This is a genomic window from Brevibacterium sp. VCM10 (genome assembly GCF_000583215.1).
GTDB classification, from domain to species: domain Bacteria; phylum Actinomycetota; class Actinomycetes; order Actinomycetales; family Brevibacteriaceae; genus Brevibacterium; species Brevibacterium linens.
The window spans coordinates 57,672-111,690 of the sequence record NZ_JAJB01000027.1 but is presented as its reverse complement, the minus strand read 5'-3'; the positions used below and the strand labels follow the sequence as shown (position 1 = coordinate 111,690).

The window sequence follows — 54,019 nt, the reverse complement described above, 5'->3', positions numbered from 1 at the left end:
CTGGGCCGCCGTCAGGTAGCAATTGGAGGAGCGGATAGAGTTGGGGGAATGAAGAAGCGTGCTCTCCTCGCCGGTGCTCTTGCCGTTCCCGCGGCCGCCGGAATCTGGGGTGCGGTCATCGAACCGCACCTCTTCGCCGTCCGCCGCCACACGCTGCCGATCCTGCCTGCCGGAGCCGAATCCATCCGGGTCCTCCACGTCGCCGACCTGCACCTGGCGCCCTGGCAGAAGCACCGCGCCTCCTGGGTCAAAGCGCTCACCCGCCTCGAACCCGACCTCGTGGTCAATACCGGCGACAACCTCTCAGCCGACATCGTGCCGGCCGTCCTCGACGTCTTCTCCGGCCTGCTCGATGTCCCCGGTGTGTTCGTCCTCGGGTCGAATGACTTCTTCTCCCCGCAGGCGAAGAATCCCGCGAAGTATCTGCGCTCACCGTCCGAGGTCAAACACCGAGTGAACCCCGACCTCGACGTCAAAGCCCTCGTCCACGGGTTCGAAGAACCGACATCCGCGTCCGGTTCCACGTCCCGAGGGCAGGGATGGCATTTCCTCGACAACACCGAGGCGGCCCTGACGATCAAGGGCACCCGTATCCATTTCTCGGGCCTCGGCGACGCCCATATCGACCGCGACCGGATCCGTTGGAGTGAGGGAGAACCGGGAGAAGGCGTCCTCGACCATCCACGGTTCGACCCCGAGGCCGGGATCAAGGTCGGCGTGACACATGCCCCGTATTCGCGGACCTTGGAGGCGTTCGCCTCGGCAGGGGCGGATCTCATCATGGCCGGACACACGCACGGCGGACAGATCCGAGTGCCCTTCTGGGGTGCACCGGTGACGAACTGCGACCTCGATCGAACACGCGCACGCGGAGTTTTCCCATACCGGCAGAGTCTCGTCGCCATCTCCGCAGGTCTCGGCTTCTCACCGTACTCACCAGTGCGTTTCGCCTGCCGACCGGAGGTCAGCGTCCTGGAACTCGTCGCAAGGGCGTAGGCCGTTCAGCGATTTCTGAAGGTCTGCACAAGGCGAATTCGTTAAACTGACTACCATGGTGTCTCCTGAGTCAAACGCCCCACCCACAAAAATGGGCGCGTTCATGCAGTTCGTGGCCGTCAGTGCGGTGGCGGGAATCGTCGCTGCCGGTCTGGCCATTCCCGGCGTCGGCGTCGCAACAGCCAGCGCGAACAGTGCTGTCGAGATCTTCGACTCGCTTCCCGCCACCTTGGAGATCAAGGAGCTGGGCGAGAAGTCGACGATGCTCGCCTCCGACGGTTCTGAGCTCGCCGAATTCTACTGGCAGAACCGCCAGGAGGTGCCTCTCGACGAGATCTCGCAGGACATGCAGAACGCGACGATCGCGGTCGAGGACTACCGGTACTTCGAACACGGCGGCGTCGACATCGAGGGCATCGCCCGTGCAGCGGTGCACAATATGGTGTCGTCGACGACTCAGGGCGGATCGACGCTGACCCAGCAGTACGTGAAGAACGTTCTCGCAGAGAACGCGCACGCCGAGGACAACGCCGAAGGTGTGGCAGCGGCGAAGGAGTCCGAAGGCACCGCCGGCTATGCGCGTAAACTGCGCGAGGCCAAGCTCGCTGTCGCGGTTGAGAAGAAGTACGACAAGAAGGAAATCCTCAACCGCTACATGAACATCAACAACTATTCGGGTTCCCCGAACGTCTACGGCGTCGAAGCCGCCGCCTATCGGTATTGGGGCATCCACGCCAAGGATCTCAACATCCAGCAGTCGGCGATGCTCGCCGGAATCGTGCAGAACCCATCGGCTTTCAATCCGCAGCGGTTCCCCGACCAAGTCCTCAAGCGTCGCAACATCGTGCTGGGCCAGATGCTCAAGTACGACCACATCACGCAGAAGGAATACGACAAGGCGGTCAAGACCGACCTCGATCTCGATCTGCACGAGACTCCGAACGGCTGCTCTGCGGCCAAGAGCAAAGCCGAATTCTTCTGCAACTATGTGCAGAACGTCATCATGAATGATGAGACTTTCGGGGATACTGCCGACGAGAGACTTGCATTCCTCCAACGCGGGGGCCTGACGATCAAGACCAGCCTCAACCCCGATATTCAGAAGATCGCGGACAAAGAGGTCAAGAAGCGCGTCCCCGTCGGCGACCCCTCCGGCGCCGGACATGCCCTGGTGACGATTGAACCGGGAACCGGTGAAGTCATCGCAATGGCAGAGAACCGTGAGTACTCCGTGGGAGAAGTCAAGAAGAAGGACAAGAACAAGAAGACCTCGATCAACTACACCGTCGACAAGAAGCACAACGGCGGCGGCGGATTCCAGGTCGGTTCGACGTGGAAGCCCTTCGTGCTCACGGCCTGGCTGAAGGAAGGCAAGAGCCTCAATACGACGGTCAATGCGACGAAGCGCAACTTCCCGGCCAGCTCTTGGACGTACGACGGCTGCCCGAACATGTCCGGAGATTGGGACCCGAACAACGCCGGAGACGGTGAAGGCAGGGGTTCGATGACCGCGCTCGAGGCAACGAAGAAATCCGTCAACACGGGCTACGCGGCCATGGGCAACCAGATGAACATGTGCGACATCATGGACACCGCGATGGATCTGGGCATCCGCTACGGTAGCGGTGAGACGCTTGATCATGAGGACAAGTCGGGCTTCATTCAGGCCCTGTCTCCATCATCGATCCTCGGAACGACAGAGACCACACCCATCGCCATGGCCGCAGCGTTCGCCACCTTCGCGAACGAAGGTGAGTTCTGCGGTCCCAAACCGATCCTCGAGATAAAGGATCGCAAGGGCGAGAAACTCGACCTGCCGGGTGAAGGCTGCAAACGTGTCCTGTCCAAGGATGTGGCCAGGGGCGTCGCCTACGCGCTGACGCAGACGTTCAACGGCGGTACGACCAGCTCGCTGAAGATCGGAGTCCCGGCCGGTGCGAAGACCGGTACGACGAACTTCGAGGTCGGTCACACCTGGTTGCTCGGCTTCACGAAGACCCTGTCGACCGCGGTGTGGACGGGAGACCCGAGCGGTACGCATGACTGGCGTACGAATGGTGCCGGCGCAGTCCGCGGCCACATCTACGGTGCCACGATCTCAGGTAAGACCTGGCAGGCGTACATGAGCCAGGCGGTGAAGGAGACCAAGGGCAACACCGGCTTCCCGAAGCCCAGCAGCAAGTTCTTCCAGGGCGGCGGGACCGGTGGCGGAAGCTCCTCGTCCAGCACGAACCGCGGCGGAGGCGGCGGTGGCGGCACCGGTGGCGGAACCGGCGGCGGTGGCACCAGCGGCGGAAACGGCGGCGGTGGCAACTCCGGAAGCAACGGCGGCGGTGGCAACTCGGGCAACAACGGCGGCGGAAACTCCGGCAACAACGGCGGCGGAGACGGCGGCGACGGCGGTGAGGCTCCTGGCCTCGGCGGCAACTGACCCGCGGTGACCTCGTGACCGGCCGATAGACGCCATCGGACACTGTTCCAGTGAAGGCGGGGAGGACCTGGTCCTCCCCGCCTTCACTGTCCCGTCTGCATGTAGGCCGGCGCCGGCTCGAGCAGTCGAACACAGCCGTCTCGGAACGCAGGTGCCCGGCCTGTCCGGTCTGGGCTAGTGTGGGGAACGGACCAGCGTCGTCGACCACACCAGGAAAGCCTGGTCATCCCGGATCACCTCGGGACCGCCTCGGCGACGCATCAACAACTGAGGAGAATCATGACCAAGTGGGAATACGTCACCGTGCCGCTCATCGTCCATGCGACGAAGCAGATCCTCGACCAGTGGGGTGAGGACGGATACGAACTCGTGCAGGTCGTCCCGGGTCCGGACAACAACGGACTCGTGGCCTACCTCAAGCGCCCGAAGGAATGACCCGAATCCGGCGCTGAGGCGATTGCAGACCATCCCCGCACCGCCGTCGTCCTCCTGACCACCCCCACCGAAAGAAGAATCATGTCGAAGACCCTTGAGCGTCTGAGCGAACTCGGCCTCGAACTGCCCGAGATCGCCACCCCCGCCGGTGCCTACGTTCCCGCACTGCGCACCGGAAACTATGTCTTTACCTCCGGCCAGCTGCCCGTCGTCGACGGCAAACTGCCCGCCACCGGGCACCTGGGCACGGACGTCGACCTCGACACCGGATACCAGCTGGCACGCACCGCCGGGCTCAACGCCCTGGCCGCCATCGCCGGGGTCATCGGCGACCTCGATGAGATCGTGCGCGTCGTCAAGGTCACCGGCTTCGTCAACTCCGCCGATGACTTCACCCAGCAGCCGGCCGTCATCAACGGCGTGTCCGAACTCTACGGTGAGATCTTCGGAGACCGCGGCCAGCACGCGCGCAGCGCCGTCGGCGTCAACACGCTGCCACTGGGCACGCCCGTCGAGGTCGAAGTCATCGTCGAGGTCTCAGGCGATGCCGCTTAGCGGACGCACGCTTCCCGTCTCGTCGGAACTGCGGTGGCTGCTCGACCACTGGCAGTCCGACGGACGGTGGCCCGTCCCCGAAGCCCCGCGCCCCACCTCGGCGATCGTGCTGATCCGGGACTCCGCGGACGGGCTGGAACTCTTCATCACCCGGCAGCTCGACGCTCGCGGCGTCGAAGACCGCAACCGGTGGGCGTTTCCCACCAGCAGCCTGCGCCCGGGAGATGTGCGGAAGCTGCCTTTGGCCGGGTGGAATTCGGCCCGGTGCGCGCGTGCGCTGAGCATCGAGAACAAATCCCGCGCCCTTCACCACTTCTCTGCGGCCGCCCGCATCACCTTCGCCGCCACCGGAATCCTGCTCGCCGAGGATGTCGACCGGGAGATCGTGGCCTCACCGCAGACGGACTGGCACACCACCCGGTCGAGGCTGTTCTCGAACGAAGTGTCATGGTCGCAGGTCCTACGCGACCGTGACCTGCGGCTACGTCCCGATCTGTGCAAACCGTGGCTGCGCTGGATCAACACTCCCACCCAGCTGCACCGGTTCGACACCACATACTTCATCGCCACCGTGCCCTTCGGCCAGGAAGTCGACTTCCTGTCCCCGAACGAGACCTCCGCCGGCTGGAAACGCCCCGGACAGATCCTCGCCGAGGTGGGCGGAGACCCCAACCGCATCAGCGCGGCCGCCCGCATCATCGTCGAAAGCCTCACCGGGGTCCCGTCCGTGGGAGCGGCCATGGCACAGATCCGCAACGTCCACCCGCTGCGCCCGGAGATCATCGCCGACGACGGCGACTGGAAAGTCGTCATCCACACCGGCAAAGACCCTCACAGCAAAGGCAGCCTGCGCGACCGTGCGGTCGCCGTCGGCGAGACCGACACCGACCAGAACCCCGGCTTCCTGACCTTCAGCGGCGATGACGACGAAACGACAGACGAGGAGAGCGAGGACTCATGAGAATCCGTGCGAACAATCCCAGCCCGATGACCCTGACCGGAACGAACACCTACGTGCTCACCAGTCAGGACGACACCTCCGCGGTCGTCATCGATCCCGGACCGGAGATGGCCGACCACCGTGCGAATTTCCTCGCCGAGGTGGCCGACCGTGACCTGGCAGCGATCGTTCTCACCCACCAGCACGCCGACCATTCCGAGATGCTCGGAAGCATCGACCAGTGGGCCCCCGAGGTTCCCGTCTACGCTGTGCTCGAGCGTTTCGCCCGGCACACGGATCCCGTGGTCGACGGCGACGAGATCGCCTTCGGCAGCACCCCTGCCGATGTTCTGCGCGTCGTCGCCACCCCCGGCCACACGAGCGACAGCATCAGCCTCATCCACTCCGGAGCCCTCTACAGCGGTGATACGATCCTGGGGGAGGGGACGACGATCGTCACCCACCCGGAAGGCTCGCTGCGCGACTACCTGAACTCCCTCGACCGGTTGAGAGAACTGTTCGACGCCGGTGAGTTCGCGATCATCGAGCCGGCCCACGGCGAGCGCATCGACGCCCCCGCCGAGGTGATCGACTACTACCGCTCCCACCGACTCGAACGCATCGAGCAGGTCAACGCGGCACTCGAGCAGGGAGCGAGCACCGCCTCGGAGGTCTGTGACATCGTCTACCACGACGTCGATGACAGCGTGCGGCCGGCGGCCGAACAGATCGTCAAGGCCCAGCTGGCCTACCTCGACGCTTTGCCCGCAGCCGACGCCTGAGGCACGCCGCTGACGTCGCAGCTGCAAGCGCCTTGAGTGCCCTGCCGCGGTGCATGGCACGCGACGTCTTCGGTCTAACTGGATGACACACCACTCACGACTCAGGTTCTGATCCAGTCATCGAGTTTGAACTCGATGACTGGTCCAAAACGTGAGTACGAAGCTTCCCGGACCTGAGGCGACAGCCACTGCGACGGCGAGCGCCGGTCACGACGCACACTTGCCCGTGCCAGCACGAACGCCCCAGCCGAAGCGGCTGGGGCGTTCGTGCGATGTGGGGGTTAGGACGCCGCGAGGAGGATCAGCGGGCGCGGTTGCGCATCCTGTCCATGTCGAGGATGACGACGGAGCGGGCTTCGAGACGGATGAAGCCGCGGGCGGCGAAGTCAGCCAGCGCCTTGTTCACGGTCTCACGGGAGGCGCCGACGAGCTGAGCGAGCTCTTCCTGGGTGAGGTCGTGAGCGACGAGCACACCGTCGGGTGCCGGCTTCGAGAAGCGGGCTGCCAGGTCGAGCAGGGCCTTGGCGACACGGCCGGGCACGTCGGAGAAGACGAGGTCGCCGACGGTCTCGTTCGTGCGTCGCAGACGCTGGGCGAGAGCCTTGAGCAGGTTCATCGCGGCCTGCGGGCGCTCGTTGAGCCAGGTGGTGAGGTCCTCGTGCCTGAGGCTGAGCAGCTCCGACTGGGAGACCGCGGTGACAGAGGTCGAACGTGGGCCGGGATCGAAGAGGCTGAGCTCGCCGATGATCTCGCCCGGGCCGACCACGGACAGCAGGTTCTCACGGCCATCGGAGGACTCGCGGCCGATCTTGAGCTTGCCCGAGGAGACGATGTAGAGCTCGTCACCGGCATCGCCCTCATGGAAGAGCACGGTTCCCCGACGGAGACTCCGCGGGTTCATGAACTTCATCAATGCACTGGTGGCTTCATCGTCCAGACCTGCGAAGAGCGTCGCGCCCCGCACCACTTCAATATCCACTGGTTCCTCCTTGTCGTGATAATCACACATAAATCTACCTGGTCATCTGCATCGATACCAGCAAAGACGTGGGAGTGTGGCCCATCAGTCTGAAAACCTCTGCCGCATCGCCCGACACGACTCCCGACCACACCGTTTCCGCAGACGGTCGCGTCCCGGCGCGCGGATCCGGGCACACATGCCTGCGCCGAGGGTGTGACCGGCGTGACTGCGGAATGACGGGGCACGGATTAGGATGGTGAGTCGTGTTGACTGTGGCAGAGAAGAGCGCGCGGAAGTTCGCGAAGGAGACCCCGCTGGGGCGGACCCGCCGGGCCCGGAAGATCCATCGCATCCTCGCCGAGGTGTATCCGAACGCGAAATGCGAGCTCGACTTCGAGACTCCGTTCCAGCTGCTCATCGCCACCGTCCTGTCCGCTCAGACCACCGATATCCGCGTCAACTCCGTCACCCCGAGCCTCTTCGCCGCCTTCCCCGACGCTCACGCCCTGGCCGTGGCCAATCTCATCGAGGTCGAGGAGCACATCCGCTCCACCGGGTTCTACCGGGCGAAGGCCCGCAACATCGTCAAGCTCGCGAACGAACTCGTCGACGAGTACGACGGTGTGGTCCCGAACAAGTTGGACAAGCTCGTCAAGCTCGCTGGAGTCGGGCGCAAGACCGCGAACGTTGTCCTCGGCAACGCCTTCGACACTCCAGGACTGACCGTCGACACCCATATGGGCCGGTTGGCGCGCCGCTTCGGGTGGACGGAGGAGACCGATGCCGTCAAGGCCGAGCATGAGATCGCGGCCCTGTTCCCGAAGAAGGATCTCACCATGCTCTCGCATCGGGTGATCTTCCACGGCCGCCGCATCTGTCATTCCCGGAAGCCCGCTTGCGGAGCATGCCCCCTGACCGCGCTGTGCCCCTCGTTCGGCATCGGGGAACTCGACCCGGAGAAGGCACGCGCCATGCTCCGGTTTGAAATGGCACCCTTGGCCACTCCCACCGAGGAGGCTGTCGCCGAGGACGGACAGTGAGCGCCCGAATCCCCGACCTTCCACCCGAATCGGCGACGATCGCCGATGGAGCCCTGCGCGGGCAGCTCGAAGCCCTCGCCGCCTCGCACGGGTCCCCGCTGTGGCTGCGCCGACAGAAGGGAACGGCCGAGGCTGCCGCCCGTGACGCCGCCGTGCTCATGCTCTTCGGGCGTGGGGGAGAAGCCCGCACCGAGGCGGGAGAAGCAGAAGCATCGCGCCTGGCCGAACTCGGCGTCGCCGACGTCGACATCGTGCTCCTCCAGCGGGCTGCGACCCTGCGCCATCATCCCGGCCAGGTCGCCTTTCCCGGAGGGGGCCGTGACCCCGAAGACGATTCCATGGCGGCCGCCGCACTGCGGGAGGCCGAGGAAGAAGCTGGAATCTCCCCGCACACCGTCGAAGTGCTCGGAGAGATGGATCCGCTTTATATTCCGGTTTCGAAGTTCGAGGTCACCCCTGTCGTCGGCTATTGGCGTCAGCCCGGTCGGGTGCATGTGATGGATCAGCGGGAGTCGTATTCTGTCTACAGGGTGGCCATCGCCGATCTCGTCGCCCCTGCCAATCGCGGCACCTTCTCCCGTCCCGATCTGAAGATCTCGACCCCGGCCTTCGACGTCGGAGTGCTCAAGGTCTGGGGCTTCACTGCCGGCATCCTCGATTTCGCCCTCGACCATCTCGGCTGGGCGGGCGCATGGGACAAGACGGCTCCCATCGCGATCGATTTCTGAGGCATCGATTTCTGAGGCAGATGCGAAGGCGGCGCCGGACTTGATGTCCGGCGCCGCCTTCGTTCCTGCCGCGGTTCTCAGTATTGCAAGGAGTGTCAGTACCTGGGGCCCGAGGGGTTCTTCACCGCACGCTTGACCGAGGCCACGAGCGATTTGGCCGAGCCGATCGCGGTGCCGGGCACCGGGTTGCCCTTCTTGAACAGCGGGAGGGCGACAAGCACGAGGATGATCGCGATGACGGCGAGGATACCGAAGACGATGAGGAAGCTGCCCCACCACGGCCAGCCCAATCCCTCATGGAATGCGGCCGCACCGGCGAAGATCACCATGAACGAGGACAGGAAGAGCAGGAAGAGAGCGACAACGGCCAGTCCGGCTCCGATGCCCAGGTTCTTCGCGCCGGCAGTGGCTTCGGCCTTGGCGAGGGCAATCTCTTCTTCGGCGATCGCTTTGGAATCGTCGCTGATGCCTTTGATCAGTTCGCTGATGGACCGTTCGGCCATGAGAGCTCCTAAATCGAGAACGAGGACAATCTAACTTAAGAGTAGTCTGATCGTGCCCTGCGGCCAAAGGCGAATCGGCGGGGAACCGGGAAAACCCGTCGGATCCCGACGACGGCCGCTATGCGGCAGGGTCGTCTGTCACCGACGGGTCATCCGACCTCGGCATCAGAGCGAGGTTCAGGCTTCTGAGACGGACTTTTCGATCTGGTCCATCACCGAGGCATCGGCGAGGGTCGACGTATTGCCGACCTCGCGGTTCTCGGCAACGTCCTTGAGCAGGCGACGCATGATCTTGCCGGAGCGTGTCTTGGGCAGGTCCGTGACGATGTGGACCTTCTTCGGCTTCGCGATGGGGCCGATGTCCTTGCCCACGTGCTGACGCAGCTCCTCAGATGTCTCGGAGGAGTCCTCGACTCCATTGGAGACGATGACGAACGCGACGACGGCCTGCCCGGACGTATCGTCGGCAGCGCCGACCACAGCCGCCTCGGCGACCTTGGGATGCGCGACGAGCGAGGACTCGATCTCTGCGGTGGACAGGCGGTGACCGGACACATTCATCACATCGTCGACGCGGCCGAGGAACCAGATGTCCCCGTCCTCATCGCGGCGGGCCCCGTCACCGGCGAAGTACGTGTCTTCGAACCGTGACCAGTAGGTCTCCTTGAAGCGCTCCGGGTCTTTCCAGATCCCGCGCAGCATCGACGGCCAAGGCCGACGGATGACGAGCAGCCCGCCTTCGGGGCCGGCCGGGTTCTCACCCGAATCATCGACGACGTCGACGGAGATGCCGGGAATCGGACGCTGGGAGGAACCGGGCTTGGTCGACAGTACGCCGGGCAGGGGAGCGATCATATGGGCCCCGGTTTCCGTCTGCCACCAGGTGTCGACGATCGGGCAGCGCTCACCGCCGATGACGCGGTGGTACCAGCGCCAGGCCTCGGGGTTGATCGGTTCGCCGACGCTGCCGAGCAGGCGCAGACTGGACAGATCGTACTTCGCCGGGATCTCCTCGCCCCACTTCATGCACGTGCGGATCGCCGTCGGGGCGGCATAGAGGATCGTGGCCTTGTACTTCTCGATGATCTCCCACCAGCGACCCTGATGCGGAGTGTCCGGGGTGCCTTCGTAGATGATCTGAGTGGTGCCGGCGGCCAGTGGGCCGTAGGCGACATAGGAGTGACCGGTGACCCAGCCGACGTCGGCGGTGCACCAGAAGACATCCGTCTCGGGCTTGATGTCGAAGACGGCCTTCATCGAGTACAGCACCTGAGTGAGGTAGCCGCCGGTGGTGTGGAGGATGCCCTTGGGCTTTCCTGTCGTCCCGGAGGTGTAGAGGATGAACAGGGGGTGCTCCGAGTCGAAGAACTCGCATTCGTGTTCGTCGCTGGCCCGGCCGACGGAATCCTCCCACCACTGGTCGCGGCCTTCGACCCAGTCGGCGTCCTGACCGGTGCGCTTGACGACGAGAACGTGCTCGACCGGAGTGTCACCCCGAGAGATCGCTTCGTCGACGGCCGGCTTGAGGCTCGTGGGCTTGGCGCGACGGTAGCTGCCGTCGGCGGTGATGACGACGCGGGCTTCGGCGTCGATGATGCGCGAGTGCAGTGCATCGGCGGAGAATCCGCCGAAGACGACCGAATGTGCAGCACCGAGGCGAGCACAGGCGAGCATCGAGATCACGGCTTCGGGAATCATTGGCAGGTAGATGGCAACCCGGTCGCCGCTCTTGACGCCGAGGTCGGTCAGCGTGTTCGCCGCCTTCGACACCTCGGCGAGAAGTTCGGCATAGGTGAAAGCACGGGAATCGCCCGGTTCGCCTTCGAAGTTGATGGCCACCCGGTCGCCGTTGCCGGCGAGGACGTGGCGGTCGAGGCAGTTGTAGGCGACATTGAGCTTTCCGCCGACGAACCATTTCGCGAACGGCGGATTCGTCCAATCGAGGACCTCGTCGAAGTCCTCGTGCCAGTCGACGAGCTCACGGGACTGTTCGGCCCAGAAGCCCAAGTAGTCTGCCTCGGCGCGTTCGTATTCGTCGGCCTTGACGTTGGCGTCTGCGGCGAACTGCTCAGGCGGGGCAAACGTCTCTGTCTGCTCGGCAGCGGTTTCGGTCATGCTTTCCCTCCGACTTCCTTGGTGGATCGAAAATTCTAGTTGCACTGTATACCGGTGGTCGGGGGCAGTGGAGGGCAGTTTCATGCGATGAACGGGGAAATCGGGGGTAGCCGCCGCGCCATTGTCGTGGTATGGGTCACATGGCTTGGACGGTGATGAGGTCACCGAAGAGCCTCCTCGGTGAGGGAATACGCGGTTCCCGGCGTGCCTGAGAAAGCGCGTATGAGTGCACAGGAGGCCTGTGTTCTGCAAGGATGGGGTCAGAGTCCGTCGGGATCCGACCCGCGCGGACACGGAAACACTGTTACCTTTCCCCGAGATCGACTGGAGTCAGCGATGAGTTCGCCGCAGCATCCAACCGGGTCCGGGCCACAGCCGTGGCAGGATCAGCCCCCGCAGTACCCGGGCCAGAACGCGCAGCAGCCCGGCGGTCAGCCGCCGGCCTACGGTTCGGGACCGGGACAGTTCGGCTCGGCGCCCGGGCCGGCCTATGGTTCCGCACCGGGACCCTACGGATCGGCACCCGGACAGCCCGCCGCGCAAGGACCCTATGGATCGGCTCCAGCCCAGTACGGGTCGGGACCCGGACCATACGGATCTGCTCCCGGGCAGTACGGCTCGGCACCGGGACCGTACGGGTCAGCGCCGGGCCAGGGTCAGTTCGGCCAAGCGCCTGCGCCCAAGCGGAAGACCGGCCCGGGAATCCTCGGCCCGCTGACTCTGCGCGATCTCTTCCTCCTCTTCGCCGGTCTGCTCGCCTTCATCGCCCTGTTCGTGCCCTACCGCAGCTACAGCTACGGCTTCGGACATGAGACGACGACGCTGTGGCATTGGAACGTCGCGGATATGGGCGCGCTCGTATTCGGGGTGCTCGCGATCCTGCTCATCGTGGCGGCCGTGCTCGTCAACAAGCTCGGCAGCAGCCGACTGCGGGTCGGGTCGCTCAGCCTCGACCAATTCATCTCCGTGCTCTCGGCGATCGCGTTCACCTATGTCTTCATCGACCTGCTCACCTCGGCGGTCTACTGGCATGTGGGCTCGTACCTGACGTTCTTCGCGGGGCTCATCGCATTCTTCGCCGGAGTGTTCACGATTCTGCCGTTCTTCGCCAAGGAATTCGCCGGCCGCGAGGACATCGAGACCCATCCGAAGGCTCGCCCCGTCACCAAGCACACCCAGCATCCGGCACCGGTGGCCAATGTGCCCGGTGCGACCGGACCGGGTGCCGGCGCACCCGGATTCGCACCGTATGGTGCCGCTCCGGCCGGCGCTGGTCAGCCAGGATTCGGACAGCCGGGTACCGGCGATTACGGTCAGCCCGGCGGACCGGGACAGTCCGGCCAGCCGACTCAGTTCGGTGCGCCAGGACAGTCGGGTCAGTTCGGCGGTCCGGGGCAGTCGGGTCAGCCTGCACAGCAGGGTCAGCCCGGCGACGACCGGTTCGGTCAGTCGGGTCAGTTCGGCGGTCCGGAACAGCAGAGCCAGTTCGCCCCTGCCGACCAGCAGAACCAGCCGTCCGCGCAAGTCGGCCATCCGTCCGACGAATTCGGCCAGTCTTCCGACGACCAGAACCAGCTCAGCCCTTACGCTCCGCCGCAGGAGCAGGACGCCGAGCGTTCTGCCAGCTCCTTCGCCGCGCCTGCCAACACCTCGGGCGCGGGCGCTGCGCCCGGATCCTCAGACACGACATCTGACCAGGCCTCGGCCGACGGGCCGGTGCACAGCACCGGTGACGGGCAGACCTATCTGGGCCGTCGCGATTCGGACGCCCCGCAGCATTCGCAGAGCGAGCCGACTCAGGCGTTCGGTGTCGGAGCCGGCCGGCCGCAGGACGATACGGCCGACGGTCAGCTCACCGGCGCGAGCGGCCAGGCTGCTGAAGCCGAGGCCCAGCCCACCGACGCAGGCAACAAGTCACATTCGGGCGCTGCGGCCGCTGCTGCAGGCGCCGGGGTGATCGGCGCCGGTGCTGCCGGTGTCGCTGCCGCACACGCGGATTCCGAACGTCGGCGTGGCCGCCACGCCGCTCCCGAATCGGAGACCGACTCCGTGTCGTCTGCTGAGACCGATGCGGCGAATGAGGACACGTCCGCGGACAGGTCCATGGCCGCCTCGGCGAAGGAGGACGACACCCCGACGGTCGTGTCGCCGGCCGAGAGCAGCGACCTGGTCTCCAAGGTCAACGCGAAGTCCTCGGATACGAACTCCGCAGAAGACGCAGATATCGCCGGCGCGGGATCGGCCGCACAGTCCCAGGCCGCCTCGCCATCGGAGTCCTCGGCCTCGACCGACGAAGCCCCGGCGCAGGGTCAGGACGACGATGCGAATGTCCGCTCCACCGAGGCCACGGTTGTCAGCACTCCGGCAGACGGCCCGGTCGTCGCAGACGGCAAGCCCACGGCCGATGACAGGTCCCCGGCCGATGACACGGCGCCTGCGGGCGATGACACAGCGGCGGATGATGACGGTCAGGCGACCGCTGTGATGGAGCCGGCCACCAGTGCGGAGCGGACGACCGCTCCCGAAAGCGAAGAGCCGACTCAGTACGTTCCTGTCGCCGACTACGCCAACCGTCCGGAGACCGACGGGCGCGCGGACAGCTCGACCGACGCGACCATGGCGCAGACGGCCGTCGACAACCAGCCGGTGCCCGCCGATGCCGGTCAGAACCGGTCCGGTGATGCGCAGAACGACGGTCGGAACGCCGGTCACGACAACGGTCGGGCACAGAACCAGGACGGTGGACGACGCCCCATCATCCAGGCGTTCTGGTTCGCCGTTCCCGAGCCGCGCGAAGCCGTGGACGAGACCACCGGAATGCCGGTGTTCACGATCTACCCCGGCGACTGGTACCTCAGTCTCGAGGACAACGGGTCCTCGTTCACGGTCCGCGACTCCGACGGCAGCACCACCGGTGTCCTGCGCAATATCGAAGGAATCCAGCGCGGCTGATTCGGTCCGGCTTCCACTCGCACGTCAGCGCTGTGGACATGCCACGGTCGACTCGGTGCCCCTCGGCACCACGTGAGGTGGCCGAGCGGCCGAGCCACCGCGGCTGACCTGGATGGAAGCTGCAGGCTGCCACGTGGGGCGCCTCCTGTGACTCAAACTCACAGGAGGCGCCCCTTCGTCGTCCCCTCCACAGGGCAGCGCTCCGGCCTGGCCGGAGGCCACCGGTCGAGTCCAAGCTCGATGCATGCAGGTAGCCCTCATCACCGACCTCGGTGCGATCACCGAAGAATGCGCCCGAGTCGCCGAAAGCATCGGCATCTCCCTGACCGTTCTGCCTCCCGACTCCGGAGGCTGGCAGTCCGCGTCGCTCATCCTCCTCGGCGAAGACGTCCGCGAAGCCCCCGCCACCGACAGGGCGGACACGATCCTCGTCGTCCTCGACGATGACGAACCCTCCTCGACCTGGGCGAAGGCCGCCCACCTCGGCGTCGACCAGCTCGCCGTGCTGCCCGCCGCCGCGGAATGGCTGAGCGGACGGATGATCGCCGCAGTCGAACCGCCTGGCGCACCCGGAACCACGGTCGGCGTCGTCGCCGGCTGCGGCGGGGCGGGTGCCTCCGTGCTCGCATGCGCACTCGCCCGACGAGCCGGAGCCGATCACAGCACCGTCCTCGTCGACGCCGACCCGCTCGGCGGGGGACTCGACCTCGTCCTCGGCGCCGAAGCGGTGCCCGGACCCCGGTGGACCGACCTCAGCGCCTCCCGCGGACAGCTGCGTCCCTCAGCCCTGGCCGATGCGCTGCCCCGCCACGACGGACTCGCGCTGCTGTCCTGGGGGCGGGACGACACCGTCGACCTCGACCCCGACGTCTTCGACGACTTCCTCGCCGCAGCCGGTCAGGCCTTCGACCTCGTCATCGTCGATCTGCCCCGCCACGCCCCACCGCAATGGACGAGACGCTGCCATCATGTCCTTCTCGTCTCCCCGGCCCGGGTCCGGTCGGCCGTCGCCTCCTCCCAAGTGGCCAAGCGTCTGTCCCAGGCCCACCCCGATGTGCGCCTCGTCGTCCGCGAAACCGGTCCCGGGGGCCTCGACGCCGAGCTCCTCGCCGACTCCATCGGTCTGAGTTTGGCCGGGAGCATCCGCGATGATCCGGGACTGTCCGCCGCCGTCGACCGCGGCGAGGGCATCCCCGGCGGGGCGCACCTCGGCCGCCTCGTCGATCGCTTGCTGGGGGAGTGGGTCGAATGAGCGAATGGCTCGATGCCTCGCTGGTCGCCGATGTCCGCAAAACGCTGCTCGACAAGCCGGGACCGGTGACCACGGCCGCCGTCGCCGAGGCGGTCCAACGCACCGGACGTGTGCTCGGTTCGTCCGCCCTGCTCGAGCTCGTCACCCGGCTGTCCGCGCAGCTGTCCGGGGCAGGACCTCTGCAGTCCGTGCTCGAGGTGCCCGGCACCACGGACGTGTTCGTCAACGGGCCGCGTGAGATCTTCGCCGACACCGGCGACGGGCCCCGGCTGCTCGACCTGTCCCTGGGAGCCGAAGAGGACGTACGGTCACTGGCGGTCCGGTTGGCCGCCCTCGGCGGGCGCCGCCTCGACGATTCCTCTCCCTATGTCGATGTGCGCCTGCCCGACGGGGTGCGGATGAACGCGATCGTCCCTCCGATCTCCGGGGACACGACGACGATCAGCTTCCGCGTGCCCAAACGCTCCGGATTCCCCTACTCCCAGCTCTGCGAGGAGGGGTTCGTCCCCGATGAGATCAGCGCCCTCATCGCCGAGGCGGTCACGTCACGGGCGAACATCCTCATCTCCGGCGGGACGGGCACGGGGAAGACCGTCCTCCTCGGCGCTCTGCTGTCCCTGGTCGAGACGATCCAGCGAATCGTCATCGTCGAGGACTCCCGCGAGCTCATCGTCACCCACCCGCACACCGTCCAGCTCGCGGCCCGCCAAGCCAACGTCGAAGGCGGCGGCGAGGTGACTCTGACCGACCTCGTGCGCAACGCCCTGCGGATGCGGCCCGACCGCCTCGTCGTCGGGGAATGTCGCGGCGCGGAGGTCCGGGACATGCTCACCGCGCTCAACACCGGTCATGAGGGCGGGTGCGCGACCATCCATGCGAACACCGCCGAGGCCGTGCCCAGCCGGGTGGCCGCGCTCGGGGCGTTGGCGCAGATGAGCCCTGATGCCGTGTATTCGCAGTTCTCCACCGCCATCGACCTCGTCATCCATCTGCGGCGCTGCGGCTCCGAGCGGGGAATCACGGAACTGGCGATCCCGACGAGGGTCGGTGCCGAGGCAGTCGTTATGGAACCGGTGTGGGGCCGCCCGTCACCGTCGACAGCCGGCACCGTCAACCGCCGTGCCCTGGCCCGGTTCGAATCCGTGCTCGAACAGAAATCCGCACAATGATCGTCCTCACCGCCGCTCTGATCGCGGCCGGGATCATCCTCGCGGCGCCCCCGGACCCGGGTGCCAGACTGCTGGAACTCCTGCACCGTGCTGACGGTGGCGGATCAGTGCCGAAAGGAGTGCGTGCCGTCTTTCGCCGAGGCGGCCGCACCGCCGATGATCAGGCCGAACGGCTGTGGGCGATCGCCGCGGTGGAGAACTGCGCCCATCTGCTCAAGGTGGGGATGACTCCGCAGGCGGTGATGGCCACGCTCAGCCGCCGCAATGACGCGCTGGCCCCGATCTCACGCGCGATCTCGTTGGGTGAGGAGCCCGGACGCGCCATCGCCACCCGCAGCAGCGCGCTGTCGGAGGCCGCCGCTCACGTGCTGACCGGAATGGCCGCCGTATGGACGGTGTCCGAACGTTCCGGAGCCCCCGCGGCGGAGATGATCCTGCGTTACGCGGCCGCCCAGAGAGACGCCCTCGACGCCGAACGCGAACGCCGCATCGCCATGGCCGGTCCGCGGTCGACGGTGCGGGTGCTCAGCTGGCTGCCGCTCATCGGCGTCGGCCTCGGCCTGCTCATCGGCGTCCGACCCCTGGAACTCATCAGCGGGCTGCCGGGACAGCTGAGCATCGGTGCCGGGCTCCTCCTGTACGGGGCCGGCCGATGGTGGATGCGGACGATGATGCTGCGAGCGCAGAGGTGACCATGCTTGCTGTGCTCATCGGTGCCTGCGTCGGTCTCGGCGTGCTGCTGTGGTCCGGATCGACCCGCCGGAGACTGCAGAGCCTCCTCAGCGAGGGCAGGACCGATCCGACCGGCACCGAGGCGGCTGCCCCGGAGGCGAGCACGGCTGGGTCGGGGACGGAGCCGGCGGTGGCCGATGATCAGTTGGCATTCGACCTCGATCTCGTGGCGATCTGTCTGACCTCGGGGCTGCCGATTCCCGTGGCGCTGACCTTGACCGCCGAGGCGACCGATGACCGATCGGACCTGCAGAGGATCGCCCGTGCGATGGCGATCGGCGGGCGCAGGCTCGCCGACGACGATCGGCTGCTGCCGGTGCTCGAAGTCTTCGAATTCTCCGAACACACCGGTGTCGGCCCGGCACCTCTCATCGAGTCCGTGGCCGAGGAGCTGCGGGCGTCCTCACGCCGGCGCCGCCAGGAGGCCGCCGCTTCGTTGGGTGTGCAGCTGGTGCTGCCCTTGGGTGTGTGCATTCTGCCGGCGTTCCTGCTGCTGTCTGTCGTTCCGGTCGTCATCTCGCTGCTGACCGATCTCACGACCGTGTTCTTCTGAGGTGGTGACCGAGTTTTCAGACTCGACCGATAGGCTCGGGACATGGCACCGGTCACACCCTTCAATCAGCTGTCCACTGTCGAACAAGCCGAAGACTACGCCGAGAACCTCTTCGTCGGCCGATCCGTGCGTCTGCGGCCCCTGAGGGAGGATGATCTGCCGTACCTCGAGCAGTGGTGGTTCGATCCCTCGATCGTCGTCTTGCAGAATCACACGGTTCTGCCGCGGCCGGAAGGGGGAGTATCCGAACAGTTCTCGCAGTGGAGCGCGAACACCTCGAGCGAAGCGGTCGGCTTCAGCATCGAGCTGACCGAAACCGAAGAGTTCGTCGGCCACATCACCCTCTACAGGCGCAATCCCATCAACCAGTCCGCCACTCTGGCAATCGTCCTCGGCCCTGAATTCCACGGGCGCGGCTACGGCTCGGACGCGGTGCGACTGGCCGTGAAGTACGGGTTCCTCCAACTGGGACTCAACCGCATCGAGCTGCAGACCTGGGCGTTCAACACCCGTGGAATCGCCTCCTACACCAAGGCCGGCTTCGTCGAAGAAGGCCGTCGACGAGAAGCCGTGTTCTTCAACGGCCGACGCCACGACGAAGTCATCATGGCCATCCTCAGAGACGACTGGGCCGGCAACACCTGAGGCGCCCCCGCCACTGACTCGCACGCCGTTTCCTGTGGACGGCCTCTCCACTCGTCCAAGGTGAGCCTGTGGATGCAGAACCCGTTTCCACAGGCGCGAAACCGAGTCTGGACACGACAGTGCGCTCACTCCCAGGCTGAAGGTCCGCTCGCAGAGTGCAAGCGGGGTTTCAGCCAAGGAGGAGAGCATGGCCACAACTTCACCGCCCCCGGAGATCGAGGACCCGCCGAAGGGTCAGATCGAACCGGTCGACGACCACACTGAGATTGATCAGTTCTGGGACTCCGACACCGGAGCGACCACCGCCGAATATGCGATCACCACTCTGGCCGCATGCGGATTCGCCGCACTGCTCGTCGTCGTCCTCAAATCAGAGCCGATCAAGGAACTCATCACCGGGGTCATCTCCACGGCGCTCGGTCTGGGAAGCTGAACCGCCATGGCACGCGGAGGCTCCCGTCAGCGGCAGCGAGGTCGGGATCGCGATGCGGGAACGGCGACCGCGGAATTCGCCGTCGTCATGCCGGCTGTCGTGCTTCTCATCGTGCTGCTCACGGGAGCCGCCGCGGTCGGCTTCTCCCAGCTGCGAGCCTTCGACGCCGCCCGGTCGGCGGCCCGTGAGATCGCCCGCGGCGAACCCCGAGCCGCCGTCGTGTCCGAAGCGAAGAAGCACGCCGGTGAGTCCTCCTCGGTCCGCGTCCGAGCCGACGGCGGATACTCGGTCGTGACCGTCACGATCGAACTGCCGGCTGCGATCTTCTTCCTCGACGCCGTCGATGCGCATGCCACTGCGCGATTCGAAGGGGACAGGTCCGGGCCGTCATGACGAACATCGTTGTGGGGCTCTGCTCGATCGTGCTCGTCCTCGTCGCCGCCATCGGCAGCCTCGGCCAGGCCTTCGTGGCCCACAGTAGGGCGCAGAGCGCCGCGGACCTGGCGGCGCTCGCCGCCGCGGACGCCGTGCGCGGACTGGCCACCGGAGAACCGTGTGAGATGGCGAAGGAGGTGGCGATTCGCAATGGCGGTCACCTCAAGGACTGCCGTGCCTCGCTGAGTGAGCAATCCGCCTACGTCGTCATCGAAGTCGAAATCCCCGGGCCTCTGCCGAAGGTCAGAGAGGAGGCCGTCGCCGGGAAATGAGAGGATCGGCTACCTGAGTACGGTGCGCAGCAGCCGCAGCGCAGCGTCCTTCTCGAGCGGTTCGTTCCCGTTGCCGCACTTGGGCGACTGCACACACGACGGGCACCCGTCGACGCACTCACATGCGGCGATGGCATCCCTGGTCGCACCCAGCCACTCATCGATGACCTCGCTGCCGCGTTCGGCGAACCCGGCGCCTCCGGCCAGACCGTCATAGACGAACACCGTCGCCAGCCCGGTGTCGGCATGCAGTGCCGTCGACACACCCCCGATGTCCCAGCGGTCACAGCCGGCGAAGAGCGGCAGCAGACCGATCGAGGCATGCTCGGCGGCATGGACGGCTCCGGGCAGGTCTCCGGAGACGACGTCGGCCTCGTCGAGGACGCTCTGCGGAATCGTCCACCACACGGCCTTCGTCCGCAGCGTGCGCTCGGGCAGGTCGAGCTCGTGTTCGGCGATGATCGCTCCACCGCGTTTGGCCCGCATCCGGTAGGCCACGACCTGATCGATGACGTCGACGGTTCCGCTGCACACAGCCACCCCGGACGGCAGAACCCGCTGCGCATCGGTGTCGACGATCGAGATCTCCGTCTGCGAGCGCGGCTGAGTCGTGTAGTCGACCTCGGCGCGTTCGACGGCGACGATCCGGTCCTCGAGGTCGAGATCGAGGACGGTGAAGTCGATGCCCTGATGCGTGTACACCGCTCCCGGATGGGCTCCCGTATGTGCACCCGATTCGTCGACCGTGCCCAGCAGGGTGCCGGTGCTCGCCTCGACCAGGCTGAACTGTCCGCCGCCGGCGCCGCGGATATCGGACAGGTCGGCCGCCGGTTGGTCCTTTGCCCAGAACCACCCGGTCGGCCGTGCCCGCAGCATCTTCGCCTCCACGAGGTCGTCGATGACCGCGGACGAATTGTCCGGGAAGTGCACGAGGTCGGTCGACTTCAGAGGCACCTCGGCGGCGGCCGCACACAGGTGACCGGAGAGCACATGCGGGTTGCCCGGATGGATGACGCCGGCGTCGACGGGGGAGTCGAAGATGACTTCGGGATGATGGACGACGAAGGTATCGAGCGGATCATCACGGGCGATGAACACGGCCATCCACCGCTGTCCGGCTCTGCCGGCACGCCCCGCCTGCTGCCACAGGGAGGCCAGGGTTCCCGGCCAGCCGGAGATGATGACGAGGTCGAGCCCGGAGATGTCGATGCCCAACTCCAGCGCATTCGTCGACGCCACGGCCAGCAGCTGACCCGAACGCAGCGCGGTCTCGAGCATCCTGCGCTCTTCGGCCAGATACCCGCCCCGGTAGGCGGCGACCTTGCCCGTCAGGGTCTCATCCACCTGCCCCACCTGGTCACGGACCGTCTGGGCGAGGGCTTCGGTGCCTCGGCGGGAGGCGATGAACGTGATCGACCGAAAACCGGCGCACATCGAATCGGTGATGACATCGGCGGCTTCGACCAGACCGCTGCGCCGGTCCCCGCCGGGAGACACGGGAGGCTCCCACAGGGCGAAGCTGCCGGCTGCGCGCGGGGACGAATCCTCGGTCACCGCATGTGCGGCCCGCCCGGTCAGCTTCGCAAAGGCTGCGTCCGGATCCGCCATCGTCGCCGACGCTCCGATGACGACCGGTGCCGCCCCGTAGTGGGCGGCGATGCGCAGCAGGCGGCGGAGGATGAGTGCGACATGGGACCCGAACACACCGCGGTACCGGTGGGCCTCATCGATGACGATGAAGCGCAGGTTCTTGAACATCCGAGCGAAGCGCTCGTGCTGGGGCAGGATCGACCGGTGGAGCATGTCGGGGTTCGTGAAGACGATGTTCGCATGCCGCCGGGCCCAGTCCTTCGAGACCTGCGAGGTGTCGCCGTCATAGCTGGCAGGACGCATGCCCTGGACGACGAACCGCTCGAGTTTGGCCAGCTGATCGGCGGCCAGAGCCTTCGTCGGCGCGATATAGATCGCCGAGGCGGAGCGCAGCTTCCCCCGCGACGCTTGGATCGCTTCGAGCACCGGCAGCCAGAAACCCAAAGACTTGCCCGAGGCAGTGGGGGTGGCGATGACGACGTCGGAACCGTCCCTGGCCGTCTGCGCCGCCTCGAGCTGGTGCTGCCACAGAGCGTCGACGCCGATGGAATGGCATGCGTGCTTGAGCTCCTCATCGATCCAGTCCGGCCACGCGGCGTCCCGTTCGAACCGCTGCGGGATATCGCGGACATGGACGATCCGCTCATCCCGGGCACCGAAACCGGTGACGATGTCGAGAAGAGCAGAGGAGGCCATGAGTCAATTATGGCGCAGTCGCTAGGATTCTTCTGTGACTGATCTGCCGTTGGCCCACCTGGGCGAGACCCTCTACCATTCCGGATACACCGAACCACGGATGCGCCAGTTCTGGGGCGGCCCGACCTCGGAGGCGCTGTTGCGCAACAACGCCGCACCCGCCATCCACCACTGCACCCGGACGCTGGCGGACCAGTCGTCGACGGCCGCCGACCGGGCCATGGCCAGCGCGGCGCTGCTCTTCCACTTCCACCGCACAGTCCCGGTCACCGAGGTCCGAGCCCTGCTGGGGGAGTCCTTCGACACCGCCGCCGAGGCGGAGCTGATCAGCGTGGACGACGACGAGGTGGTCGCCCCCTTCGCCCTGACCCCCTATGATCTTCCCGTCGGTGTCCCGCGCGGCTTCCGTCCCGGGGACGAGAACCTCTACCTCGTGGCCGACCACGGCACCCTGACCACACCGGATGTCCTCGACGGAGAATTCGTGCTCGGCCTCGGCGGCGCCGGCCGGACTTTGGTGTCGATCACCCCGCGTGACCACGTGGGTGTGGCTGCCGACATCGGCACCGGCTGCGGAATCCAAGCTCTGCTGCTGGCCCGTCACAGCGACCGAGTCATCGCCACCGACATCTCCCGCCGAGCCCTGCGCCTGGCCGAACTCTCGGCCGGGCTCAACGGTGTGACGACGATCGAATTCCGGCACGGGTCCCTCCTCGAACCCTTGGACGAACCCGTGGATCTGCTCGTGTCGAATCCGCCGTTCGTCATCACCCCGCGCAGCACGGACACCACCTTCGAATACCGGGACGGCGGAATGACCGGAGACCGCCTCGTCCGGGAGCTGTTCACGCGGATCCCGGCCAACCTCACCCCGGGCGGACGCAGCGTCTGCCTCGGAAACTGGGAGGCCGCCTCGGGGACGGACGAAGGGCCGGAGGCATGGGTCGGCGATGACGACACGTCGGTGTTCGTCATCGAACGCGAGGCCCTCGACCCCATCGCCTATGCCGAAACGTGGATCCGCGACGGCGGGACCCCTCGCGCCAGCACCGTCTGGAATAACGCAGTCGCCGCATGGCTCGACGACTTCGCCACCAGAGCTGTGGACGAAATCGTCTTCGGGTACGTGCTGATGACAAAGTCCGATAACGATGCGCCGACAATTGATTCTCCGGACTCCGCGGTCGGTGACGATCAGCCGGGCCTCGTCGGTGGACTGTCGGGCACGGTCGAGGGAGTGTTCAAGGCCCGGGTGAGAGTCACCTCGGCGCCGGCGCACAATCCGCACGGACTCGCGGAGTTCCTCTCCACGACCATCGCGATCCGATCCTGGCTGGCAGCAGCCGGGCCGGAGGAGATCGCCGGGACCGCTTTCACGCGCTCACCCGACCTCGTCGAACATCACCATTTCGTTCCCGGAGCGCCGGAACCCAGCTCGATCACCTTGGAACAGGGGATCGGCTTCGGGCAGGTCTTCGACCTCGATACGGCGTTGGCCGGGTTCGTGTCTGTCGCCGACGGGTCGCTGACTCTGAGGCAGACGGCCGCGGCTCTGGCTCAGCTTCTCGAGGTCGATCCCACGGCTCTGGAAGATCAGCTCGTGGCGCAGGTCAGAGCCCTGTGCGCGGCGGGTGCACTGCTGCCCGACAGCGGTTCCGTCGAGCGCTCGACGACTCGGTCGACCGGGGAATAGGGATAGGATCGGAAACCGTTGACCCCGTGTCCGAGCCGAAACCGGACGAGGTCCGGACAGCTTCCGTGGGTTGAGGGCCGATGAGGAACGTGCCCGATCAACAGTGTTACATTGGGCCGGATCGTCCGTTGCAGCGGGCAGCTGATGCCGTGAGAGGAATGTGAAAGCGTGACCACAACCGAGAAGAAGCCCCGTCGCCTCGTCATCGTCGAGTCTCCGACGAAGGCGCGAACGATTGTGGGATACCTCGGCGACGGTTATGACGTCGAGGCCTCAGTCGGTCATATCCGCGACCTGCCCACTCCCTCGGAGCTGCCCGCCGATATGAAGAAGGGGCCGTACGGAAAGTTCGCTGTCGACGTCGACAACAACTTCGACCCCTACTATCGGATCGACCCGGGCAAGAAGAAGAAGGTCACCGAACTCAAGCGTCTGCTCAAGGACGCCGACGAACTCTATCTGGCAACGGATGAGGACCGCGAGGGAGAGGCCATCGCGTGGCATCTGCTCGAAGTCCTCAAACCGAAGATCCCGGTCAAGCGCATGGTCTTCCACGAGATCACGCCTGAGGCGATCGACCGTGCCCTGGAGAACACCCGCGATATCGACACCTCGCTCGTCGACGCGCAGGAGACCCGCCGCATCCTCGACCGCCTCTACGGCTACGAGGTCTCACCCGTGCTGTGGCGCAAGATCCGCGCAGGGCTCTCTGCCGGACGCGTCCAGTCCGTGGCCACTCGACTCGTCGTCGAACGCGAACGCGAGCGCATGGCCTTCGTGCCCGCCGACTACTGGGACCTCGACATCGACCTCGGTCTGCCGGACGGGACGAACCCGTTCGCCGCGAACCTCACCACCCTCGACGGGGCGCGGGTGGCCACCGGCCGAGACTTCAACGACAAGGGCGAGCTGAAGAACACCTCGGCGACGATCGTCGACCGGGCCCGCGCGGAATCCCTGGCCACGGAGCTGAACGGCAGCGCCAAGGATGCGCTGACGGTGACCGCGGTGGAGTCGAAACCCTACTCCCGCCGCCCGGCCGCACCGTTCACGACCTCGACCCTGCAGCAGGAAGCCGGACGCAAGCTGCGCATGAGCGCCCGTCAGGCCATGCGCACCGCCCAGTCGCTGTACGAGCACGGCTACATCACCTATATGCGTACCGACTCCTCGGCGCTGTCGGGTCAGGCCATCGCCGCCGCCCGCAAGCAGGTGACCGAACTCTACGGTCCCGAATTCGTTCCGAACTCGCCGCGCCAGTACGCGAGCAAGCAGAAATCGGCGCAGGAGGCCCACGAGGCGATCCGACCCGCCGGTGACTCCTTCCGCACCCCGGCGCAGGTGTCCAAACAGCTCAACGGCGACGAATTCCGCCTCTACGACCTCATCTGGAAGCGCACCGTCGCCAGCCAGATGGCCGATGCGAAGGGCAAGACCGCGACCATCAAGGTCAGTGCAGCTCTCGCCGACGGTCATGAAGCCGGATTCAGCGCCAGCGGCACCGTCATCACCTTCCGCGGGTTCCTCGCCGCCTATGAAGAGGGCCAGGACGCGTCCCGCTACGACACGAAGTCCGGGGAGTCGCGGCTGCCGCAGGTCGAAGAGGGCCAGGCACTGTCGGTCGTCAAGGCCGAAGCCGACGGACATACCACAGCTCCGCCGCCGCGTTTCACCGAAGCCAGCCTGGTCAAGCAGCTCGAGGAGCTCGGCATCGGCCGTCCCTCGACCTATGCGGCGACGATCTCCGTCATCCAGGACCGCGGCTATGTGACCACTCGCGGCAACGCACTGGTGCCCAGCTGGTTGGCGTTCTCCGTCGTGCGCCTGCTCGAGGAGCACTTCACCGGACTCGTCGACTACGCGTTCACCGCCGACCTCGAATCCGAACTCGACCGGATCGCGATGGGCGAAGAGGACCGCAACGACTGGCTGGCCGGATTCTACTTCGGCGACAAGGGTCAGGACCGAGAGGGACTCAAAGCAATCGTCGACGACCTCGGCGATATCGATGCGCGCGAGGTCAACACCGTGGCCATCAGCGACGGTGTGAACCTGCGGGTGGGCCGCTACGGTCCCTACCTTGAGGTCGCCTCGGAGAAGGACGGCGAGGACCCGAAGCGGGTCTCCGTCCCCGACGATCTGGCACCCGATGAGCTGACAGCGGCGAAGGCGGCCGAACTCATCGAATCCCAGGGCGACGGCGACCGCGAGCTCGGTGTCGACCCGGAGACCGGACACACCATCGTGGCGAAGAACGGTCGATTCGGGCCCTATGTCTCCGAAGTGCTGCCCGAGCCCGAGGAGAAGCCGAAGCGGGGCGCTAAGAAGCCGAAGCCGCGCACCGCTTCGCTGTTCAAGTCGATGGATCTGAACTCGATCGACCTCGAGACCGCGCTCAAGCTGCTCAGCCTGCCGCGTGTGGTCGGTCAGGACGAAGAGGGCACGGACATCACCGCACAGAACGGCCGCTACGGACCGTACCTGAAGAAGGGCACGGACTCCCGTTCCCTGACGGACGAGGAACAGATCTTCAACATCACCCTTGAGGAGGCGCTGAAGATCTATTCCGAGCCGAAGCAGCGCGGCGGTCGTCGTGCCGCGGCACCGCTGAAGGAACTCGGTGAGGACCCGGAGACGAAGAAGCCCGTCGTCGTCAAGGACGGCCGCTTCGGGCCGTATGTCACCGATGGCGAGACGAACGCGACCCTGCGCAAGGACGACTCCGTCGAAGCCGTGACGCTCGAGCGCGCCGCGACTCTGCTCGCTGAGAAGCGCGCGAAGGGACCGGCGAAGAAGAAGGCTCCGGCGAAGAAGGCGCCCGCCAAGAAGACGACTGCGGCCAAGACGACTGCAGCGAAGAAGACGACGGCGGCGAAGTCCACTGCCGCGAAGAAATCGACGACCACGAAGTCCGCAGCGTCGAAGTCGACAGGGACGAAGACCACGGCCGCGAAGAAGACGAGCACGGCCAAGCCGAAGACTCCCTGAGTCGACGGCCGTCGAGTCCCCGGCATTCGCTTTGGAATGCTTTCGCCACCTGCCTGAAGTCCCGGGCCGGTGGCGAAAGTCGTTTACTCTCCCGTGGCCTGTGATACCCCGTGGCCGGTGATTGTTGGGTCGACACCGGTCACGTACTCCAGTGCTTCTGGGACGAGGTCAGCAGTGCCTTAAGGGGCGAGGTCAGTCGCGCGATGAATCCGCGAAATCGGTGAGCGCCCGACCGTCGAGGCGATAGGTCTCCCATTCGTCCTGCGCCTTCGCACCCAGAGATTCATAGAACCCGATCGACGGTGTGTTCCATTTGAGCACGCACCATTCGAGTCGGGTCAGTCCGCGCTCCTGGCAGATCCTCGCCAACCGACCCAGAAGTGCCTTCCCGGCGCCCGAGCCGCGATGGTCGGGGGAGACGAAGAGGTCTTCGAGCCAGATGCCGTTCCTGCCCGTCCAGGTGGAGAACGAATGGAACCAGATCGCAATGCCGATGACGTCGCCGTCCGCCTCGGCCACGAGACCGAACGTGTTCGCGTGCCCATCGTCGGGGAACATCACTGCCGCGAAGTCCGCCTCGGTGGCCTCGACCGCATCCGGTTCCTTCTCATAGACGGCCAGTTCGCGGACGAGCCGCAGGATGTCGGGCAGATCCGCAGGCTGTGCTTCACGAATGGTGACGGTCATGGTGTGTCCTCAGAGTCGGTGTTTGTCCGCGTGGGCGGCCACCTCGGCCAGCTCCTCGGCGGTGGGGGACAGGGGCGTATGCGGATTCGCGTCGGAATAGTAGGCGGCGAACGCCTCGGCGACGGAATCGATCGTCACCTCGGGGTGGATCTCGCTGATCGATCCGCCCGTGGACGGATCCCAATCGATGCCGAGGGCGGCTTCGACGTCGGTGAGGACGGCGCGGATCGGATTCGGGTCCTCGACGACGACGGACGACGAGAACAGCCACGCCCCGGAGACCACCCGCTGCGCGGTGCCGATCGCTTTGATCCGCCCGGCCACGTTGACGCTGTGCTCACCCGGACAGTATTCGCCGGGAATCTCGCCGAGGCGGGCATCGATGCCCAGCCTCCGCAGCACCTCGACATAGTCCTCACCGAAACCGGTGAATCGTGCGGTGGTGTTCGTGATGAACGCATCACTCGGTTCGATGTGATCGATGACCAGAGATCCCGGGTGGTAGGCAGCCGCACGCCCGCCGAGACTGCGCAGAGCAGGCGTGAAGCCGTGGTCCCGGGCCGCTTCGACGGCGGTGGCGAAACCGGGCAGGAAACGATCCCGGGCTCCGAACGCCAAGGTCGGGGCCGGTCGGTACATCCGCAGAGTCGCCCCGCGACGTCCGGCCTTGACCGAATCGAGAAGGACGCGGGCGAATGCGAGTTCTTCCACCGGTCCCAAACCGTCTGCGGCCACCGTAGCCATCGCCAGTGAGTCTGTGTGCACGAGTTCAAGGGTAGAGGATCGGCAGACGTCGGTCCGGTTCGGGTTGTCGCAGATCGCACTCGTTTCCAAGAGATATGTCAGTTCGGGCAGATAGTGTAGGGCTGTGAGCATGTTGACGACTACAGGACACCGACTGCCCGGAGCCCCCGGCCGCCTGGTCACCGAGACCGCCGCCTGGGGTGCCCTGATCGTTCTTGTCGCGATCAGCTATGTCGTGGCAGGAACCAGCGGACTCGTCGCGACGGTGGGCGGACGCGCGTACACCGCCATGGGGGAGTCGCTGAGCGCGGGAGGATTCGACAACCAGATGGGCAGTCTGTCGCTGCTCATCGTCTTCGCCCTCTCCTGCGCCGGCCTCTTCATCCCCGCCAAGGTGTTCGCCTCCCGACCTCCGGCGGTGCGCAAGACCGCTCTGTCGATCTCCGCGATCATCGAAGCCGCACTCCTCGTCGTCCTCAGCCTCGCTCCCAGTGCCTGGCTGACCTGGGTCGCGGCCCTGTTCCTCGGCGCCGTGGTGGGACTGCTCATGAGCATCAACCCGTTCAGACATGAGAAGCCGTGGCGTCGTGTCGGCATTCCCGCGGCCGTCCTCGTGTTCGTCTCCTGCGCTTTCCAGATCCTCGGAGGCTCCGCTGCGGGAACCCAGGCGCTCGGATGGGTGTCGCTGCTGGTGGGCATCGGCATGGCCGCCGGTTCCGTGATCATCTTCCTCACCCCCGAACGCGCCCTGCACGCGGAGTCCGCGACGACCGGGCAGTTCCCCGAACTCAAAGCTCGGGTGGCCCGCCCCGCCGAATCGATTTCGAATCCGTGGGTGTGCATCGGCCTCTTCGCCGTCCTCGGCGCGACCTTCATGCTCGCTCAGCCGACGGCGATCGGCCACGGCTACGGTCAAGCTGGCTTCGCGGTCATCATCGCCTGCTGTCTCGTCGGATGGGCCATCGGATTCGAGATGGGTCCGACCTTCGCTCCCGGAATGTCCCGTCCGCGCGTGTCCACTTTCGCTCTGCTCGTCTCCGGTGTGCTGCTGTTGGCCACCGGAAGCATCAACGAGCTCTCCGGCAAGGTCGTGCTCTCGGCGGCGATCGCGTTCCTCGTCGGCATCGGCGTGCGCGCTCAGCCCTATGATTTCTCCCGCCGCTACGGTGCCGTCGCCGGTGCCGGCCTGGCATTGGTGATCAACGCACTCGACCTCGGCGGCACGGTCGAAGTCGGTTCGAGCCCGGACTGGGTGCTGGTGCCCAGCGACGTCGCATTCATCGTCTTCGGCATCGCCGCTCTCGTTGCCGGAGTCATCGGACTCTTCACCTTCGACCCGCACAGACTGCAGGGTCTGTCCGTCGACATCGTCCACGGATTCCGTCCGCCCAGCCAGCCGGAGACCGCGTCCGGCGGCCTCGGGAACTCCGCCGAGCGCCTCGGCGCCGGGTTCTTCATCGCCATCGAGGGCGGAGACGGTTCGGGCAAATCCACGCAGATCAAACGCATATCCGCTGCCCTGGCCGATGACGGTTATCACGTGGAGGCCACGCGCGAACCCGGCGGCACCGAATTGGGCACGAAGATCCGTTCCGTCCTCTTCGACTCGGATCCGCCGAGCCCGCGCACCGAAGCCCTGCTCTTCGCCGCCGACCGTGCCCACCATGTGGCATCCCTGGTCGACCCCAGTCTCGATGCTGGAAACATCGTCATCACCGACCGGTACATCGATTCGACGATCGCCTACCAGTCGGCCGGCCGCAGCTTCGACGAGAAGACGATCCTCGCACTGAGTCGGTGGGCCACCCAGGGGCTCGTGCCGAACCTGACGATCGTCCTCGACATCGAACCCGAGGTCGCGGCCGAACGGATGGGCAAGCGCGGCGACAGCAACTACCTCGACCAGGAGAACCAGCAGTTCCATCAGCGCGTGCGCCAGACCTACCTGTCTCGTGCACATAAGGAACTCGACCGGTATGTCGTCCTCGACGCCTCGGTCGACGCCGATGAGCTCACCGAACAGATCCTCGCAGCCATCCGCGCCAGGCTTCCGCAGACACTGGTCAAACGCGATACCAGCGCCGAGGCGGCCCCCGCCTCGACGTCGATCGCTGAGGCCGACAGCGGTCCGGAACGCAGTTCCGTGCCGATCGCTGCCGTGGCCGCCGGCACCGCGGACGAAGGTGATCCGGCGGAGGCCGACGACGTGGCCGCCGACGCGGACTCCGGTGAGAGCTCCTCAGACGTGAACGGTGAGAACGAGTCCGACGACACCGCCGCCGACGGCAATGACGAAGCAGACGAAACAGTCGCAGACGACAGCGACACCGACGAAAACGACACGAGCGGCGATGACGCGGTGCACGAACGTGGACCCCGTTTTGTTCCCGCCTCCGGCGACCGGTTCGTTCCCTCTGCCGTCACCGACGCCGATGCCGAGATCTCCGGCGCCGTTCCCACCGAACGCGTCGACCTCGGTGCCGATCTGCGGGAGGATCCGGCCGCCTCGGCGGGGGAGGAATCGACCGGTGCTTCCAATTCTCCGGCACCCACGGGTGAGGCCGCGGATCGGGAATCGGAGAATGACGAAAAGGAGCTCCCGACTTTCCTTGAACAGAAGGGTGCGCGCCGATCCGACGAAGATGAGGCGACTACGGTGCTGCCGGCCCACGGGAACACGTCCGAGGCGATCATCGCCGACAGCGACGATGCCGACGGAGTGCCGACGGACCGAATCGCCACGGACGACGAAGCGGAGACCCGGATCGTCAACCGCGTCGATCCCGACGAGGCCGAAACCCGTGTGGTCCACCGTCCCGAACCGGCGGTGGAGACCGAATCGGATGACGCGGCCGATGACTCGGCCGCTGCCGGGGACGCGGAGACCACGGTGCTGCCGGTGCGCAGTGCACGGGAGATGAGCCGTGAGCGGTTGCAGGCCCAGGCCGAGATCGAACGGCAGGCCAGGGAGCGTCTGCGCAGGCAGCGCGAACGCAGCAACCGTCGCTTCACCAGCCCGGAGGATTCCTGAAATGAGCGTCTTCGACGAACTCGTCGGCCAGGATGACGTCATCACGCAGCTCGGTTATGCCCTGGACAACCCGGCGGCGATGACCCATGCGTGGCTATTCACCGGCCCTCCCGGCTCGGGGCGGTCGAACGCGGCACGCGCCTTCGCCGCCGCGCTCATCTCCGGCGGCACGGAATCGAACGATGCGACCGCTCGGGTGCTGTCGGGCCATCATGAGTCCCTGACGATCATGTCGACGCAGAAATCGGTCATCTCGATCGAAGAGGTCCGCGAACTCGTGTCCAAGGCGCAAGCGTCGCCGGTGAACTCGAAATGGCGTGTCGTCATCATCGAAGATGCCGACCGGATGATGGAGCGCACGGCGAACGTGCTGCTCAAAGCCATCGAAGAGCCGCCTCCGGGAACCGTGTGGCTGCTGTGTGCGCCGAGTCCGATCGATGTGCTCACCACCATCCGGTCGCGGTGTCGACCGGTGCGTCTGCGCATCCCGTCTCGGGACGCTGTGGCGCAGCTGCTGATGCAGCGTGACAACGTCTCCGAGGACCGCGCTCATTGGGCTGCGGCCGTGGCACAGAACCACATCGGGCGCGCGAAATACCTGGCGCTCAACGAGTCGGCCGATGCCGAACGCAAGCAGATCCTCGCCATTCCGGGCAAACTCACCTCGGTGGGGGCGACGATCCGTTTGGCCGGTCGCATCGTCGATGCCGCGGCAGAGACCGCGAAGTCACGAGTCGAAGAGCGCAATGCCGCCGAGCGGACTCAGCTTCTGACCACGTTGGGTGTCGAAGGGGAGAAGACGATTCCGCCTTCCGTCAGAGCGCAGATCAGAAAGCTTGAGGAGGAGCAGAAACGCCGCTCGGTGCGGGCCCGCAACGATGAGCTCGACCGGATCTTCCTCGAGCTGATGAGCCTCTACCGGGACATCCTCATGTACCAGTTGGGGATCCGAGACGGATGGATCAATGCCGGCGAAATCGATCTCATCGCCGAACAGGCGAACCGGGACGGGCCCGATACCACGCTGCTGCGCATCGATGCGATCACCGAGGCCCGGCAGCGCCTGCAGACGAACATGTCGCCTGTGCTCATCGTCGAAGCAGCCTTCGTGCTGCTGTCGAACCCCTGGCTGCAAGAGGACCGCACGGGCGCACTCTGATCGCCGACGGTTGAACGCGCCGGGGGAGTGGTCGAATGCTCAGGCGTCGCCGAGGAGTTCTGCGACGAGTGCCGCGGTGAGTTCGATGCGGCGGGGAATCCAGATCTGCAGAGCGTGTTCGGTCCGGGCGTGGGAACCTCCGCCGACGGTGCCGAGTCCGTCGAGGGTCGGCGTCCCGACTCCGGCGGTGAAGTTGCCGTCCGATCCGCCGCCGACTGCGACTGACCTCAGCGGGGGATGCCCGAGTCGTCCTGCCAGTCGTTGGGCACGGGCATAGAGGCCCATCGCCATGTCCTCTTCGAGCGGGGCGCGGTTGATTCCGCCCTTGAGTTCGATCTTTGCACCGGCCACGGTGGGCGTCAGAGCGTGCAGAGCGTCATCGATGCGGACCTGTTCATCCGCCGAGGCAGCTCGGGAGTCGATTCCGACTACGGCTTTGGCCGGTACGGTGTTCGTGGTTGATCCGCTGGTCATCACGGTCGGGACGACGGAGGTGCCGACCGAGGGTTTGTGCAGTGCCGCGATCTCGATGACCTGGTTGGCCACTTCGATGGTGGCGTTGATGCCCTTCTCCGGTTCGACTCCGGCGTGCGATGCCAGACCGGTGACTTCGAGCTGGTAGATCGCCACTCCCTTGCGCGCGATCTTGACGGCACCGTCGGCGGCGCCGCTTTCGAACACGAGAGCCGCCTTCGCTCCGCGCGCTTCGTCTTCGATGATCTGCCGGGAACCAGGGGAACCGAGTTCTTCATCGGCGGTGATGAGGAGGCTGACGCCGTCGAGTCTGCCGAGTTCGGCGCGGACCTTCGCCAACGCGTAGATGGCGATGAGCAGTCCGCCCTTCATATCATCGGCGCCGGGTCCGCGGACCACTCCGTCCTTGACCGAATACGGGAAGTCGGCGAGCGTTCCTGTCGGCCAGACGGTGTCGTGGTGGCCGATAAGCACGACCTTGCGCGGGCCGGTGCCGAAGCGCCACAGCACATGCGGGTGGCCGTCGGTCTCGATGATCTGAGGTGCGGCACCGAGCATCCCGGTGCCGATTCGCGAGACGAGTCTGGCGCTGCGAGCCAGTGACTCGGGATCCTGGGAGAACGACTCACATTCGATGAGCGCCTGGAAGTCACTCATGAAGTCGTCGGAGTCGAACTCTGCCATGGATGTCTCTCCCTCGTGTTCGTGTACCAACTGTCCTTTCAAGGTTAACGGGTGCCGAGTCGGGCCCCGGAGGCACCCGCTCGACGGTGGTACAGCTGCTGGACTGTCGCCTGTCAGCGTGGGGTGACGGAGCTCTCGGTCGGAACCGCCCAGGAGGGCGATCGCCGTTTTGACCGCCGGGAGAGAAGTTGGCTAAAGTTAGGTCGGTTGCCGCCTTAGCTCAGTCGGCAGAGCGATTCACTCGTAATGAATAGGTCGCGGGTTCGATTCCCGCAGGCGGCTCGGCAACAGCCCCTCTGATCAGCACAAATGATGATCAGAGGGGCATTTTGCATTCGTCGAGTCTGCGCCGAGGACGCGAGACCCTCAGACGCTCAGCGCTTCTTCACCGGCTTGAACGACGTCGAGCACTTCCACGTCGTCTTGCCTTTCTTTGCCGTCACGGTCACCTTGACAGCCTTACCAGGGGTAGCGCCGGAGATGTAGTACTTCAGAGAGGTCTTGCCCTTCTTCGACGCGGTGCCGTTCTTCTTCGTCTTCGTCGTCTTGTAGTGGGCAAGGGTCTCGACCTCGGCCGTCGAGCCGACCTTCGAGACGTTGACCCAGGTATTCGAGCACTGGCGGGGCTTCGAATTCGAAATCTTCACTGCGCATTTCTTCGTCGCAGCTTCGGCGGGTGCCGCGTCGACGGCGATGGGGCCGGCGAGCAGGCCGGCCGCAAGGGTCAGCGCCATCAGCTTTGAGCCCATCTTCGTGCGGGCAGGGGTGGTCAAGGACATGATTCCCCAGGGGGTCAGAAATGATCGAGCCATCTTAACCACCGCTGCTGTACCCCGCTGTCGCCGAAATGACTCGGCCGGAGAACTGCTATCAGTTCGAGAGATCGGAGGAGACTGTCGGCTCAATCCGCCCGTCTTCCCTCCCTCGTCGCGCCATGCTGCGAGCGGGACCAGCCTGTGTTGCTCGTCACCCGAAACCGGGGCACAATGGGACGTGCGAATGTTACTGAACGATCGATCAGATCTTGTGGTCGGTCTTCCATCCAGACTGTGAGGAACACATGAGCGAAGCGTTCATCTATGACGCAGTGCGCACCCCACGCGGTAAGAACCGCGGCGGGGCGCTGCACAGCGTCAAGCCCATCGATCTCGTCACCGGCCTCATCGACGCCGTACGCGAGCGCAATCCGGACCTCGACGACTCCCAGATCGACGACATCGTCCTCGGCGTCGTCTCTCCAGTCGGCGAACAGGGCAGCGACATCGCCCGTGTCGCCGCGATCGCCGCCGGCCTCGACGAGTCCGTCGCCGGCGTTCAGGTCAACCGCTTCTGCGCCTCCGGGCTCGAAGCCGTCAACATCGCCGCCCAGAAGGTCGGCTCCGGATTCGAGAACCTCGTCCTCGCCGGTGGCGTCGAATCGATGTCCCGTGTGCCGCTGGGATCCGACGGCGGAGCCTGGGCGCAGGATCCGACGACGAACTATGACACGTACTTCGTGCCCCAGGGAATCGGTGCCGACCTCATCGCCACCACCGAGGGCTTCAGCCGTGCAGACGTGGATGCCTTCGCCGCCGAATCGCAGAAGCGAGCCGCCACGGCCTGGGAGAACAGCCTCTTCGAAAATTCGATCATCCCGGTCAAGGACATCAACGGCATCACCGTGCTCGACCGCGATGAGCACATGCGTCCTGGATCGACCGTCGAATCGCTGTCGCAGCTGCCACCGGCCTTCGCCAAGCTCGCCGCACAGACCGGATTCGACGAGGTGGCTCTGCAGAAGTACCACTGGATCGAAGCCATCGACCACGTTCACACCGCCGCGAACTCCTCGGGAATCGTCGACGGTGCAGCGCTTGCCATCCTCGGCGATGAGGAGGTCGGCCAGAAGATGGGAATGAAGCCCCGCGCCCGGATCGTCTCCACTGCAGTCACTGGGTCCGAACCCACCATCATGCTCACCGGTCCGACTCCGGCGACGAAGAAGGCCCTCGACAAGGCCGGAATGACGGTCGACGACATCGATCTGTTCGAGCTCAACGAAGCATTCGCCGCCGTCGTGCTCAAGTGGATGAAGGATCTCAACATCCCCCACGAGAAGGTCAACGTCAACGGCGGAGCCATCGCCATGGGCCACCCGCTGGGAGCCACCGGCGCCATGATTCTGGGCACTGTCCTCGACGAACTCGAGCGCCGCGACCTCAAGCGTGGACTCGTCACCCTGTGCATCGGCGCAGGAATGGGCATCGCGACGATCATCGAAAGGGTCTGACATGACGAACACTGAAACGACCGCTGCAGACTACCAGCGCACCACCGATGCCGATGGCATCGTCACCGTCGTCATCGACGAGCCCGGTGCCAAGGTCAACACCATGAACGACTACTTCGCGGCCGCCCTCGAGGCGACCGTGGAGTGGCTCGAAGCCAATGTCGACGACATCAGCGGTGTCGTCCTCACCTCGCCGAAGAAGACCTTCTTCGCGGGCGGAAACCTCAACAAGCTGCGCGAGGCGGACCCGTCCAATGCGGCAGAGGAATTCGAGGCTGTCGAACACCTCAAGAAGGTGCTGCGCCGCCTCGAGACCTTCGGCAAGCCGGTCGTCGCCGCCCTCGGCGGAGCGGCACTGGGCGGCGGACTCGAACTCGCCCTGGCCGCTCATCACCGAATCGCCGCCGACGACAACCCGAGCGCCCGCTTCGGCTTCCCCGAGGTCTCACTCGGCCTGCTGCCCGGCGGCGGCGGAGTCGCCCGATCGGTGCGCATGCTCGGCATCCAGACCGCTCTGCAGAAGGCCATCCTGCCGTCGACGAAGTTCAAAGCCGCCGACGCCCAGGCACTCGGCCTCATCGACGAACTCGCTCCCGCGGCCGAGCTCGAATCCAAGGCCAAGGCCTGGATCAAGGCCAACCCCGAAGCTGTGCAGCCGTGGGACGTCAAGGGCTTCAAGATCCCCGGCGGCTCCCCGTCCTCGCCTAAGATCGGCGCCATGCTCCCCGCGCTGCCGTCCCTGCTGCGCAAGCAGGGCAAGGGTGCGCCGATGCCGGCTCCGCGAGCCGTGGTCGCCGCAGCGGTCGAAGGCGCACTGGTCGACATCGACACCGCGCTGACGATCGAATCCCGCTACTTCGTCAACGTCACCCACACACCGGTGGCGAAGAACATGATCAAGGCGTTCTTCTTCGACCTCGGCCACATCAACTCCGGCGGCTCGCGCCCCGACGGATTCGAACCGCGACAGGTGAAGAAGCTCGGCGTGATCGGCGCCGGAATGATGGGTGCCGCGATCGCCTACAGCGCCGCGAAGTCCGGTATCGAGGTCGTGCTCAAAGACGTCGAGCTCGCCAATGCGGAGAAGGGCAAGGCCTACGCCGCCAAGCGTGAGGAATCGGCCCTGGCCAAGGGCAAGACCACCGAGGAGAAGTCGCAGGCCGTCCTCGACCGGATCACCCCGAGCGCCTCGGCCGAGGATTTCGCCGGTGTAGACTTCGTCATCGAAGCGGTCTTCGAATCCGTCGATCTCAAGCAGAAGGTGTTTCAGGAGATCCAGGACATCGTCGAGCCTGATGCGGTCCTCGGTTCGAACACCTCGACCCTGCCGATCACCGACCTGGCCAAGGGCGTCACCCGGGACAAGGACTTCATCGGCGTCCACTTCTTCTCGCCGGCCGACAAGATGCCGCTGGTCGAGATCATCTGCGGTGAGAACACCTCCGACGAGGTCCTCGCCCGCACCTTCGACCTCGTGCAGCAGATCCGGAAGACTCCGATCGTCGTCAACGACTCCCGCGGATTCTTCACCTCCCGTGTCATCGGCACCTTCATCGCCGAGGCGGTCGCCGCCGTGGGCGAGGGAGTGGAACCGGCCAGCGTGGAACAGGCGGCCCTGCAGGCCGGGTACCCCACCGGTGCCCTGCAGCTGCTCGACGAGCTGACGCTGACCCTGTCGCAGAAGATCAACAAGGAGACCCGCGACGCGGTCGAGGCCGCTGGCGGCACCTGGATAGCCCACCCCTCCGAAGCCGTCTTCGACTGGATGGTCGAGCAGGGACGGACCGGACGCAAGGACGGCGCCGGCTTCTACGACTACGACGAGAACGGCAAGCGCACCTCGCTGTGGGCCGGTGTGCGCGAGAAGTACGAATCGGGATCGAATGATCAGCCCTTCGCCGATCTGCAGGAGCGGATGCTCTTCGCCGAGGCGATCGAGACGATCAAATGCCTCGACGAGGGTGTGCTCACCTCGGTGCCGGACGCGAACATCGGTTCGATCTTCGGCATCGGATTCCCCGCGTGGACCGGCGGCGTGCTCCAGTACGTCAACCAGTACGAAGGCGGACTGGCCGGCTTCGTCGACCGGGCGAATGATCTGGCTGCGAAGTACGGCGAGCACTTCACACCGCCGGCCTCACTGGTCGAGCGCGCGAAGACCGGGGAGACCTACGAGTAAGTCGCAGGTCAGCTAGGTCGGCTCCGCCTCAACGATCGCCGAGGCAGGACCGGCCCCCGGAATAGCCTGTTGGCCTTCCGGTGTTGTCCAGTCGCACTGAGACTTCAGTGTCACTGACATCTACCGGAAGGCCATTGCTATGCGCGCCGCCGTCTACGACGCCTACACAGAGAACTTCGACGACATCACGGTCCGGGAGCTGCCCGACCCGAAGGTGCCGCCGGCCTCAGTGCTCATCGAGGTCCGAGCTGCAGGGGTCAACCCTGTGGATTGGAAGCTCGTCGGCGGTCACCTCGACCCGGTCATGCCCACTCAGTTCCCCGTCACCCCGGGATGGGACGTCGCCGGAGTCGTCGTCGGTCTCGGATTCGACACCCCGGAATTCTCCATCGGGGACGAAGTCCTCGCCTACGCCCGCAAGGACGTGCTGGGCGGAGGAACCTTCGCGGAGAAGGTCGCGGTCCCGGTCCATGCGGTGGCTCCGAAGCCGAAGAGCCTGAGCTGGGAACAGGCCGGCGGTCTGCCGCTGGCCGGCGGCACCGCTCTGCGCACCCTCGAGTCGCTCGGGGAGCTGGAGGGCAGGACCGTGCTCATCCACGGAGCATCCGGGGGAGTCGGCAGCTTCGCCGTGCAGATCGCCGGCGCCGCCGGCGCTCGAGTCATCGGCACCGCCTCTGAAGCCAACCACGAGTACCTGCGTGGGCTCGGCGCTGAACCCGTGACCTACGGCGACGGTCTCGTCGAGCGCGTTCTCGAGGCCGCCGGCGGCAAGGTCGACGGGGTCGCAGACTTCGTCGGGGGAGTCCTCGATGACACGCTGGCCGTGCTCGCCGAGGACGGCAGCCATGCCTCCGTGACCGATCCCAGCGTCGCCGAGCACGGCGGACGGCACATCTGGGTGCGCCCCGACGGCTCCGAGACCGCACGCCTGGGCCTCCTCGTCGACGAGGGCAAACTCACCGTCGACGTCGCCGGCACCTACGGCCTCGACCAGGTTCCGCAGGCCTTCAAGGACAGTGCCACCGGCCACGTGCGCGGCAAACTCGTCATCGTTCCCTGAGCCCCAGTGCCGCGGCAGCGGCGGCGCGCAATTCGACCCCGACCACCTCGGCGCTCGACCGCCGGGCCTGGTGCGGGGTCGAATTCATCATTCCGAACGCCGCGTGCACGCGCACCGTTGACGTCTCCAGAGTCCACGTCGGGTGGGCGGCCTCGACGACTTCTGCCCACCGGCTGACATAGGCACGCTGCAGGCGGCGCACGGTCCGTCGCGATTCGTCCGGCAGCGCTTCGAGGTCGCGGTCCTGAATGCGGATGAGCTCGGGCTCGCCCATGGCGAAGTCGACATGGAAGTCGATGAGACGTCGCAGGGTCCGGGCCGCCTCGGTGGGGGAGATCCCCGAGGCGGTATCCCAGGCCGCGGAGACGATCTCCTCACCCCCGGACTGCAGATACGCCGAAATTCCGACGAGCAGCTCCTCGAGCACGGCCTCCTTCGACGAGAAATGCCGGTAGACCGCCGGCGCCGAGATCCCCGCACCTTTGCCCAGATCGTCGAGGCGCACACCGTGGAAGCCGTGCCGGGCATAGAGCGTCTTTGCGACCTCGAGCAGCTGCTCGCGCCTGGCTGCCTTCGCCGCCGCCCGCGCCGTCGGTTTGGTCTCGTCCGAGGTCGACATTCGGCCTCCTTCCCTGAGCCTCATGCCCGCCGTCGCTGAAGACGTCGGTGCGGTCGAACTCATGCGTTGTCAGTTCTGCCTGTGAGCAGTATCATAGCAGTCAGTTAAGAGTCATTAACTGAAATGAGGATGGAATGAGAGCAGTGGGAACTGCGGTCAGTCCGGCGACGGGGCAGGTCAACTCCGAGGCCCACGCCGAACTCATCGCTGAACTCCGGGAGCGCATTGCGGCAACGGCCCGCGGCGGTTCCGAGAAGTCCAGGCAGCGTCATATCGATCGTGGCAAGCTGCTGCCGCGTGAGCGCGTCGAGCATCTCCTCGACCCCGGTACTCCCTTTCTCGAACTCTCCCCGCTGGCCGCGGGCGGCATGTACGACGACGCCAGCCCGGGAGCCGGAATCATCACCGGCATCGGCCGGGTCGCCGGACGCGAATGCGTGATCGTGGCCAATGACGCCACCGTCAAGGGCGGCACCTACTACCCGGTGACCGTGAAGAAGCACCTCCGGGCTCAGGAGGTCGCCAAGGAGAACAGCCTTCCGTGCATCTACCTCGTCGACTCCGGTGGCGCGAACCTGCCGAACCAGGACGACGTCTTCCCCGATCGTGAGCACTTCGGCCGCATCTTCTTCAACCAGGCGACGCTCTCAGCTGCCGGCATCCCGCAGCTGGCCGCCGTCATGGGCTCCTGCACCGCCGGCGGCGCCTACGTCCCGGCCATGGCCGACGAATCGATCATCGTCTCCGAACAGGGCACGATCTTCCTCGGGGGGCCACCTCTGGTCAAGGCCGCCACCGGCGAGGAAGTCACCGCCGAGGAGCTCGGCGGCGGAGCGTTGCACTCCCGGGTCTCCGGCGTGACCGATCACCTCGCGGCCAATGACCCCCATGCGCTGGAGATCATGCGGGACATCGTCTCGACTCTCGGGCCGAAGAGCACCCCGAACTGGGACGTCATCGAATCCCGCCTGCCGGCACACTCGCCGGAGGAGCTGACCTCCGTCGTACCCGTGGATTCACGCACCCCGTACGACGTCCGCGAGGTCATCGCCCGCCTCGTCGACGGATCCGAGTTCCACGAGTTCAAAGCCGAATACGGCACGAGTCTCGTCACCGGATTCGCTCACCTCGACGGACACCCCGTCGGCATCATCGCCAATAACGGAATCCTCTTCGGCGAATCCGCGCAGAAGGGCGCCCACTTCATCGAACTCTGCGACCAGCGCAGCGTTCCCCTGGTGTTCCTGCAGAACATCTCCGGGTTCATGGTCGGTCGCGACTACGAAGCCGGCGGCATCGCCAAACACGGGGCGAAGATGGTCAACGCCGTCGCCACCGCCCGCGTCCCGAAGTTCACCGTCGTCATCGGCGGCTCCTTCGGAGCCGGCAACTATTCGATGTGCGGCCGAGCCTACTCTCCGCGCTTCCTGTGGATGTGGCCCAATGCCCGCATCTCCGTGATGGGCGGCGAGCAGGCAGCCAGCGTGCTCTCGACCGTCAGGCGCGACCAGCTCGAGGCCCGCGGCGAGGAGTGGAGCGCTGCCGACGAAGACGCCTTCAAACAGCCCATCCGCGACCAGTACGAAGCCCAGGGAAACCCGTACTACTCGACGGCTCGCCTGTGGGATGACGGAATCATCGAGCCTGGTGACACCCGCCAGGTACTGGCGCTGGCCCTCGAACTCGCCCGCTTCGGACCGATGGAACGCCCGCTGAATGCCAGCGGCTACGGCGTCTTCAGAATGTGAGCCCCTCCATGACGAAAATGTTCTCAACAGTCCTCATCGCCAACCGCGGCGAGATCGCCCTGCGCGTCATCCGCACCTGCCGCCGTCTCGGCATCCGCACCGTCGCCGTCTACTCCGATGCCGACGCCCATGCGGCCCACGTCAAGGCCGCCGACACCGCGGTCCACCTGGGGCCCGCCGCCGCCTCAGAGTCCTACCTGCGCATCGACAAGGTCATCGCCGCAGCACAGGCCACGGGAGCCGAAGCCATCCACCCCGGCTACGGATTCCTGTCGGAGAACGCCGAATTCTCCGCAGCCTGCGCCGAGGCGGGAATCGTCTTCCTCGGCCCCGGAGCCGAGGCGATTCGGACGATGGGCGACAAGATCACGGCGAAGCAGGCCGTCTCCTCCCGCGGGGTGCCGCTCGTGCCCGGCACGAAGGATGCCGCGATGAGCGACGAGTCCCTCATCGCCGCCTCGTCGGACATCGGCTTCCCCGTGCTCATCAAGCCCTCCGCCGGTGGCGGCGGCAAGGGCATGCACGCGGTGTTCGAGCCCGAGAAGCTGGCAGAGGCGCTGGTCACCGCCCGCCGTGAAGCCGCGAGCTCCTTCGGCGATGACACCCTGTTCCTCGAACGTCTCGTCGCCACTCCGCGCCATATCGAGGTCCAGATCATGGCGGACGCGCACGGTAACGTCATCCACCTCGGCGAACGCGAATGCTCCCTGCAGCGCCGCCATCAGAAGGTCATCGAGGAAGCTCCCTCGGCGCTGCTGGACGAGGAGACCCGCGCCCGAATCGGCCAGGCCGCCTGCGAGACCGCGAAATCCGTCGGCTACGTCGGCGCCGGAACCGTCGAATTCATCGTCGGCGCCGACCGCCCCGACGAGTTCTTCTTCATGGAGATGAACACCCGCCTGCAGGTCGAACACCCCGTCACCGAGGAGGTCACCGGGGTCGACCTCGTCGAACTCCAGCTGCTCGTGGGCGCGGGCGAAGAGCTGCCGCTGACCCAGGACGCCATCACGCTGACCGGGCACTCGATCGAAGCGAGAATCTACGCCGAGGACCCCTCGCGCGGATTCCTGCCCACCGGCGGTCGCGCCCTCGACGTCGTCTTCCCGGACGGGGAGGGCATCCGCGTCGACGCCGGGCTCGAGGCCGGGCAGACCATCGCCTCGGACTACGACCCGATGATCGCCAAGCTCATCGTCCGCGCCGATGACCGCGCCCAGGCCATCGCCCGCCTCGATTCCGCGCTCGCCGCCTCGGCGGTTCCGGGGATCGTGACGAACATCGACTTCCTGCGCACTCTCATCGGCCTGCCCGAGGTGGTCGCCGGCGAGCTCGACACCTCACTCATCGACAACCTCGGCGAGGATCAGCTGGCGCACACCTCCGGTGAGACCCACGCGCAGCTAGCAGCCGCCGCCGTCACGGTCACCGGGGGAGCGGCCGGTACGACTCTGACCGGACCGGTCACAGCCGCCGACCTGTCGGCGAATCGGTCGACCGCCTCGGCGTGGGCAGGACCCAGTGCCTGGCGCACCTCACGCCCGGACTTCCGCCCCACGGTCACCCTGGCCACGGGCGGAGAGACGGTCGACGTCGAGGCTCGCGCGGGAGCCGTCGACGTCGATGCCGACGGACTGTGGCACGTCACCCTCGACGGGATCCAGCACACCGCTCGGATCTTCTCCGATGCGCGGGACCGCAGCATCTGGGTGAGCACCGACACCGGAATTCACGTCTTCACCAGACCCCTGGCCGATTCGTCGCTGACACCGGGCCTCGAAGGCGCAGAGGTGCTCGCACCGATGCCCGGCTCCGTCGTCGACATCAAGGTCGAGACCGGCGCCAAGGTCGAACAGGGAGATCCGATCGTCGTCGTCGAGGCGATGAAGATGGAGCACGTGCTCACCGCACCCGCAGCCGGAATCGTCACCGTCACTGCCGTCGAAGGCGCCCAAGTCGCCCTCGACGAAGTGCTCGCCACAGTCGTCGACGAAGCCGCCGCAGAAGCCGCCGAATAGTCACCAGCCACTTACACCACAACCACGCCACAAGCGGGGAGGAAACAATGGAAACCTTTGTTCCGGGAATGCTGCCCGAAGAATACGAAGACCTGCGCCAAGGTGTCGCGAAGTTCGCCGACGAAGAGGTCGCACCCGTCTCAGCCGAACTCGACGCCAAGCACGAGTTCCCCTACGACCTCGTTGCGAAGATGGGCGAGATGGGACTCTTCGGCCTGCCCTTCGACGAAGAGTACGGCGGCATGGGCGGCGACTACTTCGCCCTGTGCCTGGCCATCGAAGAACTCGGCCGGGTCAACCAGTCCCTGGCCATCACGCTCGAGGCCGGGGTCTCGCTCGGAGCGATGCCGATCTACCGCTTCGGCACCGAAGAGCAGAAGAAGGAATGGCTGCCGAAGCTCACCGACGCCTCTGGCCTGGCCGCCTTCGGCCTGACCGAACCCGAGGCCGGATCGGATGCCGGCGGCACCCGGACCAAGGCCACGCTGGAGAGCGGGACTTGGACGATCAACGGCAGCAAGTGCTTCATCACGAACTCCGGCACCGACATCACCCGTCTGGTCACCGCCACCGCCGTGACCGGAACCCGAACCTCTGGTTCGGGTCGCGAAGTCCCGGAGATCTCGACGATCATGATCCCGACCGGCACCCCTGGCTTCACCGCCGAACCGGCCTATGACAAGGTCGGCTGGAACTCCTCGGACACGCACCCGCTCACCTTCGACAACGTGCAGGTGCCCGAAGCGAACCTCCTCGGTGAACGCGGCCGCGGTTACGCGAACTTCCTGCGCATCCTCGACGAGGGCCGCATCGCCGTGGGCGCCCTGTCCGTGGGCGCTGCGCAGGGCTGCGTCGATGAATCCGTGAAGTACGCGAAGGAACGGCAGGCCTTCGGCAAGCCGATCGCCGACTTCCAGGGCATCTCCTTCAAGATCGCCCGCATGGAAGCTCGCGTCGTCGCAGCCCGGTCGGCGTACTACCTCGCGGCTTCGCGGATGCTCGCGGGACTCCCGTTCAAGAAGGAAGCCGCCATTGCGAAGATGATCGCCGGCGAAGCAGCCATGGACAATGCTCGCGACGCCACCCAGATCCACGGCGGCTACGGCTTCATGAACGAATACCTCGTCGCCCGCCACTACCGCGACTCGAAGATCCTCGAGGTCGGCGAAGGCACCACCGAGGTCCAGCTCATGCTCATCGCCCGCGAGCTCGGACTCTGAGTTCCTGCTCCTGATCTGATAGCAGGTGCCGGCCTCCCGTCGGTCACTCGACCGAGCTTGAGCACCATCATCGCCCGCCGAGGCGGCACCGCACCTGTCTACGGACGTGCGGGGCCGCCTCGGCGGGCGATATTCTTATCCGACATCACCGTGAGGTGAGACGGCGACCGAAGGGGAAGTGGGAGCACATGGATCTCAGCATGGTGGCATCGGTGGCGACGACGACATGGATCGTCATCGAATACATCGTGAAGATCATCGCGGTCGGTGTGGTGCCGGAGAACCGTCGCCCGTCATCGTCATCGGCGTGGCTGCTGCTCATCCTGTTCGTGCCGATCGTCGGCATTCCCGCATTCCTGCTGCTCGGCAGCCCGTATATCGATCAGCGCCGCGCCCGGATCCAGGCCGAAGCGAACGAACTCATGCACGAAGGTGCCGACGACCTGCCCGATGTGCCGCCGTCGCTGGTCGCAAAGCCCGAATTCGTCTCCGTCGCCCAGCTGGGACGGGCACTGACCGCGCTGCCGATGGTCACCGGCGACAGCCACGGGGTGATCTCGGACTACGAGGCCTCGATCGCGCGGATGGCCGAACTCGTCGACGGGGCACACGAATACGTCCACGTCGAGATCTACATCATGGCGTGGGACTCGACGACCGACGTCTTCTTCCGGGCACTCGAGCGGGCGTCGGCGCGCGGGGTCGAAGTCCGTGTCCTCTTCGACCACATCGGATCTCGGAAGTATCCGGGATTCCACCGGCTCGGCAAGCGACTGAACGCCGCCGGCATCGAATGGCACCTGATGCTGCCGTTCATTCCCTGGCGCGGCAAGGCCCGGCGCATCGATCTGCGCAACCACCGCAAGCTGCTCGTCATCGACGGCAAGCGGGCGATGATGGGTTCGCAGAACATGATCGATTCGAGCTACCTCAACAGGAAGAACTCCCAGATCGGCCGGAACTGGCACGACATCATGGTCGAGCTCTCCGGGCCCATCGTCGCCGGAATCGAAGCGGTGTTCTCCACCGACTGGTATTCCGAATCGGGGCAGGCTCTGGGCATCCGCCCGTACGAGCGCGACGGCAACCAGCCCGAAGTAGGCGGGGCGACGAGCGCGATGCAGCTGGTTCCTTCGGGCCCCGGGTTCACGACCGCTCCGAACCTCAAGGTCTTCACCTCGATGATGTATCTGGCGCAGAAGCGTCTGGCCATCGTCAGCCCCTACTTCGTGCCCGACGAATCGCTGCTGGCCGCCGTGGAGACCGCGGCCAGGCGTGGGGTCGACGTCGAACTCTACGTCAGCGAACAGGCCGACCAGTACATGGTCGACCGGGCACAGTCGTCCTACTACCGGTCGCTGCTCGAAGCGGGGGTGCGGATCTTCCTGTACCCGAAACCCGCCGTGCTGCACACGAAATGCTTCATCGTCGACGACCTCTATGCCGTGATGGGTTCGTCGAACATGGACATGCGCTCGTTCGGTCTCAACTACGAGATCAGCCTGCTGACCACCGGCGGGGACCTGGTCGATGACATCGTCGACGTCGTCGCCGACTATCAGGACGTCAGCCACGAACTCACCCTGGAAGAATGGGAGAAGCGGCCGTGGCCCCGCCGCTATATGGAGTCCGTCATGCGCCTGACCTCATCGCTGCAGTAGCCGGGCGGGGGACAGGCTGCTTCGCCGAGAAACGGGCTGCGGCACGGCTGCTTCGCCGAGAAACGGGTTGAGTGTCGAGAAACGGGCGCGCACGTGCGTTTCTCGACACTCAACCCGTTTCTCGCTGATCAGTTGTCTCGATGGCCCGCTTGATCGCAGCGAAGATGCTAGGCCTGAAGAGGTCGCCGAAGCTCAGGTTGAAGACCTTGAAGCCGGCATTGAGAAGATCCATATTGCGCTGATGACTCAATTTGGCCGCCTCATCGGGGCCGTGAGGGTTGAGATAGAACTTGCCGAGACCGTGGACTTCCACTGCGACAGCAGCGAACCTGTGCCGAAAGTCATTGCGTCCGATGAACCTTCCCGACTCAGTGAAGGTGTCGACCTGCGGGACCATTCCGGTGATTCCGAAGCGATGGAACTTGACCGCACAGACCGCCTCGGCCGGAGATTCATATTCGGCGCTCGAAAGATCAACGGCCAAGAGGGCTCTTCGGCGTCCGCGTTGCCCTTTCGCCAGCAGATCGGTGATGTCTGCCCGGCCCACCTCTCCCGAACGGAGTGCTTGAGAGATGAGCGGGACGGAAACCTCGAGCGAACGGTCCAGAGCAACGTCAGCCAGAGTCCTGGGCAGAGCAGTGACGGGATAGGCGAACGCGGATGAGACCTGTTCCGGTGGAAGTCTGCGCGAGTAGATGAACACACCATCGTAATTGCGGGTAGGGGAGTCCCTGGAGATCTCGACTTTCGACGATTCGAGAACGGCTGGGTCAAGACGGTGTATGAGCGCAGCCGAAACATGGGAGAACACATCCCCAGGCAGAAGCTCATCGAGGCGGCATGCGATCTGGACCCGAAGCTCCTCGGCTTCGTCCCGCAGATCTCCGAAGGTTTTCGGGAACGACGTGTCGCGATCCGCAGATAGACCGCGGATGGGTCCGTGATGGTCATCATCACACGACTTGCGGATCACGTAGTGACCCTTCCTGACGAGGCGCAGGCAGCATTGTTTCGCTTCGGCCAGCTGTCTGCGGGACATGCCGAGTCCACGGAGCTGCTTCGTCGTCAGCACTTGGAGCATCTATCAAGGATGACTCCAAAGATTCGCAAATGCAAGCAAATGCTATTAAGCGTCAGGTTGTGTGGGGACTGGTTCCATCGAAAAACGGGCTGAGTGTCGAGAAACGGGCGCGCACACCCGTGTTTCGACACCCAGCCCGTTTCTCGGCGCCTGGGGTGTGTCGGCGAAGGCGAAGGAGTATGTGCCTCAGGCGGAGCCGGTGGTGTCGGGGCCGAGCTCGCCGCGGCTCTCCAGCGGCACGTCGAGCAGCTCGTGGACGCCGTCGACGATTTCGTTGGGTCGGAACGGGAAGCGGCGGACATCCTCGGCGGTGGAGATTCCCGAGAGCACAAGGACCGTGTGCATGCCCGCTTCCATGCCCGCGATGATGTCGGTGTCCATACGGTCGCCGATCATCGCGGTGCTCATCGAATGGGCGCCGATCCTGTTCAGTGCCGAGCGGAACATCATCGGGTTCGGCTTGCCCACGACGTAGGGCTCGCGGTTGGTCGCTTTCGTGATGAGTGCGGCGATGGCGCCTGTGGCCGGCAGAACACCCTCGGGGGAGGGGCCGGTGGCGTCCGGGTTCGTGACGATGAAGCGGGAGCCGGCATCGATGAGGCGGATCGCCTTCGTGATCGCTTCGAACGAGTAGGAGTGGGTCTCGCCGACGACGACGAAATCCGGGTCGTGCTCGGTCATGACGAACCCGGCCTCGTGGATCGCCGTGGTCAGCCCCGCCTCGCCGACGACATAGGCGGTGCCGTGCTCGACCTGATTGGACAGGAAATCCGCGGTGGCCATCGCGGAGGTCCAGATGTTCGTTTCGGGGACGTTGAGTCCGTTCGAGCGAAGCCGGGCGGAGAGATCGCGGGCGGTGTAGATGGAGTTGTTCGTCAGCACCAAGTAGGGGGTGTCCGCCTGTTGCCACTGGGCGAGCAGCTCTGCGGCTCCCGGCAGCGGATTGTTCTCCTTGACCAGGACACCGTCCATGTCGGTCAGCCAGCAGTCGATCGAATCGCGATCCATGTCTCTCCTCGAGCTCGGGGTGGGCCGGAGCGGCTGCTTCCAGCTTAGTCGGGTTGGGCGCGAGTGTGCTGAGAAGTCCGATCCGGTGGTGGTGTACCCCTGTTGCGGAACATCCACGAGCTCCCTTGACGGGGCGGGCGAGGAGTGTATTGTAGTAAGAACTTAATTAAGGGGATGCTTAAATGAGTATGGATCACGTCTTCGCGGCGCTTGCCGATCCGACGCGTCGGGCGATCATCGATCGTCTGCGCTCAGGAGACAAGACAGCAGGTGAGCTCGCAGAGCCGCTGCCGATCAGCCGTTCGGCTGTCTCCCAGCACCTCAAAGTGCTTGAGGCGGCAGGACTCATCACGAGATCGAAATTCGCGCAGCAGCGCATCGTCGCCCTCAACCCTGATGCCCTCACCGAGGCGGCCGGCTGGCTGCAGGCGGCCCACGACGACTGGCAGCAGCGCTTCGACAACCTCGACCGCGTCCTTGCCGAGGAGGTGCCCACCGACCTTTCAAGGACCGACCCGTCAACCGCAGATCGAACTGCGGGCTGACCATCGACCGCAACGACGTACCGCGCGACGCAGACATCACGCACGACGCAGACTTCATGCACGACTCAAGGAGGAGAGCAGCGATGAACGCCGAGAACGCAGCCAACAGAGCTAACGCAGTCAACACAGCTAACGCAGCCAACACAGCGACCGATCCGAACAGCGCACAGGCGGGAGAACCCGGCTTCACCATCGTCCGCGAATTCGCCGCACCGCGCGCCCGCGTCTGGGAGGCCTGGACGAATCCGGACGTCTTGGCCCGCTGGTTCCACCCCGAAACGTTGGTCACCCCACGCGAATCCGTCTCCGTCGACCTGCGGGTCGGCGGCGAATACACCTATACGATGCGCATTCCCAACACGGGACAGGAGTTCCCGACGGCCGGGAAGTACCTCCACATCGACGAGCCCGTCCGCCTCGACTTCACCTGGGGGAGTCCCGGCGAGGTCGACGATGCCCCGCGCGTGAGCGTCGAACTCGAGGAGATCGACGCCGACCGCACCCGCATGACGTTCACCCTGACCGGCCTGCCGGGCGATTCGGGAACGGATGAGAGCGCGTACGACGGATGGTCATCGGCCTTCAACGAACTCGATACCGAGGTCAGCAGCTGATCCTGAGCGCACCGACGCGGCCCATCCGGACTCCATGCCGGATGAGCCGCCTCGGGAGTCCGCTTCTTCGTACCGACCCCCGGGTCGCAGGGGTCCGGTGAATGGCGATAAACTCAAATCACGACGAGTGAGGAGCGTTACATGAGTGACAAGGTCATTGCACAACGAGGTCTGTGGCTGGACGAGATGGAAGTCGGCGCCACCTACAAGCACGCACCGGGCCGCACCATCACCGAGGCGGACAACACCTGGTTCACAGCCGTGACCATGAATACCCAGGCCCTGCACCTCGACGCCGCCTGGTCGGCCACCGAACCCTTCGGCGAGCGCCTCGTCAACTCGATGTTCACCCTGGCCACCCTCATCGGCCTGTCCGTGTCCCAGCTGACTCAGGGTACGACCGTCGGAAACCTCGGCTTCTCCGAGGTCAGCTTCCCCTCCCCGATGTTCCACGGCGACACCCTCTACGCAGAGACGACGATCCTCGACAAACGCAATTCGAAGTCTCGTCCGGGCCAGGGAATCGTCACCTTCGAACACCGCGGCTACAACCAGGACGGCAAGCTCGTCGCGAAGGCCGTGCGCCAGGCGATGATGTTCGACTCCAGCCACGACTCGGCAACCACGACGTCCGCAGCCGAGTCCGCCGATCAGACCGACACTGGAAAGTGAGCCCGCATATGTCACTCGAGTTCAAACCCGCCTGGCTCTTCGTTCCCGGCGACCGTCCCGACCGGTACACGAAAGCGGCCGAACGGTCCGATATCGTCATCCTCGACCTCGAAGACGCCGTCAACGAGGCCGACAAGGCCGCCGCACGGGAGTCCATCGTCGACTTCCCCCTCGACCCCACCCGTACGGTCGTGCGCGTGAACTCCCACGATTCGGGCCACCTCGGCGAGGATCTGAAGATGCTTGCGCGAACCGAGTACACGGCCGTGATGCTGCCGAAAGCCGAGCGTGCCACCGATGTGTCGATCCCGTCCGGGTTCCAGGTCATCGCGCTCATCGAAACCGCGCTCGGGGCCGTCAACGTCGCCGAGATCGCCGCCGCCCCCAACGTCTACGCACTAATGTGGGGGTCGGAAGATCTCATCGCCGACCTCGGCGGAGGATCCTCACGCAAGGACGACGGCGGCTACCGGGACGTGGCCACACATGTGCGCAGCCAGACCCTGCTCGCCGCTCGGGCCCACCGCAAGTTCGCCCTCGACTCGATCTGGGCGGACATCCCGAACCTCGAGGGTCTGGCAGCCGAAGCCGAAGACGCCGTGCAGTCGGGGTTCTCCGGCAAGGTCTCCATCCACCCGAACCATGTCCCCGTCGTACGCGACGCCTTCCGCCCCAGCGACGAACAGCTGACCTGGGCACAGTCCGTGCTCGACCTGGCGAAGACGGAGAAGGGCGCGTTCTCCTTCGAAGGCAAGATGATCGACGCCCCGCTGCTCAAGCACGCCGAACTCATCGTCGCCCGCGCGAACTGAAGAGACATCACCTCGTGAACGCCGCCGATGCACTGATCGCCGACCAGATCCGCGCCGTCCTCACCGCCGCCGAGGCGGGAGACGGGACCGCGCCCATCGTCGAGGCCGGGGACCCCGTCCTGCGCACCGACACCCGCCCCTTCGACGGGCAGGTCGATGACGCCGAGCTCGAACGGCTCGGCGAGGTGATGCGAGCGACCATGCTCGCCGCCCCGGGAGTCGGCCTCGCCGGGCCGCAGGTGGGCATCGGCCTGTCGATGTTCGTGGCAGAAGACCCCGGTGCCCGCGATCCCGAGGTCGCGAGGGTCCGGCAACGGGAGCCGATGCCGCTGCGGGTGGTTCTCAACGCGGGCTACGAACGTTCCAGTGCCGACGACGTCGCCTTCTTCGAGGGGTGCCTGTCGATCCCCGGCTATCAGGCCGTTGTCGCCCGCCCTCGCGTGATCGCGTTGACGGGCGTCGACCTGCAGGGCAACCCCATCGCCGAGGAGGTCTCCGGCTGGTCGGCGCGCATCGTCGCCCACGAGACCGACCACCTGTCCGGGATCCTCTTCCTCGACAAGGCCGAGATGCGGTCCTTGTCGACGAACGAATCGGTCGCGACATTCTGGCATCAGCCCTCGACGCAGAAGGCCGCCGCCGAACTCGGCTTCTCCTTGCCTTCGGGCATGGTGATGTGAGGCGAGACCTGCTGGGAATAACCTGCGCGCGTCATCGTTATACGTTGCATGAGCGATCTTCGTACCCTCACCCTCGGCGCCGGCTGCTTCTGGTGCCTCGACGCCGTCTACCAGCGGACCACCGGCGTGAGAGAAGTGATCTCCGGCTACACCGGCGGACACACCGACAATCCCGGCTACCGTGAGGTCTGCTCCGGGATGACCGGCCACGCCGAAGCCCTGCAGGTGACCTTCGACGCCGACATCGTCCCCGAAGACGTCATCCTCGGCCTGTTCTTCACCGGCCATGACCCCACGAGTCTCAACCGTCAGGGCTACGACGTCGGCACCCAATACCGGTCGGCCATGTTCTACCGCGACGAGACCGAGAAGCAGCACTTCGCCGAAGCCATCGAATCCGCGCAGAGCCTCTTCGACGATCCGATCGTGACCACCCTCGAACCGCTGGGCACCTTCTATCCCGCCGAGGCGGTCCACCAGGACTTCTACACCGCGAACCCGAACAACGGCTACTGCCGTGTCATCATCGACCCGAAACTGCGCAAAGCCCGCACCGCCTTCGCCGAGTGGGTGAGCTGATGGGCGGCCACAAAAAAGACAAATGTAAGAAGTCCAAACACAAGGATCGCAAACGGTCCCAGGACGCGGGCGACGCCTGCGAAGTGACCAAAGACCGGGTCCGTGCCCACTTCCTCGACGGCAACACCGGTCCGTGGGCGAAGAACCTCGCAGCGCAGGACGCGCAGACCGCCCGCTCAGTGCAGAGCGAGAACAACGCTGACCTCGCCGAGGATGCCGCCGCCTCGGCGAGTGACCGAACCGGTGCCGTGACGTCGACTCGCCGCGGACCCGACTATTCAGCGCCGTCATCGATCGACATCGTCGCCGATCCCGTCCTTCACGCCCTGAGCACCCGACGGTCGATCTCGAAGGTCGACCCGGAGACCCCGAACGATTCCGACCTGCTCGAGATCATCCGATCGATCTCCTCGGTCGCCGACCACAAGTCACTGCGCCCCTGGCGTTTCCTCATCATCCGCGGCAACGACCGGTACCGCCTCGGCGATGCCCTCGACGAAGCCGCCGGAGTGGTCCGCAAACCTGGCGAGACCAATACGAAGCCGCTGCGGGCCGAACTTCTGCTCGCCCTCGTCTCCTCACCGGTCGACCATGACAAGGTCCCCGAATGGGAGCAGCACGCCACCGCCGCCGGAGCCGGGCACCTCCTCGAACTCGCCCTGTGGCAAGCCGGCTGGGGAGTCATGTGGCGCTCAGGCACCCTGACGAACACCGAATCGGTCCGCCGCCTCCACCGCCTCGACGATCACGAACTGCTCATGGGGTGGTTCTACATCGGAGCCGTCCCCGAACGCTACCGACAGCGCCTGACCACGAGCACCCGCCCCCTGCCTAAACCCGAACAGTTCCTCGATACCCTGTGAGCACACCCGGCACCGACGCACCGGAAACACGCCGCCTGCCCAAGGAGATCTATGTCCTCGTGGCAGCGGCCTTCATCGTGGCCCTGGGCTACGGAATCATCGCCCCGGTCCTGCCGCAGTTCGCGGCGAGCTTCGACTTCGGGGTCACCGCCGCAACCATCGTCGTCTCCTCGTTCGCGTTCTTCCGGTTCGTGTTCTCACCCTCATCGGGGCGCCTCGTCGATGCCTTCGGCGAACGCCGCATCTACATCACCGGCCTCCTCATCGTCGCCGCCTCCACCGCTGCCGTCGCCTTCGCACAGAACTACTGGCAGCTGCTGATCTTCCGCGGACTCGGCGGGATCGGCTCGACGATGTTCAGCGTCTCCGCGATGGCGCTCATCGTCCGTCTCGCCCCGATCGACGCCCGCGCGAAGGCATCGTCGACCTATGCGACCGCGTTCCTCGTCGGCAATATCGCCGGACCCGTCCTCGGCGGTGCGATGGCTGGGTGGGGGATGAGGATCCCGTTCGTCATCTACGCCGTCGGTCTGCTCATAGCCGCGATCGTCGTCCGCGTCTTCCTCGCCTCCACCGCCTCCTTCGGCTCCTCGACGAAATCCGGCCGTGCCCGGCTGGAGGCGGAGAAGGACAAGGAGCAACAGGAAGTCATGTCCTTCCGGGAAGCGTGGAAGGATTCGGCCTACCGTTCGGCGCTCGTCTCCGCCTTCGTCCAAGGC

47 protein-coding genes and 1 tRNA gene (1 of these 48 running past the window's edge) are annotated in these 54,019 nt (G+C 65.7%); 37 read left to right on the top strand and 11 right to left on the bottom strand.

Annotated features, from left to right (window positions below; all coding sequences use genetic code 11):
• The first annotated feature begins 48 nt into the window (after positions 1 to 48).
• The 6 genes from AD89_RS0107995 to AD89_RS0107970 all read left to right on the top strand — a co-directional run bounded on the left by AD89_RS0107995 (position 49) and on the right by AD89_RS0107970 (position 6,139).
• On the top strand, positions 49 to 996 hold the full coding sequence (locus tag AD89_RS0107995) for a metallophosphoesterase (protein ID WP_025778082.1): 948 nt from the start codon (positions 49 to 51) through the stop codon (positions 994 to 996).
• Between the two features lie 55 nt (positions 997 to 1,051).
• A complete protein-coding gene (locus AD89_RS0107990) occupies positions 1,052 to 3,427 on the top strand; it encodes a transglycosylase domain-containing protein (RefSeq protein ID WP_025778081.1) in 2,376 nt (791 codons plus the stop codon).
• 279 nt (positions 3,428 to 3,706) lie between these two features.
• Positions 3,707 to 3,862 carry a hypothetical protein gene (locus AD89_RS20130; protein WP_009883339.1) on the top strand — a complete coding sequence of 52 codons (156 nt, stop codon included), beginning with the start codon at positions 3,707 to 3,709 and terminating at the stop codon, positions 3,860 to 3,862.
• Between the two features lie 81 nt (positions 3,863 to 3,943).
• The gene (locus AD89_RS0107980; protein ID WP_025778080.1) at positions 3,944 to 4,417 is read left to right on the top strand and encodes a RidA family protein; all 474 of its coding nucleotides are present in this window, start codon (positions 3,944 to 3,946) and stop codon (positions 4,415 to 4,417) included.
• Positions 4,407 to 5,378, top strand: coding sequence for a hypothetical protein (locus tag AD89_RS0107975; RefSeq protein ID WP_025778079.1), 972 nt, complete (start codon positions 4,407 to 4,409; stop codon positions 5,376 to 5,378). The genes AD89_RS0107980 and AD89_RS0107975 overlap by 11 nt, the downstream gene beginning before the upstream one ends.
• Positions 5,375 to 6,139: an MBL fold metallo-hydrolase gene (locus AD89_RS0107970; protein ID WP_025778078.1), complete on the top strand. Its 765-nt coding sequence runs from the start codon at positions 5,375 to 5,377 to the stop codon at positions 6,137 to 6,139. The genes AD89_RS0107975 and AD89_RS0107970 overlap by 4 nt, the downstream gene beginning before the upstream one ends.
• Before the next feature lie 301 nt (positions 6,140 to 6,440).
• Here the strand turns inward: AD89_RS0107970 and AD89_RS0107965 are convergent, their stop codons facing one another.
• A complete protein-coding gene (locus AD89_RS0107965) occupies positions 6,441 to 7,118 on the bottom strand; it encodes a Crp/Fnr family transcriptional regulator (protein WP_025778077.1) in 678 nt (225 codons plus the stop codon).
• A 245-nt stretch (positions 7,119 to 7,363) separates the two neighbouring features.
• Here AD89_RS0107965 and nth point away from each other — a divergent pair, with 245 nt between their 5' ends.
• Both nth and AD89_RS0107955 read left to right on the top strand, forming a co-directional pair.
• Entirely contained in the window at positions 7,364 to 8,140 is a 777-nt protein-coding gene (nth, locus tag AD89_RS0107960; RefSeq protein WP_051505149.1) for an endonuclease III, read from the top strand.
• Entirely contained in the window at positions 8,137 to 8,868 is a 732-nt protein-coding gene (locus tag AD89_RS0107955) for an NUDIX hydrolase (RefSeq protein ID WP_025778075.1), read from the top strand. The genes nth and AD89_RS0107955 overlap by 4 nt, the downstream gene beginning before the upstream one ends.
• Positions 8,869 to 8,963: 95 nt before the next feature.
• On the opposite strand, the gene AD89_RS0107950 is transcribed toward AD89_RS0107955, so the two are convergent.
• Both AD89_RS0107950 and acs read right to left on the bottom strand, forming a co-directional pair.
• Positions 8,964 to 9,371 carry a phage holin family protein gene (locus AD89_RS0107950; protein WP_025778074.1) on the bottom strand — a complete coding sequence of 136 codons (408 nt, stop codon included), beginning with the start codon at positions 9,369 to 9,371 and terminating at the stop codon, positions 8,964 to 8,966.
• A gap of 177 nt (positions 9,372 to 9,548) precedes the next feature.
• Positions 9,549 to 11,486 carry an acetate--CoA ligase gene (gene acs, locus AD89_RS0107945; protein WP_025778073.1) on the bottom strand — a complete coding sequence of 646 codons (1,938 nt, stop codon included), beginning with the start codon at positions 11,484 to 11,486 and terminating at the stop codon, positions 9,549 to 9,551.
• A gap of 336 nt (positions 11,487 to 11,822) precedes the next feature.
• Here acs and AD89_RS0107940 point away from each other — a divergent pair, with 336 nt between their 5' ends.
• The 9 genes from AD89_RS0107940 to AD89_RS0107900 all read left to right on the top strand — a co-directional run bounded on the left by AD89_RS0107940 (position 11,823) and on the right by AD89_RS0107900 (position 19,929).
• Positions 11,823 to 14,438, top strand: a complete 2,616-nt coding sequence (locus AD89_RS0107940) for a hypothetical protein (RefSeq protein ID WP_025778072.1) — start codon at positions 11,823 to 11,825, stop codon at positions 14,436 to 14,438.
• 244 nt (positions 14,439 to 14,682) lie between these two features.
• A complete protein-coding gene (gene ssd / locus AD89_RS0107935; RefSeq protein ID WP_025778071.1) occupies positions 14,683 to 15,690 on the top strand; it encodes a septum site-determining protein Ssd in 1,008 nt (335 codons plus the stop codon).
• Positions 15,687 to 16,859 carry a TadA family conjugal transfer-associated ATPase gene (locus tag AD89_RS0107930; protein WP_025778070.1) on the top strand — a complete coding sequence of 391 codons (1,173 nt, stop codon included), beginning with the start codon at positions 15,687 to 15,689 and terminating at the stop codon, positions 16,857 to 16,859. The genes ssd and AD89_RS0107930 overlap by 4 nt, the downstream gene beginning before the upstream one ends.
• Entirely contained in the window at positions 16,856 to 17,551 is a 696-nt protein-coding gene (locus tag AD89_RS0107925; RefSeq protein WP_025778069.1) for a type II secretion system F family protein, read from the top strand. Before AD89_RS0107930 ends, AD89_RS0107925 begins: the two co-directional genes overlap by 4 nt.
• A gap of 2 nt (positions 17,552 to 17,553) precedes the next feature.
• Positions 17,554 to 18,144: a type II secretion system F family protein gene (locus AD89_RS0107920; RefSeq protein ID WP_025778068.1), complete on the top strand. Its 591-nt coding sequence runs from the start codon at positions 17,554 to 17,556 to the stop codon at positions 18,142 to 18,144.
• Positions 18,145 to 18,186: 42 nt separating this feature from the next.
• Positions 18,187 to 18,789, top strand: a complete 603-nt coding sequence (locus AD89_RS0107915; protein WP_025778067.1) for a GNAT family N-acetyltransferase — start codon at positions 18,187 to 18,189, stop codon at positions 18,787 to 18,789.
• A 187-nt stretch (positions 18,790 to 18,976) separates the two neighbouring features.
• Entirely contained in the window at positions 18,977 to 19,222 is a 246-nt protein-coding gene (locus tag AD89_RS0107910) for a DUF4244 domain-containing protein (protein WP_025778066.1), read from the top strand.
• Positions 19,223 to 19,228: 6 nt separating this feature from the next.
• On the top strand, positions 19,229 to 19,615 hold the full coding sequence (locus tag AD89_RS0107905) for a TadE family protein (RefSeq protein WP_025778065.1): 387 nt from the start codon (positions 19,229 to 19,231) through the stop codon (positions 19,613 to 19,615).
• Positions 19,612 to 19,929: an Rv3654c family TadE-like protein gene (locus AD89_RS0107900; protein WP_025778064.1), complete on the top strand. Its 318-nt coding sequence runs from the start codon at positions 19,612 to 19,614 to the stop codon at positions 19,927 to 19,929. Before AD89_RS0107905 ends, AD89_RS0107900 begins: the two co-directional genes overlap by 4 nt.
• Positions 19,930 to 19,938: 9 nt before the next feature.
• Here the strand turns inward: AD89_RS0107900 and AD89_RS0107895 are convergent, their stop codons facing one another.
• Positions 19,939 to 22,215, bottom strand: coding sequence for a DEAD/DEAH box helicase (locus AD89_RS0107895; RefSeq protein WP_025778063.1), 2,277 nt, complete (start codon positions 22,213 to 22,215; stop codon positions 19,939 to 19,941).
• 34 nt (positions 22,216 to 22,249) lie between these two features.
• Here AD89_RS0107895 and AD89_RS0107890 point away from each other — a divergent pair, with 34 nt between their 5' ends.
• Positions 22,250 to 23,908, top strand: a complete 1,659-nt coding sequence (locus tag AD89_RS0107890; RefSeq protein ID WP_025778062.1) for a methyltransferase — start codon at positions 22,250 to 22,252, stop codon at positions 23,906 to 23,908.
• A gap of 168 nt (positions 23,909 to 24,076) precedes the next feature.
• Positions 24,077 to 26,896: a type I DNA topoisomerase gene (topA, locus tag AD89_RS0107885; RefSeq protein WP_025778061.1), complete on the top strand. Its 2,820-nt coding sequence runs from the start codon at positions 24,077 to 24,079 to the stop codon at positions 26,894 to 26,896.
• 192 nt (positions 26,897 to 27,088) lie between these two features.
• Here the strand turns inward: topA and AD89_RS0107880 are convergent, their stop codons facing one another.
• Together AD89_RS0107880 and AD89_RS0107875 are read right to left on the bottom strand one after the other, a co-directional pair.
• Positions 27,089 to 27,583: a GNAT family N-acetyltransferase gene (locus AD89_RS0107880; RefSeq protein ID WP_025778060.1), complete on the bottom strand. Its 495-nt coding sequence runs from the start codon at positions 27,581 to 27,583 to the stop codon at positions 27,089 to 27,091.
• A 9-nt stretch (positions 27,584 to 27,592) separates the two neighbouring features.
• On the bottom strand, positions 27,593 to 28,348 hold the full coding sequence (locus AD89_RS0107875) for a lipoate--protein ligase family protein (RefSeq protein ID WP_231488527.1): 756 nt from the start codon (positions 28,346 to 28,348) through the stop codon (positions 27,593 to 27,595).
• A 109-nt stretch (positions 28,349 to 28,457) separates the two neighbouring features.
• Here AD89_RS0107875 and tmk point away from each other — a divergent pair, with 109 nt between their 5' ends.
• Positions 28,458 to 31,358, top strand: a complete 2,901-nt coding sequence (gene tmk, locus AD89_RS0107870) for a dTMP kinase (protein WP_025778058.1) — start codon at positions 28,458 to 28,460, stop codon at positions 31,356 to 31,358.
• 1 nt (position 31,359) lies between these two features.
• Positions 31,360 to 32,517, top strand: coding sequence for a DNA polymerase III subunit delta' (locus AD89_RS0107865; protein WP_025778057.1), 1,158 nt, complete (start codon positions 31,360 to 31,362; stop codon positions 32,515 to 32,517).
• Between the two features lie 39 nt (positions 32,518 to 32,556).
• On the opposite strand, the gene AD89_RS0107860 is transcribed toward AD89_RS0107865, so the two are convergent.
• Positions 32,557 to 33,675, bottom strand: a complete 1,119-nt coding sequence (locus tag AD89_RS0107860; RefSeq protein WP_025778056.1) for a M20/M25/M40 family metallo-hydrolase — start codon at positions 33,673 to 33,675, stop codon at positions 32,557 to 32,559.
• A 209-nt stretch (positions 33,676 to 33,884) separates the two neighbouring features.
• Between AD89_RS0107860 and AD89_RS0107855 the strand changes: the two genes are divergently transcribed.
• Positions 33,885 to 33,957 (top strand) — tRNA-Thr (locus AD89_RS0107855).
• 92 nt (positions 33,958 to 34,049) lie between these two features.
• Here the strand turns inward: AD89_RS0107855 and AD89_RS0107850 are convergent.
• On the bottom strand, positions 34,050 to 34,487 hold the full coding sequence (locus tag AD89_RS0107850; protein ID WP_231488525.1) for a hypothetical protein: 438 nt from the start codon (positions 34,485 to 34,487) through the stop codon (positions 34,050 to 34,052).
• Between the two features lie 248 nt (positions 34,488 to 34,735).
• Between AD89_RS0107850 and AD89_RS0107845 the strand changes: the two genes are divergently transcribed.
• The 3 genes from AD89_RS0107845 to AD89_RS0107835 all read left to right on the top strand — a co-directional run bounded on the left by AD89_RS0107845 (position 34,736) and on the right by AD89_RS0107835 (position 39,183).
• Positions 34,736 to 35,944 carry an acetyl-CoA C-acetyltransferase gene (locus AD89_RS0107845; protein ID WP_025778054.1) on the top strand — a complete coding sequence of 403 codons (1,209 nt, stop codon included), beginning with the start codon at positions 34,736 to 34,738 and terminating at the stop codon, positions 35,942 to 35,944.
• A 1-nt stretch (position 35,945) separates the two neighbouring features.
• Complete coding sequence (locus tag AD89_RS0107840; RefSeq protein ID WP_025778053.1) at positions 35,946 to 38,123, top strand: 3-hydroxyacyl-CoA dehydrogenase NAD-binding domain-containing protein; 2,178 nt, start codon at positions 35,946 to 35,948, stop codon at positions 38,121 to 38,123.
• Positions 38,124 to 38,262: 139 nt separating this feature from the next.
• Positions 38,263 to 39,183 (top strand): NADP-dependent oxidoreductase, encoded by a 921-nt coding sequence (locus AD89_RS0107835; RefSeq protein ID WP_025778052.1) that lies wholly within the window; start codon positions 38,263 to 38,265, stop codon positions 39,181 to 39,183.
• Here AD89_RS0107835 and AD89_RS0107830 read toward each other — a convergent pair.
• Positions 39,170 to 39,802, bottom strand: coding sequence for a TetR/AcrR family transcriptional regulator (locus AD89_RS0107830; protein ID WP_025778051.1), 633 nt, complete (start codon positions 39,800 to 39,802; stop codon positions 39,170 to 39,172). The genes AD89_RS0107835 and AD89_RS0107830 overlap by 14 nt on opposite strands.
• A 134-nt stretch (positions 39,803 to 39,936) precedes the next feature.
• On the opposite strand from AD89_RS0107830, the gene AD89_RS0107825 reads away from it, so the two are divergent.
• From AD89_RS0107825 to cls, 4 genes are all read left to right on the top strand, one after another.
• On the top strand, positions 39,937 to 41,550 hold the full coding sequence (locus AD89_RS0107825) for a carboxyl transferase domain-containing protein (protein WP_025778050.1): 1,614 nt from the start codon (positions 39,937 to 39,939) through the stop codon (positions 41,548 to 41,550).
• A 17-nt stretch (positions 41,551 to 41,567) separates the two neighbouring features.
• Positions 41,568 to 43,565, top strand: coding sequence for an acetyl/propionyl/methylcrotonyl-CoA carboxylase subunit alpha (locus AD89_RS0107820; RefSeq protein ID WP_197021723.1), 1,998 nt, complete (start codon positions 41,568 to 41,570; stop codon positions 43,563 to 43,565).
• Between the two features lie 47 nt (positions 43,566 to 43,612).
• Complete coding sequence (locus AD89_RS0107815; protein WP_025778048.1) at positions 43,613 to 44,785, top strand: acyl-CoA dehydrogenase family protein; 1,173 nt, start codon at positions 43,613 to 43,615, stop codon at positions 44,783 to 44,785.
• Between the two features lie 188 nt (positions 44,786 to 44,973).
• Entirely contained in the window at positions 44,974 to 46,446 is a 1,473-nt protein-coding gene (cls, locus tag AD89_RS0107810) for a cardiolipin synthase (RefSeq protein ID WP_035320219.1), read from the top strand.
• A gap of 109 nt (positions 46,447 to 46,555) precedes the next feature.
• On the opposite strand, the gene AD89_RS0107805 is transcribed toward cls, so the two are convergent.
• Together AD89_RS0107805 and AD89_RS0107800 are read right to left on the bottom strand one after the other, a co-directional pair.
• Positions 46,556 to 47,527, bottom strand: coding sequence for a hypothetical protein (locus AD89_RS0107805; RefSeq protein ID WP_025778046.1), 972 nt, complete (start codon positions 47,525 to 47,527; stop codon positions 46,556 to 46,558).
• A gap of 186 nt (positions 47,528 to 47,713) precedes the next feature.
• On the bottom strand, positions 47,714 to 48,535 hold the full coding sequence (locus tag AD89_RS0107800; RefSeq protein WP_025778045.1) for an HAD-IIA family hydrolase: 822 nt from the start codon (positions 48,533 to 48,535) through the stop codon (positions 47,714 to 47,716).
• A gap of 182 nt (positions 48,536 to 48,717) precedes the next feature.
• Here AD89_RS0107800 and AD89_RS0107795 point away from each other — a divergent pair, with 182 nt between their 5' ends.
• The 8 genes from AD89_RS0107795 to AD89_RS0107760 form a co-directional block, all read left to right on the top strand.
• Positions 48,718 to 49,080 (top strand): ArsR/SmtB family transcription factor, encoded by a 363-nt coding sequence (locus tag AD89_RS0107795; protein ID WP_025778044.1) that lies wholly within the window; start codon positions 48,718 to 48,720, stop codon positions 49,078 to 49,080.
• An 83-nt stretch (positions 49,081 to 49,163) separates the two neighbouring features.
• The gene (locus AD89_RS18305) at positions 49,164 to 49,694 is read left to right on the top strand and encodes an SRPBCC family protein (protein WP_025778043.1); all 531 of its coding nucleotides are present in this window, start codon (positions 49,164 to 49,166) and stop codon (positions 49,692 to 49,694) included.
• Positions 49,695 to 49,835: 141 nt separating this feature from the next.
• Positions 49,836 to 50,366, top strand: coding sequence for a MaoC family dehydratase (locus AD89_RS0107785; protein WP_025778042.1), 531 nt, complete (start codon positions 49,836 to 49,838; stop codon positions 50,364 to 50,366).
• Between the two features lie 8 nt (positions 50,367 to 50,374).
• On the top strand, positions 50,375 to 51,178 hold the full coding sequence (locus AD89_RS0107780; protein ID WP_035320218.1) for an HpcH/HpaI aldolase/citrate lyase family protein: 804 nt from the start codon (positions 50,375 to 50,377) through the stop codon (positions 51,176 to 51,178).
• A gap of 14 nt (positions 51,179 to 51,192) precedes the next feature.
• Positions 51,193 to 51,858 (top strand): peptide deformylase, encoded by a 666-nt coding sequence (locus AD89_RS0107775; protein ID WP_025778040.1) that lies wholly within the window; start codon positions 51,193 to 51,195, stop codon positions 51,856 to 51,858.
• A gap of 48 nt (positions 51,859 to 51,906) precedes the next feature.
• The gene (gene msrA, locus AD89_RS0107770) at positions 51,907 to 52,437 is read left to right on the top strand and encodes a peptide-methionine (S)-S-oxide reductase MsrA (protein ID WP_025778039.1); all 531 of its coding nucleotides are present in this window, start codon (positions 51,907 to 51,909) and stop codon (positions 52,435 to 52,437) included.
• Complete coding sequence (locus AD89_RS19630; RefSeq protein ID WP_081770375.1) at positions 52,437 to 53,300, top strand: nitroreductase family protein; 864 nt, start codon at positions 52,437 to 52,439, stop codon at positions 53,298 to 53,300. The genes msrA and AD89_RS19630 overlap by 1 nt, the downstream gene beginning before the upstream one ends.
• On the top strand, positions 53,297 to 54,019 hold the 5' portion of the coding sequence (locus tag AD89_RS0107760) for an MFS transporter (RefSeq protein ID WP_025778037.1). Its footprint extends 531 nt past the window's final position; the window shows 723 of its 1,254 coding nt (coding positions 1-723); the start codon lies at positions 53,297 to 53,299; its stop codon lies beyond the right edge, outside the window. The genes AD89_RS19630 and AD89_RS0107760 overlap by 4 nt, the downstream gene beginning before the upstream one ends.

Excerpts from the sequence above, each read along its gene's own strand:
- AD89_RS0107880 (WP_025778060.1), bottom strand. The coding sequence starts at position 27,583 with ATGACCGTCACCATTCGTGAAGCACAGCCTGCGGATCTGCCCGACATC.
- AD89_RS0107920 (WP_025778068.1), top strand. The coding sequence starts at position 17,554 with ATGCTTGCTGTGCTCATCGGTGCCTGCGTCGGTCTCGGCGTGCTGCTG.
- AD89_RS0107835 (WP_025778052.1), top strand. The coding sequence starts at position 38,263 with ATGCGCGCCGCCGTCTACGACGCCTACACAGAGAACTTCGACGACATC.
- AD89_RS0107895 (WP_025778063.1), bottom strand. The coding sequence starts at position 22,215 with ATGGCCTCCTCTGCTCTTCTCGACATCGTCACCGGTTTCGGTGCCCGG.
- AD89_RS0107930 (WP_025778070.1), top strand. The coding sequence starts at position 15,687 with ATGAGCGAATGGCTCGATGCCTCGCTGGTCGCCGATGTCCGCAAAACG.
- AD89_RS0107990 (WP_025778081.1), top strand. The coding sequence starts at position 1,052 with ATGGTGTCTCCTGAGTCAAACGCCCCACCCACAAAAATGGGCGCGTTC.
- AD89_RS18305 (WP_025778043.1), top strand. The coding sequence starts at position 49,164 with ATGAACGCCGAGAACGCAGCCAACAGAGCTAACGCAGTCAACACAGCT.
- tmk (WP_025778058.1), top strand. The coding sequence starts at position 28,458 with ATGTTGACGACTACAGGACACCGACTGCCCGGAGCCCCCGGCCGCCTG.
- AD89_RS0107800 (WP_025778045.1), bottom strand. The coding sequence starts at position 48,535 with ATGGATCGCGATTCGATCGACTGCTGGCTGACCGACATGGACGGTGTC.
- AD89_RS0107980 (WP_025778080.1), top strand. The coding sequence starts at position 3,944 with ATGTCGAAGACCCTTGAGCGTCTGAGCGAACTCGGCCTCGAACTGCCC.
- AD89_RS0107995 (WP_025778082.1), top strand. The coding sequence starts at position 49 with ATGAAGAAGCGTGCTCTCCTCGCCGGTGCTCTTGCCGTTCCCGCGGCC.
- AD89_RS0107815 (WP_025778048.1), top strand. The coding sequence starts at position 43,613 with ATGGAAACCTTTGTTCCGGGAATGCTGCCCGAAGAATACGAAGACCTG.
- AD89_RS0107905 (WP_025778065.1), top strand. The coding sequence starts at position 19,229 with ATGGCACGCGGAGGCTCCCGTCAGCGGCAGCGAGGTCGGGATCGCGAT.
- ssd (WP_025778071.1), top strand. The coding sequence starts at position 14,683 with ATGCAGGTAGCCCTCATCACCGACCTCGGTGCGATCACCGAAGAATGC.
- AD89_RS0107845 (WP_025778054.1), top strand. The coding sequence starts at position 34,736 with ATGAGCGAAGCGTTCATCTATGACGCAGTGCGCACCCCACGCGGTAAG.
- msrA (WP_025778039.1), top strand. The coding sequence starts at position 51,907 with ATGAGCGATCTTCGTACCCTCACCCTCGGCGCCGGCTGCTTCTGGTGC.
- cls (WP_035320219.1), top strand. The coding sequence starts at position 44,974 with ATGGATCTCAGCATGGTGGCATCGGTGGCGACGACGACATGGATCGTC.
- AD89_RS0107925 (WP_025778069.1), top strand. The coding sequence starts at position 16,856 with ATGATCGTCCTCACCGCCGCTCTGATCGCGGCCGGGATCATCCTCGCG.
- AD89_RS0107910 (WP_025778066.1), top strand. The coding sequence starts at position 18,977 with ATGGCCACAACTTCACCGCCCCCGGAGATCGAGGACCCGCCGAAGGGT.
- AD89_RS0107970 (WP_025778078.1), top strand. The coding sequence starts at position 5,375 with ATGAGAATCCGTGCGAACAATCCCAGCCCGATGACCCTGACCGGAACG.
- acs (WP_025778073.1), bottom strand. The coding sequence starts at position 11,486 with ATGACCGAAACCGCTGCCGAGCAGACAGAGACGTTTGCCCCGCCTGAG.
- AD89_RS0107840 (WP_025778053.1), top strand. The coding sequence starts at position 35,946 with ATGACGAACACTGAAACGACCGCTGCAGACTACCAGCGCACCACCGAT.
- AD89_RS0107915 (WP_025778067.1), top strand. The coding sequence starts at position 18,187 with ATGGCACCGGTCACACCCTTCAATCAGCTGTCCACTGTCGAACAAGCC.
- AD89_RS20130 (WP_009883339.1), top strand. The coding sequence starts at position 3,707 with ATGACCAAGTGGGAATACGTCACCGTGCCGCTCATCGTCCATGCGACG.
- AD89_RS19630 (WP_081770375.1), top strand. The coding sequence starts at position 52,437 with ATGGGCGGCCACAAAAAAGACAAATGTAAGAAGTCCAAACACAAGGAT.
- AD89_RS0107780 (WP_035320218.1), top strand. The coding sequence starts at position 50,375 with ATGTCACTCGAGTTCAAACCCGCCTGGCTCTTCGTTCCCGGCGACCGT.
- AD89_RS0107860 (WP_025778056.1), bottom strand. The coding sequence starts at position 33,675 with ATGGCAGAGTTCGACTCCGACGACTTCATGAGTGACTTCCAGGCGCTC.
- AD89_RS0107795 (WP_025778044.1), top strand. The coding sequence starts at position 48,718 with ATGAGTATGGATCACGTCTTCGCGGCGCTTGCCGATCCGACGCGTCGG.
- AD89_RS0107785 (WP_025778042.1), top strand. The coding sequence starts at position 49,836 with ATGAGTGACAAGGTCATTGCACAACGAGGTCTGTGGCTGGACGAGATG.
- AD89_RS0107940 (WP_025778072.1), top strand. The coding sequence starts at position 11,823 with ATGAGTTCGCCGCAGCATCCAACCGGGTCCGGGCCACAGCCGTGGCAG.
- AD89_RS0107825 (WP_025778050.1), top strand. The coding sequence starts at position 39,937 with ATGAGAGCAGTGGGAACTGCGGTCAGTCCGGCGACGGGGCAGGTCAAC.
- AD89_RS0107975 (WP_025778079.1), top strand. The coding sequence starts at position 4,407 with ATGCCGCTTAGCGGACGCACGCTTCCCGTCTCGTCGGAACTGCGGTGG.
- AD89_RS0107950 (WP_025778074.1), bottom strand. The coding sequence starts at position 9,371 with ATGGCCGAACGGTCCATCAGCGAACTGATCAAAGGCATCAGCGACGAT.
- AD89_RS0107865 (WP_025778057.1), top strand. The coding sequence starts at position 31,360 with ATGAGCGTCTTCGACGAACTCGTCGGCCAGGATGACGTCATCACGCAG.
- AD89_RS0107820 (WP_197021723.1), top strand. The coding sequence starts at position 41,568 with ATGTTCTCAACAGTCCTCATCGCCAACCGCGGCGAGATCGCCCTGCGC.
- AD89_RS0107830 (WP_025778051.1), bottom strand. The coding sequence starts at position 39,802 with ATGTCGACCTCGGACGAGACCAAACCGACGGCGCGGGCGGCGGCGAAG.
- AD89_RS0107900 (WP_025778064.1), top strand. The coding sequence starts at position 19,612 with ATGACGAACATCGTTGTGGGGCTCTGCTCGATCGTGCTCGTCCTCGTC.
- AD89_RS0107805 (WP_025778046.1), bottom strand. The coding sequence starts at position 47,527 with ATGCTCCAAGTGCTGACGACGAAGCAGCTCCGTGGACTCGGCATGTCC.
- AD89_RS0107850 (WP_231488525.1), bottom strand. The coding sequence starts at position 34,487 with ATGGCTCGATCATTTCTGACCCCCTGGGGAATCATGTCCTTGACCACC.